51 protein-coding genes and 3 pseudogenes (2 of these 54 cut by a window edge) are annotated in these 57,055 nt (G+C 64.8%); 30 read left to right on the top strand and 24 right to left on the bottom strand.

From position 1 onward, the window contains the following. From ACM43_RS32425 to ACM43_RS32415, 3 genes and pseudogenes are all read left to right on the top strand, one after another. Positions 1-424, top strand: a pseudogene (locus ACM43_RS32425) (hypothetical protein) (it extends 518 nt beyond the left edge of the window). Positions 425-750: 326 nt separating this feature from the next. Then, positions 751-1,449, top strand: coding sequence for a cysteine hydrolase family protein (locus tag ACM43_RS32420; RefSeq protein WP_225139651.1), 699 nt, complete (start codon positions 751-753; stop codon positions 1,447-1,449). A gap of 11 nt (positions 1,450-1,460) precedes the next feature. Then, positions 1,461-3,128 (top strand): regulator, encoded by a 1,668-nt coding sequence (locus ACM43_RS32415; RefSeq protein WP_271545617.1) that lies wholly within the window; start codon positions 1,461-1,463, stop codon positions 3,126-3,128. Positions 3,129-3,181: 53 nt separating this feature from the next. Here the strand turns inward: ACM43_RS32415 and soxA are convergent, their stop codons facing one another. The 7 genes from soxA to ACM43_RS32380 all read right to left on the bottom strand — a co-directional run bounded on the left by soxA (position 3,182) and on the right by ACM43_RS32380 (position 9,408). Then, entirely contained in the window at positions 3,182-3,961 is a 780-nt protein-coding gene (gene soxA, locus ACM43_RS32410; RefSeq protein WP_271545615.1) for a sulfur oxidation c-type cytochrome SoxA, read from the bottom strand. Next, positions 3,958-4,275 (bottom strand): thiosulfate oxidation carrier complex protein SoxZ, encoded by a 318-nt coding sequence (soxZ, locus tag ACM43_RS32405; protein ID WP_271545613.1) that lies wholly within the window; start codon positions 4,273-4,275, stop codon positions 3,958-3,960. The genes soxA and soxZ overlap by 4 nt, the downstream gene beginning before the upstream one ends. Beyond that, positions 4,275-4,742, bottom strand: coding sequence for a SoxY-related AACIE arm protein (locus ACM43_RS32400; RefSeq protein WP_271545612.1), 468 nt, complete (start codon positions 4,740-4,742; stop codon positions 4,275-4,277). The genes soxZ and ACM43_RS32400 overlap by 1 nt, the downstream gene beginning before the upstream one ends. A 4-nt stretch (positions 4,743-4,746) precedes the next feature. Beyond that, positions 4,747-5,190 (bottom strand): sulfur oxidation c-type cytochrome SoxX, encoded by a 444-nt coding sequence (gene soxX, locus ACM43_RS32395; RefSeq protein WP_271545676.1) that lies wholly within the window; start codon positions 5,188-5,190, stop codon positions 4,747-4,749. Between the two features lie 193 nt (positions 5,191-5,383). Continuing rightward, complete coding sequence (locus ACM43_RS32390; protein ID WP_271545610.1) at positions 5,384-6,655, bottom strand: NAD(P)/FAD-dependent oxidoreductase; 1,272 nt, start codon at positions 6,653-6,655, stop codon at positions 5,384-5,386. A gap of 104 nt (positions 6,656-6,759) precedes the next feature. Next, positions 6,760-8,946: a xanthine dehydrogenase family protein molybdopterin-binding subunit gene (locus tag ACM43_RS32385; RefSeq protein WP_271545608.1), complete on the bottom strand. Its 2,187-nt coding sequence runs from the start codon at positions 8,944-8,946 to the stop codon at positions 6,760-6,762. A gap of 12 nt (positions 8,947-8,958) precedes the next feature. Next, complete coding sequence (locus ACM43_RS32380) at positions 8,959-9,408, bottom strand: (2Fe-2S)-binding protein (protein WP_271545607.1); 450 nt, start codon at positions 9,406-9,408, stop codon at positions 8,959-8,961. 357 nt (positions 9,409-9,765) lie between these two features. Between ACM43_RS32380 and ACM43_RS32375 the strand changes: the two genes are divergently transcribed. Further along, positions 9,766-11,370 carry a B12-binding domain-containing radical SAM protein gene (locus ACM43_RS32375; RefSeq protein ID WP_271545606.1) on the top strand — a complete coding sequence of 535 codons (1,605 nt, stop codon included), beginning with the start codon at positions 9,766-9,768 and terminating at the stop codon, positions 11,368-11,370. A 4-nt stretch (positions 11,371-11,374) separates the two neighbouring features. Here the strand turns inward: ACM43_RS32375 and ACM43_RS32370 are convergent. Next, a pseudogene (locus ACM43_RS32370) lies at positions 11,375-12,777 on the bottom strand (MFS transporter). A gap of 410 nt (positions 12,778-13,187) precedes the next feature. Between ACM43_RS32370 and cax the strand changes: the two are divergent. Continuing rightward, a complete protein-coding gene (gene cax, locus ACM43_RS32365) occupies positions 13,188-14,291 on the top strand; it encodes a calcium/proton exchanger (protein ID WP_271545604.1) in 1,104 nt (367 codons plus the stop codon). 49 nt (positions 14,292-14,340) lie between these two features. Here the strand turns inward: cax and ACM43_RS32360 are convergent, their stop codons facing one another. From ACM43_RS32360 to ACM43_RS32340, 5 genes are all read right to left on the bottom strand, one after another. Further along, the gene (locus ACM43_RS32360) at positions 14,341-15,207 is read right to left on the bottom strand and encodes an SDR family NAD(P)-dependent oxidoreductase (protein ID WP_271545601.1); all 867 of its coding nucleotides are present in this window, start codon (positions 15,205-15,207) and stop codon (positions 14,341-14,343) included. 38 nt (positions 15,208-15,245) lie between these two features. Next, positions 15,246-16,157, bottom strand: a complete 912-nt coding sequence (locus tag ACM43_RS32355) for an MBL fold metallo-hydrolase (RefSeq protein WP_271545599.1) — start codon at positions 16,155-16,157, stop codon at positions 15,246-15,248. 32 nt (positions 16,158-16,189) lie between these two features. After that, complete coding sequence (locus ACM43_RS32350) at positions 16,190-17,395, bottom strand: NAD(P)/FAD-dependent oxidoreductase (protein ID WP_271545597.1); 1,206 nt, start codon at positions 17,393-17,395, stop codon at positions 16,190-16,192. Between the two features lie 42 nt (positions 17,396-17,437). Next, on the bottom strand, positions 17,438-18,427 hold the full coding sequence (locus ACM43_RS32345; RefSeq protein ID WP_271545595.1) for an alpha/beta fold hydrolase: 990 nt from the start codon (positions 18,425-18,427) through the stop codon (positions 17,438-17,440). A 98-nt stretch (positions 18,428-18,525) separates the two neighbouring features. Beyond that, positions 18,526-19,476, bottom strand: coding sequence for a helix-turn-helix domain-containing protein (locus tag ACM43_RS32340; RefSeq protein WP_157280942.1), 951 nt, complete (start codon positions 19,474-19,476; stop codon positions 18,526-18,528). Positions 19,477-19,948: 472 nt separating this feature from the next. On the opposite strand from ACM43_RS32340, the gene ACM43_RS32335 reads away from it, so the two are divergent. Then, entirely contained in the window at positions 19,949-20,878 is a 930-nt protein-coding gene (locus ACM43_RS32335) for a helix-turn-helix domain-containing protein (protein WP_271545592.1), read from the top strand. 18 nt (positions 20,879-20,896) lie between these two features. Here ACM43_RS32335 and ACM43_RS32330 read toward each other — a convergent pair whose 3' ends face one another. Together ACM43_RS32330 and ACM43_RS32325 are read right to left on the bottom strand one after the other, a co-directional pair. Next, complete coding sequence (locus ACM43_RS32330) at positions 20,897-21,172, bottom strand: hypothetical protein (RefSeq protein ID WP_271545591.1); 276 nt, start codon at positions 21,170-21,172, stop codon at positions 20,897-20,899. Positions 21,173-21,186: 14 nt separating this feature from the next. Continuing rightward, positions 21,187-21,618, bottom strand: coding sequence for a pyridoxamine 5'-phosphate oxidase family protein (locus tag ACM43_RS32325; RefSeq protein ID WP_157280943.1), 432 nt, complete (start codon positions 21,616-21,618; stop codon positions 21,187-21,189). Positions 21,619-22,879: 1,261 nt separating this feature from the next. Between ACM43_RS32325 and ACM43_RS32320 the strand changes: the two genes are divergently transcribed. The 4 genes from ACM43_RS32320 (at position 22,880) to ACM43_RS32305 (ending at position 26,869) form a co-directional block, all read left to right on the top strand. Continuing rightward, the gene (locus ACM43_RS32320) at positions 22,880-24,505 is read left to right on the top strand and encodes a hypothetical protein (protein WP_271545588.1); all 1,626 of its coding nucleotides are present in this window, start codon (positions 22,880-22,882) and stop codon (positions 24,503-24,505) included. A gap of 61 nt (positions 24,506-24,566) precedes the next feature. Next, positions 24,567-25,610, top strand: a complete 1,044-nt coding sequence (locus ACM43_RS32315) for a TAXI family TRAP transporter solute-binding subunit (protein ID WP_271545586.1) — start codon at positions 24,567-24,569, stop codon at positions 25,608-25,610. Beyond that, complete coding sequence (locus ACM43_RS32310) at positions 25,607-26,236, top strand: hypothetical protein (RefSeq protein ID WP_271545584.1); 630 nt, start codon at positions 25,607-25,609, stop codon at positions 26,234-26,236. The genes ACM43_RS32315 and ACM43_RS32310 overlap by 4 nt, the downstream gene beginning before the upstream one ends. A gap of 24 nt (positions 26,237-26,260) precedes the next feature. Continuing rightward, positions 26,261-26,869: a DsrE family protein gene (locus tag ACM43_RS32305; protein WP_271545582.1), complete on the top strand. Its 609-nt coding sequence runs from the start codon at positions 26,261-26,263 to the stop codon at positions 26,867-26,869. Between the two features lie 188 nt (positions 26,870-27,057). Here the strand turns inward: ACM43_RS32305 and ACM43_RS32300 are convergent, their stop codons facing one another. After that, positions 27,058-27,372, bottom strand: coding sequence for an SDR family oxidoreductase (locus ACM43_RS32300; protein ID WP_271545580.1), 315 nt, complete (start codon positions 27,370-27,372; stop codon positions 27,058-27,060). Positions 27,373-27,513: 141 nt separating this feature from the next. Between ACM43_RS32300 and ACM43_RS32295 the strand changes: the two genes are divergently transcribed. The 3 genes and pseudogenes from ACM43_RS32295 to ACM43_RS38675 all read left to right on the top strand — a co-directional run bounded on the left by ACM43_RS32295 (position 27,514) and on the right by ACM43_RS38675 (position 30,523). Then, positions 27,514-28,284, top strand: a complete 771-nt coding sequence (locus tag ACM43_RS32295) for a methyltransferase domain-containing protein (protein ID WP_271545578.1) — start codon at positions 27,514-27,516, stop codon at positions 28,282-28,284. Then, a pseudogene (locus tag ACM43_RS38680) lies at positions 28,220-29,023 on the top strand (TRAP transporter small permease); the annotation flags it as partial. The gene ACM43_RS32295 and the pseudogene ACM43_RS38680, both read left to right, overlap by 65 nt. A gap of 219 nt (positions 29,024-29,242) precedes the next feature. Then, positions 29,243-30,523, top strand: a complete 1,281-nt coding sequence (locus ACM43_RS38675) for a TRAP transporter large permease (protein ID WP_246732131.1) — start codon at positions 29,243-29,245, stop codon at positions 30,521-30,523. A gap of 376 nt (positions 30,524-30,899) precedes the next feature. Here the strand turns inward: ACM43_RS38675 and ACM43_RS32285 are convergent, their stop codons facing one another. Further along, entirely contained in the window at positions 30,900-31,970 is a 1,071-nt protein-coding gene (locus ACM43_RS32285; RefSeq protein WP_271545576.1) for a glycosyltransferase family 4 protein, read from the bottom strand. Positions 31,971-32,245: 275 nt separating this feature from the next. Between ACM43_RS32285 and ACM43_RS32280 the strand changes: the two genes are divergently transcribed. The 4 genes from ACM43_RS32280 to ACM43_RS32265 are packed head-to-tail and all read left to right on the top strand — an operon-like array spanning position 32,246 to position 38,149. Beyond that, positions 32,246-34,009, top strand: coding sequence for an ABC transporter ATP-binding protein (locus ACM43_RS32280; protein ID WP_157280949.1), 1,764 nt, complete (start codon positions 32,246-32,248; stop codon positions 34,007-34,009). A gap of 58 nt (positions 34,010-34,067) precedes the next feature. Then, positions 34,068-36,272, top strand: coding sequence for an amylo-alpha-1,6-glucosidase (locus tag ACM43_RS32275; protein ID WP_271545574.1), 2,205 nt, complete (start codon positions 34,068-34,070; stop codon positions 36,270-36,272). A gap of 18 nt (positions 36,273-36,290) precedes the next feature. After that, positions 36,291-36,812 carry a PRC-barrel domain-containing protein gene (locus ACM43_RS32270; protein ID WP_271545572.1) on the top strand — a complete coding sequence of 174 codons (522 nt, stop codon included), beginning with the start codon at positions 36,291-36,293 and terminating at the stop codon, positions 36,810-36,812. 23 nt (positions 36,813-36,835) lie between these two features. Continuing rightward, positions 36,836-38,149 carry an MFS transporter gene (locus ACM43_RS32265; RefSeq protein ID WP_271545570.1) on the top strand — a complete coding sequence of 438 codons (1,314 nt, stop codon included), beginning with the start codon at positions 36,836-36,838 and terminating at the stop codon, positions 38,147-38,149. A gap of 43 nt (positions 38,150-38,192) precedes the next feature. On the opposite strand, the gene ACM43_RS32260 is transcribed toward ACM43_RS32265, so the two are convergent. The 4 genes from ACM43_RS32260 to fixL form a co-directional block, all read right to left on the bottom strand. Then, on the bottom strand, positions 38,193-38,891 hold the full coding sequence (locus tag ACM43_RS32260) for a helix-turn-helix domain-containing protein (protein WP_198399623.1): 699 nt from the start codon (positions 38,889-38,891) through the stop codon (positions 38,193-38,195). A 103-nt stretch (positions 38,892-38,994) separates the two neighbouring features. After that, entirely contained in the window at positions 38,995-39,411 is a 417-nt protein-coding gene (locus ACM43_RS32255) for a response regulator transcription factor (RefSeq protein WP_271545567.1), read from the bottom strand. A gap of 43 nt (positions 39,412-39,454) precedes the next feature. Further along, positions 39,455-40,072: a response regulator FixJ gene (fixJ, locus tag ACM43_RS32250; protein WP_157280953.1), complete on the bottom strand. Its 618-nt coding sequence runs from the start codon at positions 40,070-40,072 to the stop codon at positions 39,455-39,457. A 3-nt stretch (positions 40,073-40,075) separates the two neighbouring features. After that, a complete protein-coding gene (fixL, locus tag ACM43_RS32245) occupies positions 40,076-41,593 on the bottom strand; it encodes a sensor protein FixL (protein WP_271545564.1) in 1,518 nt (505 codons plus the stop codon). A 220-nt stretch (positions 41,594-41,813) separates the two neighbouring features. Here fixL and ACM43_RS32240 point away from each other — a divergent pair, with 220 nt between their 5' ends. From ACM43_RS32240 to ccoS, 10 genes are all read left to right on the top strand, one after another. Next, positions 41,814-42,647, top strand: a complete 834-nt coding sequence (locus ACM43_RS32240) for a universal stress protein (protein WP_271545562.1) — start codon at positions 41,814-41,816, stop codon at positions 42,645-42,647. Between the two features lie 41 nt (positions 42,648-42,688). Then, the gene (locus ACM43_RS32235) at positions 42,689-43,114 is read left to right on the top strand and encodes a CBS domain-containing protein (RefSeq protein WP_271545560.1); all 426 of its coding nucleotides are present in this window, start codon (positions 42,689-42,691) and stop codon (positions 43,112-43,114) included. A 197-nt stretch (positions 43,115-43,311) separates the two neighbouring features. Continuing rightward, a complete protein-coding gene (gene ccoN / locus ACM43_RS32230; RefSeq protein WP_271545558.1) occupies positions 43,312-44,961 on the top strand; it encodes a cytochrome-c oxidase, cbb3-type subunit I in 1,650 nt (549 codons plus the stop codon). 12 nt (positions 44,962-44,973) lie between these two features. Further along, positions 44,974-45,708 carry a cytochrome-c oxidase, cbb3-type subunit II gene (gene ccoO / locus ACM43_RS32225; protein ID WP_271545556.1) on the top strand — a complete coding sequence of 245 codons (735 nt, stop codon included), beginning with the start codon at positions 44,974-44,976 and terminating at the stop codon, positions 45,706-45,708. Positions 45,709-45,721: 13 nt separating this feature from the next. After that, positions 45,722-45,886, top strand: coding sequence for a cbb3-type cytochrome oxidase subunit 3 (locus ACM43_RS32220; RefSeq protein ID WP_025034779.1), 165 nt, complete (start codon positions 45,722-45,724; stop codon positions 45,884-45,886). A gap of 6 nt (positions 45,887-45,892) precedes the next feature. Further along, positions 45,893-46,768, top strand: coding sequence for a cytochrome-c oxidase, cbb3-type subunit III (gene ccoP / locus ACM43_RS32215; protein ID WP_271545553.1), 876 nt, complete (start codon positions 45,893-45,895; stop codon positions 46,766-46,768). Positions 46,769-46,878: 110 nt separating this feature from the next. Next, entirely contained in the window at positions 46,879-48,345 is a 1,467-nt protein-coding gene (gene ccoG, locus ACM43_RS32210) for a cytochrome c oxidase accessory protein CcoG (RefSeq protein WP_271545551.1), read from the top strand. A 15-nt stretch (positions 48,346-48,360) separates the two neighbouring features. Continuing rightward, complete coding sequence (locus ACM43_RS32205) at positions 48,361-48,846, top strand: FixH family protein (RefSeq protein ID WP_271545549.1); 486 nt, start codon at positions 48,361-48,363, stop codon at positions 48,844-48,846. 11 nt (positions 48,847-48,857) lie between these two features. Continuing rightward, positions 48,858-51,047 (top strand): cation-translocating P-type ATPase, encoded by a 2,190-nt coding sequence (locus ACM43_RS32200; protein WP_271545547.1) that lies wholly within the window; start codon positions 48,858-48,860, stop codon positions 51,045-51,047. Beyond that, positions 51,047-51,214 (top strand): cbb3-type cytochrome oxidase assembly protein CcoS, encoded by a 168-nt coding sequence (gene ccoS, locus ACM43_RS32195; protein ID WP_008550618.1) that lies wholly within the window; start codon positions 51,047-51,049, stop codon positions 51,212-51,214. Before ACM43_RS32200 ends, ccoS begins: the two co-directional genes overlap by 1 nt. Here the strand turns inward: ccoS and ACM43_RS32190 are convergent. Further along, the gene (locus tag ACM43_RS32190) at positions 51,211-52,413 is read right to left on the bottom strand and encodes an MFS transporter (protein ID WP_271545545.1); all 1,203 of its coding nucleotides are present in this window, start codon (positions 52,411-52,413) and stop codon (positions 51,211-51,213) included. The genes ccoS and ACM43_RS32190 overlap by 4 nt on opposite strands. 107 nt (positions 52,414-52,520) lie before the next feature. Continuing rightward, complete coding sequence (locus ACM43_RS32185; RefSeq protein WP_271545543.1) at positions 52,521-53,000, bottom strand: cupin domain-containing protein; 480 nt, start codon at positions 52,998-53,000, stop codon at positions 52,521-52,523. A gap of 273 nt (positions 53,001-53,273) precedes the next feature. Between ACM43_RS32185 and ACM43_RS32180 the strand changes: the two genes are divergently transcribed. Then, positions 53,274-53,990, top strand: coding sequence for a peroxiredoxin-like family protein (locus ACM43_RS32180; protein WP_271545542.1), 717 nt, complete (start codon positions 53,274-53,276; stop codon positions 53,988-53,990). Positions 53,991-53,999: 9 nt separating this feature from the next. On the opposite strand, the gene ACM43_RS32175 is transcribed toward ACM43_RS32180, so the two are convergent. Then, positions 54,000-54,887, bottom strand: a complete 888-nt coding sequence (locus ACM43_RS32175) for a LysR family transcriptional regulator (protein WP_271545540.1) — start codon at positions 54,885-54,887, stop codon at positions 54,000-54,002. A gap of 180 nt (positions 54,888-55,067) precedes the next feature. Here ACM43_RS32175 and ACM43_RS32170 point away from each other — a divergent pair, with 180 nt between their 5' ends. Continuing rightward, the gene (locus tag ACM43_RS32170; protein ID WP_271545538.1) at positions 55,068-55,892 is read left to right on the top strand and encodes a 3-hydroxybutyrate dehydrogenase; all 825 of its coding nucleotides are present in this window, start codon (positions 55,068-55,070) and stop codon (positions 55,890-55,892) included. 58 nt (positions 55,893-55,950) lie between these two features. Further along, positions 55,951-57,055: the 5' portion of a patatin-like phospholipase family protein gene (locus tag ACM43_RS32165; protein WP_271545536.1), read on the top strand. Its footprint extends 41 nt past the window's final position; 1,105 of the gene's 1,146 nt are visible here — the first part of the coding sequence; its start codon is at positions 55,951-55,953; the stop codon falls past the right edge of the window.

Here is a 57,055-nt window from a genome sequence, read left to right as displayed (position 1 = left end):
CGATCTCTATCCGTTCTCGCTGAGGCAGAAGCTCGCCGTCATCACCGAAAGCTCGCCGTACTATTCGGGCGCGGATAACCCGTGGGGCAAGCCCATCATCCCGATGGAGATGCTGAGCGTGCTGTTCCAGTACCGCTCCAAGGACGATCCGCTGCCGGCCAAGGGCCCGGCAGTCGGCCTGTTCGCCGACCAGGAGATCCGCCTGCTGAAGGGGCCGCTCTTCGAGGGCGAGGAATACGAGGTCGAGCGCGAAGTCGTCGCGCTCTCGGGCAGCCGCCGCACCGAAAGCGCCTGGGTCAAGACGCGCGTGTTCGACAAGGCGGGCACGATGGTCGCAACCATGTTGCTCAACGCGGCAACGCTGAAGGAGTCTTACGCCCCGTATGAGGAAGAGCATCGGCGGTTGTATGGGGCGGGGCGGTAGCCTCTGCTCGTCATTCCGGGGCGCGCGTAGCGCGAACTATGATGCGCAATTGCGCATCAGAGAATCCATCTCACCTCGCGCACTGCCGCCCGATGGATTCCGGGCTCGACGCTTCGCGTCGCCCCGGAATGACGAGCGGAGGCCGCTCATCCTTTAAGCAGATGCACGGTGCGAAGCCGTCGCACAGGGAATAAGCAGGCGCCGATCGCCGGCGTAACCTTCTGACTGCGCAACTAATTCCCTCGCGGCTCTCGTCCCATCGCAATTGTACACAATGGCACGGCGCTTGCAGAACTCCCGCTCAGGAGAGTTCTCGCGGGGCCGTCATGTTGAACTCAGCCAAGCCGACAAGGGGCGTCGTCAGCGCCGAGCCCGAGCCGATCACGCTCGACTGGCCCGCCACCGCGCTCCTCATCATCGACATGCAGCGCGACTTCATGGAGCCCGGCGGTTTCGGCGAAACGCTAGGCAACGACGTCAGCCAGCTCGCGCGCGCGGTGAAGCCGATCGGCGCGGTGCTGACGGCGGCGCGCGACACCGGCATGCTGGTCATTCACACGCGCGAGGGGCATCTGCCCGATCTCTCCGACGCGCCGCCGGCCAAGGTCGAGCGCGGCGCGCCGAGCCTTCGCATCGGCGATCCCGGTCCGATGGGGCGCATCCTCATTCGCGGCGAGGCCGGCCACGACATCATTCCCGAGCTCTATCCGCTCGACAGCGAAATCGTGATCGACAAGCCCGGCAAGGGGGCGTTCTACGCGACCGAGCTCGGCGAGGTCCTGGAGAAATACGGCATCGAGAATTTGCTGGTGTGCGGCGTCACCACCGAAGTGTGCGTCAACACCACCGTGCGCGAGGCCAACGACCGCGGCTATCGCTGCGTCGTCATCGCCGACGGCTGCGCGTCCTACTTCCCCGAGTTTCACGAGATGGGCCTGAAGATGATCAAGGCCCAGGGCGGGATCTTCGGCTGGGTCGCGGATTCAGCCGCAGTTCTGGAGGCAATGAAGGTTTCGACCACATAGGGGGTATTGTCATGAGCACATTGACGGGGGCGGCCGGCAGTTCTGATCTGAACAACTCCGACTTCAAGCCGGCGCTCTGGACGTCGGGCGACTGGAACGCGTTGTTCGGCTTCGGCACCAACATCCTCGTCAACATGTTGGTGCTCACGGGCCTGTTGCGCTTCGTGCTGAAGATGCCCGACAGCCTCGTGTTCGGCCGCATCCTGCCCGCGCTGGGGCTGATGATGTGTCTCTCCACTTTCTACTACGCCTATCTCGCCTACCGCCTCGCCCAGAAGACCGGCCGCAACGATGTCTGCGCGCTGCCGTCGGGCGTCAGCGTGCCGCACATGTTCATCGTGACCTTCGTGATCATGCTGCCGATCACGCTCAAGACCGGCGATCCGCTCAAGGGCTGGTCGGCGGGTCTCGTCTGGGTATTCTTCCAGAGTTTTATTTTAATGATCGGCGGCTTCATCGCGCCGTTCATCCGCAAGATCACGCCGCGCGCGGCGCTGCTCGGCACGCTCGCGGGCGTCTCCGTCACCTTCATCTCGATGCGGCCGGCGCTCGAGATGTACATGACGCCGCAGATCGGTCTCGTCTGCTTCGCCATCATCCTGGTGAGCTGGTTCGGCGGCGTGAAATATTGGCGCGGCATTCCCGCGGGCCTCGTCGCGATCGCGGCCGGCATGATCATCGCCTGGGGCTCGAACCTGTTCGGGCTCGGCCTCGGCGGCCTGAGCATCGCGGGTGTTGGCGCGGCCTTTGCCAATTTCGGGTTCTCGGTGCCGATCCCGGCGCTGGGCTATGTCTTCTCCGGCTTCGAATTCCTCGGCATCATCCTGGTCACGGCCATTCCGTTCGGCATCTACGACCTCGTCGAGGCCATGGACAATGTCGAGAGCGCGGAAGCGGCCGGAGACGACTATCCGACCACGCGCGTGCTCACCGCCGACGGCGTCGTCAGCCTGATCGGCTGCCTGATGGGCAATCCCTTCATCAACGCCGTCTATATCGGTCATCCCGGCTGGAAGGCGATGGGCGGCCGGATCGGCTATTCGGCTGCGACTGGCGTCATGGTGGTGGTGCTGTCCTGGTTCGGCATCATCTCGGTGCTGCTGGCGCTGGTGCCCGTCGTCGCAATCTCGCCGATCCTGCTCTACATCGGCATGCTGATCGGCGCGCAGGCGTTCCAGACCACGCCGGTCAAGCACGCGCCTGCGATCGTGCTGGCACTGACCCCGCACCTTGCGGCGTGGGCCAAGCTCCAGATCGATACGATGCTGGCCTCGACCATGACTGCGGCAGCAACCGTCGGCGGGATGGCGGCGGACAAGGCCGACGCAGTCAAAACGGCTGCGATTGCCGCGCTGCCGCAGCAAGGCGTGTTCTATCACGGCCTCGAGGTGATGGGCGGCGGCTCCATCCTCGGCGGCCTCATCCTCGGCGCCATTGGTGTCTTCATCATTGAGCGCGATTTCGAGAAGGCCTCCGCCTTTGCGCTGGTCGGGGCAACCCTGACCTATTTCGGCTTCATGCATGGCGAGGCCGTCGGCATCGGCGGCGGCTTTGGCGTGACCCCCGCGGTCGCGCTGGCCTACGCCGTGATGGCCGCCGGCCTGTTCGCCGCCAGCAAGCTCGGCGCTAGCGAGCACTATGCCGCGCATCCGGAGATGTCGGCCGCGCCGGCGGAATAGGCCCGGCTTCATTGTTGCGGAACGGCCGGGTGGATGGTCCGGCCGTTGCTGTTTCATGGCCGCACCGCCGGCGTCTCCATCGGCAGGCCACGCGCGCGCGACATCAGATAGAGCTCGAGTGCGACCAGCTCGGGTGAGCCGTAATCATAGGCCTGGGCGCGGACACCGGTCATGCAGCTGCGCAGACGCCGCTCTAGCGAGCCAAGCGTCTGCCATTCCAGTCGATACAGCGGATAGCCGGTCGGCTGTCCTTGCGTGATCGGGGCGCCGGCGAGGCGCTTGTCGAAATTGTCGTCATGGCAGTTGGTGCAGGCAAGGTTGAGCTGGCCTTCGCGTTGCATGAAGAGGTCGCGGCCCTGGTCGACAAACGGCTTGAGCTGCGGATCGTCGCCGGCGGTGATCGAGGTGCCACGCGACTGGTGGCCGATGAAGGCGGACAATGCCAGCAGGTCGCGGGTCTCGTAAGGTAGCGGCGTCGCCTGCTGATGATTGGCCCGGCAGAGATTGATGCGCTGGTCGAGCGTGACGGGGCGCGCAAGTGCCTTGTCGAAGGCGGGATAACGCGCCGCGACGCCCTTCATGCTGGTGCGCGCATCGCCATGACAATCGGCGCATGCCCGCTCGGCGCTGCCGGTCTTCTTCTTCCACAGCTGCTCGCCGTCGAGCACGAACAGCATGCCGGGATTTGCGGTGTCCTCGTCCTGCATCGCCCGGGTGTCCGGACCCATGAAGGCATAGCCGGAGCGGCGCGCATCGGGCGGGACTTCTCCGGCAAGCAGGCCAGGGGCCGCGGCGAACATTGTTGCCGCCGCTATCGCGCGCCAAGAGATCATCCGACCGTGATCGATGCCGATGCGGTGGACGAATAGCCGTTGTCGCCAATCCACTCGAACTCGAACTTGCCGCTCTCCTTGGCCACCGTGAAGAACGACAAATATGGGTTCGCCGCGATCGCTGGAAACAGGTCGGCACGAAAGATCTCGGCGCCGTTGTAGCGGCAGACGAAGCTCGTGATGATGTCGCGCGGCACGAGCTTGCCGTCCGCGGTGTGGCGGAATCCCGTTTCCATGATGTGCGAGGTCAGCGTGCGGATCTCGATGATCTCGCCGCGTTTGGCTTTCGAGGGAACGTTGATGAGGGCGGCCATCAGTTCATCTCCTCGGTGCAGGCCGCCAGCGTCACGACGACATCGGCGGCAACCTGCCAGAACGTGTCGTCGGACAGGCGCGCGATCGCGACCACCTTCTGGGTGTCGGCGAGCCGGATCCGGGTCGAGACCTGGGCTCGGCCGGCGGAAGGACCAAGATAGAAATTGCCGATGTTCGGCTGCGGGTTCTTCTCGTTGAAGACGTGGATGCTCTTGATGTGGTCATCCGCCGTCATCGGGCTTGCAACGCTGACCGTCATCGGCACCGTGTTGCCGTTCTCGACCAGCGGCGGAATGTCGAGCCTGATCCTGCCGCTGCGAAGCTGGGCTTCGCCGACGAGGTTACGGATCGCAGCGTTGAGCATCGCCGGCGTCGCTTGAAGCGGCCGCAGCGTCACGATCGGAACCGTGCCGGCGACTGTCACGCCTCCGGCAAGGTTCAAGAATTGTCGTCGCGTCGTTGGCATGAACCTAGTCCCGAAGCGTTGCAAGAAAGGCCACGATGTCCTCGATCTCCGCAGCCGACAGGATCGGCTTGCCGGCGAAGTTGCGTCCGACGCGGACGAGGCCATCGTTGCGATAATAGAACGGCATGATGGTGTCCGGATTGAAGCGCGAGGCATCGACCAGTCGAAGCCGCAACTGGCTCGCGGACCACCGGTTCCCGGCACCGGCAAGATCAGGCGCGAGGTCGCCCTGGAACCGCGTTTCCGGAAATGGGCCCGAATGGCAGAGGATGCACGTCGTCGTGCGAGTGAGCACCAGCGCGCGCCCGCGCGCGGCATCGCCGGGTGAGCCGGTGAGCGAGGCGGGAATGCCGTCGCCGACGATCTTGTAGGGTACGAGCTCTTCGGCTCTCGCCCCAGCGGCAAGTGCAAGGCTTAGCGTAATCACCGCAGCGACGACCGATGGAATGTGAGACGAGAGATCCAGCCGCAAGCTCCTCTTACCTCTCCCGCTTGCGGGAGAGGTCGGCGCGCAGCGCCGGGTGAGGGCTCTTTCCTCTTGGGGGGTCTCGCGAGCGGAGACACCCTCTCCCCAACCCTCCCCCGCAGACGGGGGAGGGGGCGCACTGTGGTCGTGGCGGCAGGCTCGTTCCATCATTGCTCTAGCCAAAGGTGTCCGCCGTGATGGCTTCAAACCAGCGCTCCGCCTCTGCCGCTTCGCGCGCCCGCAATTCGGGCGGCGCGTCGACCGGGCTGGTGGCGCCGCCCTCGACCTCGGCGAAGATGTCGCCCCTGGGCTCGTAATTGCCGGCCAGCGAGAAGCCGTAACCGGGCGCGACGACGTTGTAGCAGACGCCTGTCAGGCGCGGCGTCTCCGGCCCGCGGCCTGCAAAGAGATTCACGATCGCGCCAGCACACGCCTTGCCCTGCGCGCTCGCAGCGGCTGCCGATTTGGGAATGCCGCCGCCGAGGCAGGCATCGCCAATGACGTGGACGTTCGGAACGAGTTTCGACTCGAACGTGACGGGATCGATCGGGCACCAGCCCGTCGCGTCCGCAGCGCCCGCGATGGCGGCGATGCGGCCCGCGCGCTGCGGCGGGATGACATTGGCGACATCAGGGGTGTAGTTGCCGAACTCCGTGACGATGGTTCGCGTCGTCGGATCGACCGAGGTGACGCGGCCGCCTTGCGACAGGGCGACGCGCTCGATCATGTCGTCATAGAGCTCCTTCCACGCCTTCTCGAACAGCCGCTGCTGCGAGAACGCGTCCTTGGCATCGAGGATCAGAACTTTCGAGCGCGGCTTTCTCGACTTCAGATAATGCGCGATCAGGCTCGCGCGCTCGTAGGGCGCCGGCGGGCACCTGGAAGGATTGGCCGGGATTGCAATGGCGACCGTGCCGCCGTCCGCCATCGCCTCCAATTGCCGGCGCAGCAAAAGCGCTTGCGCGCCAGCCTTCCAGCCATGCGGCATCGTCTCCGACGCGGCACCGTCGTAGCCGGGCAGGGCCTCGAGATGGAAGTCGATGCCGGGCGAAAGCACGAGGCGGTCATAGCCAAACGTGGTGCCATCGCCCGTCGTCACACGACGCGTCTGCGTGTCGATGCCCGTCGCAGCTTGTGTGACGATGCCGATGCCCCCGGCGGCAAGCTTGTCATAGCCGAACTGCTGCGCCTCGATCTCGCGCAGGCCCGCGATCACCTCGTTGCTGAAGGGACAGGAGATGTAGGTCTGGTTCGGCTCGATCAGGGTGACCTGTAATTTAGCATCGGCGCGCTTGAGCGCGAGGGCGCAAGCCGCGCCGCCAAAGCCGCCGCCGACCACGACGACGCGGCCCGCCGATTGCGCGCGCAGGATCGAAGGTGCGGCGAGCGATGTAGCCGCGACGGCGATGCCGAGGACGGCATTCCGCCGCGTCACCGGCGCATTCATGAGACTTGTCCGGAAAATGCTGCGGCGGCCGATACGGCCGCCGCGATTTGACGTTTGAGCATGATCTTTTCGGACAACCGCTCCACACTTCTCCGGATCATGCTTTACGCGAAGGTGATGTTCTGGTCGCGCAGCGGCACATGGCGGATGCGCTTGCCGGTCGCGGCGAAATACGCGTTCAGCACCGCCGGCGCCGCGATGCCGATGGTCGGCTCGCCGACGCCGCCCCAGAACCCGCCGCTCGGCACCATCACCGTCTCCACCTTCGGCATCTCGTTGATGCGCATCGAATTGTAGGTGTCGAAGTTGGTCTGCTCGATCTTGCCGCCCTTCACCGTGCAGCCGCCGTAGAACAGCGCGGAGAGGCCATAGACGAAGGAGCCGGCGACCTGCCGTTCCACCTGCGCCGGATTGACGACGTAGCCGGGGTCGGTGGAAGCGACGATGCGATGCACCTTGATCTTGCTGCCCTCTGTCACCGAGATCTCGGCGGCGCCGGCGACATAGCTGCCATAGCCCATCACCTGCGCGATGCCGCGATAGACGCCTTGCGGCGCCGGCGTGGTCCAGCCGATCTTCTCGGCCACCGCATTGAGTACCGCGAGGTGCTTGGGGTGGTTGCCCATCAGCTTGCGACGGAATTCGAGCGGGTCCTGGCCTGCGGCATGGGCGAGCTCGTCCATGAAGCATTCCATGTAGATCGCGTTGTGATTGACGTTGACGCCGCGCCAGAAGCCCGGTGGGACGTGCGGGTTGCGCATCGCATGCTCGACCAGAAGGTTCGGCACCGAATAGCCGAATGCGGCTTCGCCGGATTGGGCGACGCCCTGGAATGCCGCGGGATCCATGCCGTTCTGCAACGCTTCGGGGCGGAGCGAGAACAGGATCGATTGCCCGGACAGGCGGTAGTGCAGCGCGATCAGGTTGTTGTTGGCATCGAACGCGCCGGTCATCTTGCACTGGGTGATCGGGTGATACCTGCCGTGCGCCATGTCCTCTTCGCGCGACCACAGCAGCTTGACCGGCGTGCCCGGCATCTGCTTGGCGATCATGACGGCCTGGCGGACATAGTCGGTCTGGCCGCGCCGGCCGAAGCCGCCGCCTAACATCACCTTGTGCACGTCGCACTTCTCGGCCGGCAGGCCGGACGCTTCCAGCACCGCTGCAAACGCCGCCTCGCCGTTCTGCGTGCCGCACCAGACCTCGCATCGGTCCGCCGTGTAGAGCGCGGTGGCATTCATCGGCTCCATCGTGGCGTGGTTCTGGTAGGGATAGGAGTAGACGGCCTCGACCTTCTTGGCGGCGCCGGCAATCGCGGCCTTCGCGTCGCCGTTCTTGTTGCCGACATAGGCCGGCTGCGCATTGTCGAGGCCCTCGGCCAGCCATTTCGCAATCGACTCGCTGGAGACTTTTGCGTTGTCGCCTTCGTCCCAGACGATCGGCAGCGCCTCCAGCGCGGTCTTGGCGTGCCACCAGGTGTCGGCGACGACGGCGACGGCGGTGTCGCCGACCTTGACCACCTTCTTGACACCTTTCATGTTGGCGATCTTGGCTTCGTCAAAGCTCTTCAGCTTGCCGCCGAACACCGGGCAGTCCTTGATCGCGGCGTTCAGCATGCCCGGCAGCCTGACGTCGGCGCCGTAGATCATGGCGCCGGTGGTCTTGTCGACCGTGTCGAGCCGATTGACGCCCTTGCCGATCAGCTTCCAGTCCTTCGGATCCTTCAGCTTGACGTCAGCCGGCGGCGTCAGTTTCGCCGCGGCCTCGGCGACCTTGCCGTAGGTCGTGGTCTGGCCCGAGGGCGTATGGGTGATGACGCTGTTCGCGGCCCTGCATTCGGACGCCGGCACTTTCCATGCGTCGGCTGCGGCCTGGATCAGCATCACGCGCGCGGTGGCGCCGCCCTTGCGGACATAGTCCTGCGAGGAGCGGATGCCGCGGCTGCCGCCGGTCGAGAAATCACCCCAGACGCGCTTGCGGGCGACGCTCTGGCCGGGGGTCGGATATTCGGTCGTGACCTTGGTCCAGTCGCATTCGAGCTCTTCGGCAACGAGCTGGGCGAGGCCGGTCAGCGAGCCCTGGCCCATCTCCGAGCGGGCGATGCGGATCACCACGGTGTCGTCGGGCCTGACCACGACCCAGGCGCCGATCTCCGGCGAGCCGTCGGCGGCGCGGACCACGGCGGGGCCGCCGAAGGGCAGGTCGAGGCCGATGGCAAGGCCGGCACCGACCGCAGCGGTGCCGATGACGAAGGCGCGGCGGTTGAGCCGCGGCGATATATGCTTGTTCATGTGGGGATTTCCTTACGCGCTCGCGATCGTGTGGATCGCCTCGCGCACCTGCTGGAAGGTGCCGCAGCGGCAGATATTGGTGATGGCCTCGTCGATGTCGGCGTCGGTCGGCTTCGGCTTCTCGTTCAAGAGCGCGGCCACCGCCATGATCATGCCGCTCTGGCAATAGCCGCATTGCGGCACGTCCTGGGCGATCCAGGCCTCCTGCACCTTGTGCAGCGTATTGCCCGAGGCGAGCCCCTCGATGGTGGTGATCTGCTTGCCCTCGGCCTCGCTGACCGAGATGCCGCAGGAGCGCATCGCAACGCCGTCGAGGTGAACCGTGCAGGCACCGCATTGTGCAATGCCGCAACCGTATTTGGTGCCGGTCAGGCCGGCATTCTCGCGGATCGCCCAGAGCAGCGGCGTATCCGGCTCGACGTCGAGCGTGAAGGTTTTTCCGTTGATTGTTAGGTTTGCCATCGCAAGTCCCCTGATTGGCCCAATCCACCGATTGAACTCAGGGGCGCAATGTGTGCGGCAAACTGGAACGGTTCAAATCAACAGTCCGAGGTTCAAATCAACAAACCGAGCGCGGCCAGGGCGCATGGGCCCCGCTCTGGGGTATGGACCGGGAGGCCGTTTTGGCTCATCCCTTCGCAATCGATTCGGGTTGAGGCCTTGTTCCGAGGGCGCCAATCCCCGGCTTGAGGCGACGTCCGGCTGTGAATGCCGGTTCCAGGTCCCCGCGCCGCTTGCCCAGCGGCGACAGTTTGTCCCTATTGCCGGGGTGCAAGTCGCGGGCGCTTTGGTACACTGCGCCGACGCAAAAGGAGTTCCATGAACGTGCCGAGTCCCTGCAACGTACTGATGCTCTACCCGCTGTTCTCGGCAGAGTCCTTCTGGACCTTCGGCGAATCCTGCAAAGTGATGGGCGTCAAGCGCCCGGCCGCCCCCCTGGGCCTGATCACCGTCGCTGCGATGCTGCCCGAGAGCTGGACCGTCCGGCTGATCGATTGCAACACGGCACCCTTCGGCGAGGAGGATCTCGCCTGGGCCGACGTCGTCTTCACCGGCGGAATGTTGCCCCAGCAGGCCGACACTTTGCGTCTGATCGAGCTCTGCCGCGCCGCGGGCAAGCCGGTCGTGGTCGGCGGTCCCGACCCCACCTCGAGCCCCCACATCTACGAGCGGGCCGACTTCCGGGTGCTCGGCGAGGCCGAGAGCGTCATGAACGAATTCATCGCGGCCTGGGAGAGCGGCGCGCGATCCGGCCTCTTCACCGCGCCGAAGTTCCAGGCCGACGTCACCAAGACGCCGGTGCCGCGTTTCGACCTGCTCAAGTTCGAGGACTATCTCTATCTCGGTGTGCAATATTCGCGCGGCTGTCCGTTCACCTGCGAGTTCTGCGACATTATCGAGCTCTACGGGCGCGTGCCGCGGACCAAGACGATCGAGCAGATGTTCGTCGAGCTCGAGACGCTCTACAAGATGGGCTATCGCGGCCATCTCGACTTCGTCGACGACAATTTCATCGGCAACAAGAAGTCGCTGCGGCAGTTCCTGCCGAAGCTCGCCGAATGGCAGCGCACGCACGGCTATCCCTTCGAATTCTCCACGGAAGCCTCGGTCAATCTCGCCGACGACCCGGAGCTGTTGGAGCTGATGGGTGCGGCCAATTTCTTCGGCATCTTCGTCGGCATCGAAAGTCCGGACCCGGCGACGCTGGTCGCGATGCGCAAGAAGCAGAATACGCGGCGCAACATCGCCGAGAGCATCCACAAGATCTACGCCGCCGGCATGCTCGTCACCGCGGGCTTCATCGTTGGCTTCGACAACGAAAAGGTCTCGATGGCGGAGGCGATGATCGACTTCATCGAGGAGGCGGCAATCCCCGTCGCCATGGTCGGCCTGCTCTATGCCTTGCCCAACACGCAGCTCACGCGCCGGCTGGAGCGCGAAGGCCGGCTGCATTCCGGGCACGACGTGGCGCCGACGATTGGCGCCGATCAGTGCACGGCGGGCATCAATTTCGATCCCGTCCGCCCGTTGCGTGACATCCTGACGGACTACAAGCGGGTGCTGGAACACATCTACAGCCCGGCGGCCTATGCAGCACGTGTCGACCGCCTGATGACGCTGCTCGACCGCTCCCGGCAGCGCTCCGAACTTGCCGAAGGTGACATCCGCTCCAAGCTCGGGGCCATGGAGACCGTGCACAAGGTGGTGTCCGCGCTTCCCGAGGCGCGGGGGCCGCTCTGGCAAACCTTCATGAACTGCGCCAAGCGCGACACGTCGTCCGCACGCATCGCCGTGCAGATGATCGCGGCCTATGCGCATCTCGGACCGTACTCGCGCAAGGTCATCGCGGCGATCGACCAGCGCCTGGCCGCGCTGGACAGCGAGGCCGTCGCTCCTGTGGCTGTCGGCGTGACGGCGGCCTGAGGCCTTACTTCACCGCGAGCCGCAGGAAGCTCATCACGCTGCCGAGCGCGGCAAAGCCCGCGCCGAGCGCCAGCGCCAGCGCCAGCGTCGCGCCCTCGTGGCCAGCGAGTGCGAAGCAGGCGGCGGCGAGCGCCGCGCCGGTGGTCTGCCCGGTCAGGCGCGCGGTGGCGACGATGCCGGAGGCGCTGCCGCTGCGGTGCGGCGGCGCGGCGGCGCGCTTGCCATCACCGCCTTCATGTTCGGCGCCTGGAAGAAGCCGAACCCCATGCCGCAGATCACCATCCGCCAGATGATGTCGGCAATGGCGGGATTGGCCGGCAGCGTCGCCAGCAGCGCCATGCCGAGACCGAGCAGCACGAGCCCGATGCCGCCGAGCAGGCCGACGGCATGGCGGTCGGAGAGGCGGCCTGCGATCGGCGCCATGATGCCGACCACCAGCGGCCAGGGCGTCATGAAGAAGCCGGTCTCGACCTGCGAGCGGCCGAGCACATCCTCGAAATAGAACGGCAGCGAGACGAAGGCGAGGCCCTGGACGGCGAAGGAGCACACCGCCGTTGCCGCCGACAGCGCGAACATCGGCCTGGCGAACAGGTCGATCGGCAGCATTGGCGCGGGATGATCGGCGTGGCGGCGGGTCAGGATCACGCCAAGCACGAGGGCGGTGACCAGCTCGATGCCGACCACGAATGGCGACAGATTGTGCGCGGCGCTGCCGATGCCGGTGATGAACAGGCCGAGGCAGGCGGTGGCCAGGATCGCGCCGAGCAAGTCGAAGCCGTGATCGGCGCGCGGAGTCTTCGGCAGCATGGCAAAGCCAATGCCGATCGCGATGAGGCCGAACGGGATGTTGACGGCGAACAGCCACGGCCACGGTCCGAGCGCGAGGATGGCAGAGGCGATCGAGGGCCCGATGGTGAAGGCGGTCGCGACCACCAGCGCGTTGTGGCCGAAACCGCGGCCGAGCATGCGGCCGGGATAGACGAAGCGCACCAGCGCGGTGTTGACGCTCATGATGCCGCTCGCTCCCAACCCTTGGAGGGACCGCGCCAGCAACAGGCTGTCGAGCGACCAGGCCACCGCGCAGAACAGCGAGGCAATGGTGAACAGGATCAGGCCGCCGAGATAGATGCGCTGGTGCCCGACGATTTCGCCGAGCGCCCCGAGCGGCAAGAGCGTCGCCACCAGCGCGATCTGGTAGACGTTGACGACCCAGACCGATTGCTCCGGCGTGACGTGCAGGTCGGCTGCGATGGCGGGCAGGGCTATGTTGGCGATCGCCGTGTCGAGCGAGGCCATCGCGAGCGCAGTGAAGATCGCCGCGACCGCCCAGCGCCGCTGCGCGGCCGGCAGGCCGTCGGCGGTGGGAGGAGCGGGCTCGCGCGCGGCGGCAGGTAGCGTGATTGTCATTTTCCTTGGCGCGCTGCTCCGGCGGCGGGACGTTCGGCATGTACTACGGAGGCGCCGGCTTCCACAGGCGCAAGCTTGCATGCTGTGTATGCGCGAAGGTCAGGCAATGCGGCTGCGCTGCGAGCGCAGGGCCAAAACAAAAGTCGAAAAACAACCCCATGCACAGTAGGAGGCCCTTTGATTGAAAAGGCATTTTCTCGCCGTGTCGAAAACGGCGGTCGCAGCCGCCATCAAGTTGACCCGTCGGGCAAAACACTGGCAGGATGCCAGCGTGCCAGCGATCAGGCCGGGAGCAGGCCGCATGCGCGTCCTGCGCGCCGTCTCCGCCACGCCGACGTTGAGGCAGATCAACACTCCGCCCGCGCGGCCGCTCGACCTTTCCATCAGCGCATCGATGGAAGGGCGGCCACATGCAGACTCTGCTCAGGGAAATCCGGAATACCCCTTTGCTCTGGATGCTGGCCTTCGTGCCCATCGTGCTGGTGGCAGAGGCGGTGGCGCCGCATTCCCATACGCTGCTGTTCGTGCTCGCGGTGCTGGCCATCGTTCCGCTGGCGGCGCTGCTCAGCCACGCCACCGAGGCGGTTGCCGCGAAGACCGGCGATGCCGTGGGCGGATTGCTCAATGCAACGCTCGGTAATCTGACCGAGTTGATCATCGCCATCACGGCACTGCGGGCCGGCCAGTACATGCTGGTGAAGGCCTCGATCGCGGGCGCGATCGTCACCAACGCGGTGTTCATGCTGGGCGCCTGCCTGCTGCTCGGCGGCCTGCGCTATCACGTGCAGGAATACAACCGCGCCGGTGCGCGGCTTTCGTCCGGCCTGCTGCTGATGGCGACCGTCGCCCTGCTTGCGCCTTCGGCGGTCGCCGATCTCGACCACCTGCCGCAGGGCGGGGGCATCCTCAACAAGCTCAGCCTCGGCATTTCGGTCCTGCTCATCATCGCTTACGGGCTCGGCCTGTTGTTCTCGCTTCGAACGCACAAGGAATTGTTCGCAAGCGCCGGTCACGGCCACGACGACAAGGAGGCGCACTGGCCGATCGGAACGGCCGTCGGCACGCTGCTGGTCGTCACCGTGCTGGTCGCGTTGGTCAGCGAGATCTTCGTCGAATCGGTGCAGAAGGCGGCGGAAACCTTCGGAATGAGCCCGGCCTTCGTCGGCTTCATCGTCGTCTCGCTGGTCGGCGCCGCCGCGGAATTCGCGGTGGCCTTCGCCGCGGCGCGCAAGGACCGGCTCGACATGGCCGTCAGCATCGCGCTCGGCAGCGCCTCGCAGATTGCGCTGTTCGTCGCACCCGCTTTGGTGCTGCTCAGCTATGTCGTGGGGCCGAAGCCGATGGACCTGCAGTTCTGGCCGGGCGCCGTCACCATGATGATGATCGCGACGGTGACGTCGGCCTTCATCACGTCCAGCGGGCGCTCGGCCTGGTTCGTCGGCGCCCTGCTGATCTTCATCTATGCGGTGTTCGCGCTGACGCTGTACGTGGTGCCGCCGGCGGGACAGGGGTGAGATTCGGTGCCCTTCGATCTCGCGCCGGCAGGCTATTGGTCGCGCGAGATCATGCCAGCCCCAGGCCGCCATCGACGGCGATGACCTGACCGGTTACCCACGCCGAGGCCGGACCGGTGAGTTGGACGACCCATTCAGCAACATCCTCGGGCACGCCGCGGCGGCCGAGCGGTATGCTGCCGCGCTCCTGTTCCTCGACCGCTGCGGCCTGCTCCGCCGACAATCCCATCATGCCCGTCAGCGCGCCCGTCTCCGTTGGGCCCGGTGCAACGGCGTTCACCCTGATCCCGAACGGGGCCAGTTCCAAGGCCCAGCATCGCGTCAAATGCTCCACGGCGGCTTTGCTGGCTGCGTAGTGAGATAGTCCCGGCGCCGCTTTGTGTCCGAAGGTGCTGGAGACGTTGACGATCGCGCCGCGCCTGGCCTTGAGATGGGGAAGCGCTGCCGACGCGAGCAGACTTGGGCCGAGCACGTTGACAGCGAAGATGTCTGTGATGCGATCGGCAGTGACATCGGCGAGCGACAGGATTGCGCCCGCGCCGGCATTGTTGACCAGCGCGTCGAGGCGGCCCCATTTGTCGAGCGCCTTCGCAATGGTTCGCTTGGCGTCCTCGGCGGACGCTGCATCCGCCGTCATTCCCGCGATGTTCTCGTGTTGCAGCGTGGTCTCCTGGATCAGGCTCGCCCGGCGGCCGGTGATCAGCACCTGATAACCTTGTTTCGCGAAGCGGAGCGCCGCTGCGCGGCCGATGCCTGACGTGCCGCCGGTGACGACAACGACCTTTTGATCTTGCATGTTCTCATCTCTCGTGCGGTCAGCCGCACCAATTGGTCGGAGTTTGCACGCCGCGGCGGCCGATTCCCGGTGTACCGGCCGCCGTGACGGGTGTGATCTGAAGAGCGCGCGCTCGATCATCCGTGGACGCGCGCTCCCGTTCAGCCGGTTCTTGCCGGTCAGTAGTCCCAGAACACCGGGACCCAGCGGAAGGCATCGCCGGCGGCCGCGACATGGCCGACCGATGGGAACGGCATGTGCGTGGCCACCAGCAGCTCGCCGCTCTGCGCAAGCTCCCGCAACAGCTGGATACGAACGCGCGCCGCCTCCTCAGGGTCGTGCTCGAAGCCGTTGTGCCATTCGGGTTGGTCGAACCCGACCGCAAACACGGCATCGCCGGCAAAGGTCAGCGCTTCGCCGCCGGACGCCACGCGGACCACGCTATGTCCGGGCGTGTGACCGCCGGTGCGGCGGACGACGACACCGGGTGCAACCTCGTGCTGCTCCTCGAACGGCCGGATCTGGCTGCCGTACATCTTCACGAACTGCTTGGCGGCGGCCCGAAGTGCATCGGGAAATCCCTGCGGCATGTTGGTATGCGTGAAATCGGGCGACTCCCAGAACTTGACCTCGGCGGCGGCCACGTGAATCCGCAGGTCCTTGCGCAGCCGCTCCTTCACGCCGTCGACCAGCAAGCCACCGACGTGATCCATGTGCATGTGGGTCAACACGAGATCGGTCACGGACGAGAGGTCGATTCCGGCGGCCTCCAGGCGCTTGATCAACTGTCCGGCGCGCGGCAGATGCAGATCGGGATCGGACCCAAGTCCGGCGTCGATGAGAATGGTCTTGTCGCCACTTCGCACCATCACCGCATTCAGTGCCCAGTCGAACGCATCCTGAGGCAGGAACATCTCGCTCAACCAGTTGGCCCGTACGGCGGGGTCTGCGTTGTGCGCCAGCATGGTGGTCGGGAGCGGCAGCACGCCGTCGCTGACCACCAGCACGTCAATGTCGCCAATGCGCACCGCGTAGCGCGACGGCACGAGCTCTTCGGGTTTCGCGGCGATGGAGGCGTTGTGCAGATTCATGTTGGTCTCCTTTTCAAGGTTGGGGGCAGTTGCTAGAGCGCCGTGACGCGCTCGGGATCGGCGGAGGCGAGCGCTGCGGCGCGTTCGGCTTTGGGCGGATAGATCCAGACCGTGTTGATCTCCTGCTTGGTCTTCTTGGCGACGTCGCCGACCATCTCGACCGTGCGCTCCCAGCCGCGGGTGAACAGCGCGCCGGCTTCGCCGAGGTCGAGGCAGGTGACGTAGGCTTTCTGGTGATAGGGTCTGGTCGGAACGCCCAGCAGCTCGGCGGCGGCGTTGTTGCCGGCGAACGCGCCCATCCGGGTCGCGTGTTGACATGACATCAACGCGTAATTGCCGACATCGTCACACGCCGCCCGTGCGGCATCGCCAGTGGCGAAGACGCCGCTGACCGATGGGACGCGTAATTCGCGGTCGACGAGCAGCCGGCCAAACTGGTCGCGTTCGGCCGGGATCTGCGCCGTCAACGGCGCTGCACGGATGCCGGCGGCCCAGATCACCGTCTCGCACTCGATCTGCTGGCCATTGGAAAGCGTGACGCCGGACTTGTCGAGCGAGGCCACGCCGACACCGAGCCTGGTTTCGATGCCGAGCTTCTGCAGCGCCTCCTCGATGATAGGGCGGGGGCCTGCGCCCATATCCGGGGCGATCGCCTCGTTGCGGTCGACTATGACCACGCGCAGCCGGGCGTCCTTGCCGAGAATCTTGCGCAGGCGCGACGGCACCTCGGTTGCCGCCTCGATGCCGGTGAATCCGCCGCCGGCGACGAGGACGGTATTGCGTGCCTTCGAGGCCGGGCGACTCGACAGCCCGTGCAGGTGACGATCGAGCGCAATGGCATCATCGAGCTGGTCGACGCTGAAACCGTATTCGGCAAGGCCAGGAACGTTCGGCCGGAACAGCCGGCTGCCGGTGGCGACCACCAGCCGGTCGTAGGACAGCTTTCTCCGCGTGCCTTGCGCAGCAGCGATCTCGACCACCTTGGACTTGGTATCGATTGCCTCGGCATGGCCACGGACATAAACGACGTCGATCGCCTTGAAGACGTCCTGCAGCGGTGCGGTAAGGGTCTCGGGCTTTGGTTCGTAGAGTCGCGGGCGAACCACGAGCGTCGGTTCGGGTGCGACGAGCGCGATCTCGAGCTTGTCGGGCGAAGCGCCCTGAATGTCGCGCAGGCGGGCGGCTGAAAGGGCGGCATACATGCCGGCGAAGCCGGCGCCGATGATGGCGATGCGCATGTTGATTTTTCCTCGAGTGATGTGATTGGGATGAAGGCCGGGCTATGCCGTCACGAACCTGAGCAAGTCGGCATTGACGATGTCCGGATGGGTCGTGCAGACGCCGTGTGGCAGCAGATCGTAGATTTTGAGGGTGCTGTGCTTCAAAAGCCGGGCGGACAGCGGCGCGGAGTCGGCGATGGGGACGATCTGGTCGTCGCTGCCGTGCAGGACGAGCGTCGGCACGGCGATGCTCTTCAGGTCTTCGCTGAAATCGGTCTCCGAGAAGGCCTTGATGCCGTCGTAATGGGCCTTGGCGCTGCCCATCATGCCTTGACGCCACCAGTTCCAGATCGCCGCCTGCGAGGGCTCGGCGCCCGGACGGTTGTAGCCGTAGAAGGGGCCGCTCGCGAATTCGAAATAGAACTGCGACCTGTTGGCCGCGAGCTGCCGGCGCAGGCCGTCGAAGACCTCCAGGCGCAATCCACCGGGATTCGACTCGGTCTTCAGCATCAGGGGTGGCACGGCACCGATGAGCACAAGCTTGGCCACGCGGTCACGGCCGTGACGGGCAACGTATCGCGTCGCCTCGCCGCCGCCGGTGGAGTGGCCGACGTGAATGGCATTGCGAAGATCGAGGTGCTGGGCGAGGGCGGCGACATCGGCGGCATAATGATCCATGTCGTGGCCGTCGCTGACCTGGCTGGAGCGGCCATGGCCGCGGCGGTCATGGGCGATCACGCGAAAACCCTTGCCGAGGAAGAACAGCATCTGGGCGTCCCAGTCGTCGGCGCTGAGCGGCCAGCCGTGATGGAAGACGATCGGCTGCGCGGACTTCGGTCCCCAGTCCTTGTAGAAGATTTGGACACCGTCGCTGGTGGTGACGAAGGCTGCACCGTCGTTCTTGCCGACCGAAAGCGCGGCGCTCTCGGCATCGCGGCCTACCGCCGAGGTGGAGCGGACGGTCAATGACGCCGCGTACAGAAGTGTGGTTGCCAGGATATTTCGCCGCGAGGTGCTCGCGAGCCGACTGACGGATGTGATCAAGGGCATTTGCTGCTTCCATTGCAGGTGGGGGGCACCATGAATGTCTAGCGAACCGGGCTTGCCCGTGCCCCAGCGCGATTGCCGCGATTGCATCGCGATTGCTGCTATCGACCGCGCCGCCGCCAATCGCTCGGCGATTCCCCCGTCAGCTTTCGAAACGCGGCGGCAAAGGCGGTCTGGGAGGAGTAGCCGAGCGCGACGGCGATCGAGACGACGGAGGCGTCGGTGTCGCGCAGCATGTTCATGGCTTGCTCGAGCCGGTGCTGGCGCAGCCAGGCATGGGGAGAAAGCCCGGTACTGTCCTTGAATGCGCGGCAGAAGTGAAAGCGCGATAAGCCGGCCTCGGCGGCAAGCGCTGCGAGCGAGACGTCGGCATCACTGTCGGATCGCAACCGCTCGATCGCCCGAAGCAACGTCTTCGGCGCCAAGCCGCCCCTGGCCGGAGCGATCGTGCCCGGCGAGCCGGTGTGCGCAGCCAGAAGACGCGTCGCAAGCAAATCCATGAGTTGCTGTCTGAACAGCGTGTCGAGGGCTTCGTTTCCATCGAGCACGTCCGCTGCGCTCAGGAGCAGGCGGGACGTGACGGGATCGGGATGTGCGGTTCGCTCCAGGAGTTCGGACGGTGCGCCGGCTTCGGCTTCGTCCGCAACGCGCTTCAGCGTTGTCTGCGGAAGGTAGAGCTGTACGACGTCGACCGGTTTTGGAATGTCCCACCGGGAGCTCGACCCCTCCGGAATGATGATGACGACGCCCGGGCGAAAGGTCCCGATTGCGACGGATTGCCCGGAGCGTCGCTCCATGCGCTGCACCGTGCCGTTGTAAGCCATGATGACGTGGTGGCTCATCGGCGCAACGACGTCGTGCAAGGGCTCGTGCTTCCAGTGAGCAATCCCGGCGCCGGAGGAGTCCAGCGCCATGCGGAAAGGCATCGTCCCGAGCACCCGCGCCATCTCCTCACCGGCAGCGGGCCGATCGCCTGACAGGACGACGTCGCGCCGCATTTGAGACGCGGCGGGGATGTCGTTCGGAGATTCGTGCAATACGACTTTGCTCATGGCTTTGCCCGGGTGGCGGCGCGTCGCTGGGGCGCGACAAATCGACCATCGTTTCAGCCGCGCAGAGCGGGGCCGAACAGCCGGTCTTGGCGATCTGCTCAAAGGATGGATCAGGTCCGAAGGCGATCCATCGAGATTCCGATGCCGTTGATTTACAGGTTCTAGGCAGCGCGAAGATCTGTGTCTTTCCTGATACTGCCGCGCATTGCCTGATCCTGCTGCGCGCGTCGGGCGCCCGCTAGTCGCGCGCGTTTGTGAAAAGTCGTGATGTCGACGCTGCGGTTCGGCGGCCCCTCACGTCGCCAAAAGCAAGCACCGAACAATTTGAAATGTTTGACAAATTTGGATGGGATTAGATCGGGGAGGGGTGCGACTTCGTCAATCGTGGACAGCGGTGGGGGATACCGATAAAGGTTCCTGCAAATGGCAGGTTGCTGTGGCCTGCTCTACGACGGCACAGACGAGACACAGGATGATCAGGACAGGCGCGTACGGTGAGCGGATCGGAGCATTCCTCCGCCTCGATGATGTGCCGCCCACGCTGATGACGCGGTCGCTGCGCAACGCCGAGATCGCAGTCACGGAAACGCGAAACGACAATCCGGTGCCGGGTCTGTCCGGTTCGTTTGCTGCGGAAGACGCCTATCTCGTCAGCCTGAAATTGCGCGACTATCCGGAGTGCGAGCTCTGGGAGCAGGGTCGTCACCTCACAAAGGCAGACGTCCATGCCGGGACGACTTATCTATACGATCTCAAGGCCGACCCCCGCTACGTGATCGACAAGCCGTTTCACTCTCTGCATTTCTACGTGCCGCGCTCGGCGCTCGATGGTCTCGCCGATCAGTCGGGGGCGCGGCGCATCGATGCGCTCGACTGCGGCCCCGTCGGGCACGATGATGCCATCATCCGTCATATCGGCGCTTCCTTGCGCGACGGACTGCGCCGGCCGGGCGAGGCCAACCAACTCTTCGTCGACCACATGATGCTGGCGCTCACGGCTCATGTCGCCGAGACCTATGGAGGCTTTCGGCACAAGGCCGAGACCACCCGCGGAGCGCTTGCGCCATGGCAGCTCGCGCGCGCATGCGACAAACTTGAAGCGGATCTCGGCGGCAAGCTGCCGTTGCAGGCGATCGCTGCGGAGCTCGACCTCTCTGTCAGCCACTTCTCTCGTGCGTTTCGCACTGCGACCGGCCTGCCTCCTCATCGCTGGCTTCTGCATCATCGCGTGAGAACCGCCAAGCGCCTGATGCGTGAGCACGGTCTCTCACTGTCCGAGGTTGCTATTTCGGCCGGTTTTGCCAACCAGAGCCACTTCACGAGGGTGTTCTCCGCGATCGTCGGCGTCAGCCCGGGTGCATGGCGGCGCGATGCGCAGGGAGCAGCAAACCGCGAAGGCTAGGCGTGCTTCGTCGCCCCCTTACGGCACAAGCGTGGTGAGCGCGTAGACGACGACCGCAGCGCCGAGACAGCGCCGCCAGGGGTTCACGCCGCGGACGATCTCGTCGGCGCCCCAAATCATCAGTCCGCCTTTGAAGACGATTGTCAGGACGACGCTGGCTCTTCCCGCGGAAGGCCAGATCCAAAGCAGAAGGCCGGCGACGATCACGATCCATAGGATGAGGTTGGGCCATTGCGCGATGGTGATGGCGCCGATTTCGCGGCTCCTGAAGAACCAATCGAGGAATCGGCGCACGATCACCGCGTCGGTCAGATCACGACCTCGCCCTCTTCGCGGCCCTTCCAATACGTGATGCGGTTGGCTTTGACCTTGATCAGGACAATTCCCGGCGTATCGATGCCGTTGTCGAACCACTTGTCGAGGTCGCTGGTCCAATGCTGCTGGAAGGCGGCCTTGTCGCGGATCAGCTCGGCAGTCCCTTCGACCGCGACGTAGATTCCCTTCGAGAATAGGCCCGCCTCCGATGAGAATCCGAGCGCTACCTTGGGATTTCGTTGGATGTCCGACACCGTCCGCGCCTGTTCGTAGGTGAAGTAGTACGAGGTGCCGTCGTAGGCGACGTCGCCATTGTTGCTCATCGGACGGTTGGCAATTTCGCCGTTCTCGGTGTGCGTCGAGAGAATGGCGATGTCGATGCCGGCCATTTGCTTTGAGATTTCGGCGAGCGACTTCTTGGGCATGAACTTTCCTCCAGTGGAGCGGAGGCAACGACTGGATTGGGCCCATGTTCCCTGAAGCCGGGGACGAAGTGCGCGCCCGCGGTTGAGCAATGACTCGCTTATTACCGGCGGCGGTCTGACGGTTGGGCGGTCATGCTCGAAGAGCGTGAGTGTTGCGATCGGCCTCTTGATGCTCCTCGCCGCAGTTCTAGAACTGATCCCGCCGCAGTCCCCATCCACGGGGATCACCGTGCCCATGATTGTACTGCGCCCGCGAGGCGAAAAACACCACGAGCGCACGCACCCATGCGGTCAAACCAGGCCGTTTTCGGCGATTTCGAGCCAGCTGTGGTGGCACGAGAAGAACCGAAGGACACGCCTGAGTGTGTATCGGGCATGGGCCCGATGAGGCAAGTGAAGGACCCGCATCTTGGAGTTACGATCCCAAAATTTGAGGCGCTCCCGACGCGGGCTTGGGCTGTCGACTCGCCTACTGCCAAGATCGGCGCCGCATCGCCAAGGTACCAGTGACTTTTGAACGCTTGCGCATTCGTCGTTCCTCAGCCTTTTCCAGGCGGGTACGAAGGTTCTGAAGCTCCGTCAGTTGAGAGCTGAGCGACAAAACACGTTGACGCAGAATCGCAATACGGTCGCACTGACCACGAGTACTCATGACGCGCCCTAAACTATGACTGTCAGGAAATGAACAGCTGGGCCAAGAAACAGAATGGACTTAAACCTATGAGTGTTGATGACCATAGCAAAGGTTCATGAAATTTGGTTGACACGCGCGGCAGGGACGCCGCCGACCGCGATCGGGACACGCCAAGGGTCAAAGCGCCGTTGGTTCGGTGATTTTGCGCGACCGCCCCAGGTCGATTCCGAGTTCCTTTACGGAAAACCGCTGCTAGAGCACAAGCCCGAGCACCAACCAGCTGGCAACAGACAAACAGACGCCAATTCCCAAATACGGCAATGCAATGCGCATGGTCATTCCTCCATGCCTAGACGCGACGAGAACATGGTCAGATACGCAGATTCGGGGTGCCAGCCCTATATTCCATGCGATGTATGAGCTGTTTAACGGCATCCGACGAGTATATTTAATTTGACTTTTGAATATGGTCAAAATTATATGTATTTGAGTTAATTGTTATATTTAATTTGGGCGTGTCGCCGCGCCGCAACACATTATCTACGCGTGTTCTGATCGGGTGCCGAAACCATGCGAACAGGCTGGGCGATCGCTCCATTGGAGTTGCTCTTGAGAGAGGCGTGATGCATGCGCCAATCAATCGATACTGCACCCAAGGGTCGAGACAACACCCGGATAGATGATGCGGCGGGGGCCGTTGAGCTCGGTCACGGGTTGCCCGAGACGGGCAGATGGGGCGCAAAGGACGGCTCAGCGCTCTGCTCTTCACGGACCCATTGGTTCGGTGAGACCGAGGATATCGATCCCGAGGAGACGGGTAGTTCGCTCATTGCAGCTGTCGTTCTGGTCCCCCTTATCTTCGCTGGGGTAGCCCTGCTCGGTGCTTTCGACCCGTTCAAGGCACAACCGACTGCCGAAATGACTCGAATCGACAGCGGGAGCGCCGCCGGCCTAGACCAGCGGCCTGACTTCGCGACCGGATCGCCAGCACTCCTTCAGAGCGAAACGTCCGAGGCCCCGATTCAGGCAGTCTCTGCAAGCGCGGCGGGCCCGCCACAACGGCTCGACGCCGACGGGCGCAGTGACTCGCTCTCCGGTGAACTGGCCGGCGCGCGCAGGGAGCTCGAAGAGGCGGTCCAGCGCACGCATGCAGCGGAAACTGCTGCGGAGGAGCTGCGGCAGTCTCTTCAAAACGAGCGAGCCCGCAGCGCCGCGTTCGCGGACGAACTTGCCGGAACCCGCCGCGAAGTAGAGGCTCGTATCGCGCAGGCGCGCGAGGCGGACGAGGTGGCCGCACAGCAGAGGGATGCGGCGGCGTGGGAGATCGCTGAACTGCGGCAGTCCCTGCAGCAGGAGCGGGAAAAGAGCGCCGTCCTGGCGACGCGAGTGAGCGCCGCGCAGGCGATAGCGGCAAGCGCTGAGCAAGAACGCTACGAGGCGCAGTCACGCGCCGCCGCCCTCGCGAGCGAGCTTGCCGGCATGACTCGCGGATCGGCTACGGCCGACGGTGCGACGGCGGAGCAAAGCGAGGCGGCGGGCGGGGAGATCGCGGAATTGCGGCAGTCCTTGCAGCAGGAGCGCGAAAGGAACGCAGCCCTCGCGCAACAGGAGGACGCCGCGCGGTCGGCAACGGCGAACGCCGAGCAACAACGCCGTGCCCTCGAAGAGGCACAGGCTCATGCTGCCGCGCTGGAGAGCAAGCTTGCGCAAACGCGCGGCGTCATCGAATCGCTGAACGGGCATCTGCGCGAGGCGAACGATGCAGCCTCGCAGCAGAGACAGGCAGCGAACCGGGAAATCGCCGAACTGCGACAGTCGCTGGAGCGGGAGCGGAGCAGGACTGAAGCCAGGGAGAGAGAGATCGCCTCGGTATCGCGCCTTACCGATCAGCATGCCCCGGCGGCGCAAAGAAGCGACGGCCCGATCTTGTCGACGGCGCAGAACGTGACCGCAACGGAGCCGCCGACGAATCCAGGCCAGGACGAGGTGGAGGCCCGATTGATCCCGCGTGCCAGAGCGTTGCTCGATCAGGGCAATATCGGTGCAGCGCGGATCGTGCTCGAGCTCGCAGCCGAGAAGAACATTGCGCAGGCGACCTTCATGCTCGCGGAGACATATGATCCAGCGGTTCTGGCCGCTTGGGGCGCCTATGGAACGCGCGGCGAGGCGGCCAAGGCGCGCGAGCTCTACGCGAAGGCGCAGAGGAGCGGCATTCGCGGAGCCAAGGAACGACTGGATGCATTGCATCACTGAGAGTGGGCTTTGCATTCATGCTGGGACGAGTGGTTGCAGTGGGCATCCGGAAAGGAACGACATGAACAAGCTGCCAAGGTCGCTCTCGTCGCTCCTGCTCGCCGCGCTGGTGCCGATGGCCGTGCTGCTTCAACCGACTTGCCTGGAAGCACAAACCGCAAGATCCGCCAAGGCGGATGCACAAATCGTCCAACGGCCGCTTCCTCAGGAGAGAGAAAAGGACCGGATGAACGCCTGGACCGTCGGGCTCGCCGGCGGCCTGCTCGAGGGCGCGCCGATCCGCCTCGCGGCCGAAATGGCCCGTGTCGTCGACGACGGAGCACAGCTGCATCTTTTGCCGATCGTCACCCGGGGCGCCACCGACAATCTGAATGCGCTACTCTATCTGCGTGGTGTCGACACCGCGATCATCAATTCCGACGCCCTCGACGAGTACAAGCTTCAGGTTCCGCAGATCCAAAGCCGCATCACCTACCTGCTCAATCTGTTCCCGTCCGAATTGCACATCTTCGTGCGGCCGGAGATCACGAGCCTGCAGGACCTTGCCGGCAAGAAAGTGAACTTCAATACCCAGGGCACCGCAGCCGCCTATTCCGGACCGCTGATCTTCAGCCGCCTCGGCATCGACGTCGACAAGACGTTCATTCCGCATCAGCTTGCCCTGGAACAGATGCGCAAGGGTGAGATGTCGGCCGTGGTGTTCATCACATCGAAGCCCGTCGACGCCTTCGTACGCGGTCGTTGGGAAGCGGGATTCAAGTTTCTCCCGGTCCACTACGACAGGAGATTCGAGGACTATTATCTGCCCGCGACGTTGGACGCGATCGAGTATCCCAATCTGATCAAGCAGGGCGATCGGGTCTCGACCATCGCGGTGCCGACAGCGCTCGTTGCGTTCAACTGGCGGCCAGGCTCGAATCGCTATCAACGCGTGGCGCGCCTCGTCGATTACCTGTTCTCGCGGATCGACCGCCTGCAGGCACCAGGCTTTGATCCGAAATGGCGGTCGATCAATCTCGCCGCAACCATCCCGGGACTCACCCGCTTCCAGGCAGCGCAGGAATGGCTGGATCGCCAGGCACGCAGCGCCCAGGCGAAGCCATGAACGCTGCCGTTGCTCCGCTCGCCGTCGCCTTCAACGTTGCCTGCGGAATCGCTTACGCGCAAAGCACCGGCGATTCCACGGAAGCACTTCGGGCTTGTTCGGGCATGGACGGATCGGCCCGGCAGGAATGTCTTCAAGATTCATCACGTAAGTTGTCACGGCCTGCCCGGCGGGTGTCGGACGATAATTGGCTAGTCAGCGAGACCACCTCGCCGGTCGACTATTCGCCGATCGTCACCGCCACCACATACTCTGTCAGCGGCTCCGATGGAGCCGCGATGCAGCTCGCAATCCACTGCCGCAAAGGCCGCACCGAAGTCACGGTCGCCGGATCGGCGCTGTCACGGAGCGCCAACGAATACGTCATCTCCTTTCGGCTGAATGCGGACACGCCGATGCAACTCGCGGCAGCATCGCCGTCATTCGGCTCCGGCGTCGCTTTCGGGGGCGACGTCGTAAAGTTGCTGAACGCGCTACCCGACGAGGGTCACATCGTCGTGCGCCTTTTCGCCCGCACGGGTCAGGTGCAAGACGGACAATTCCTGCTCAGCGGATTCGAGAAGGTGCGTAGGAGAATGGCGGCTGCATGCAAATGGCCACATAGCGTCGCCAGACCAGGAAGGTGATGGTCAGGGAACGGGAGACACGAGATGATCAATCTGAAGTTGGCGATGGCAGCGATGGCGATGCTGCTCCTGGTCGGATCAGACGCGCAGGCGGAGCTGGACAACCAGTTCAACCCGCACTCGAGCGCGACGAATCAAGTAAGCAATCCGAAGCAACCGGGTAGACAGGCGCAGGCGAGCAAGCCGGGACAGACTCGCACGAGCAAGCAATCCCCTGCGACCAGGGCGGCGATGGCCCAGGCGACAAAGCCCGAGATCGCCAGAAAGCCGCATCAGCTGATATTGCAGGTCAATTCCAATGACACCGCGATGATGAACCTCACGCTCAACAATGCGAGCAATGTCGCGCAATATTACCGCGATCTCGGTGAACCAGTGTCAATCGAGATCGTCACCTTCGGTCCGGGTCTTCATATGCTGCGCGATGATACCTCGCCGGTAAAGCCACGCATCGAGGTGCTCGCGATGAGCAATCCCGAAATCTCCTTCAAAGCCTGCGGCAACACCCAGGAAAATATGCGGAAGGCGGAGAGCAAGGACGTCAATCTGATTCCGCAGGCGACGGTGGTCAAATCGGGTGTCGTCCGCGTCATGGAGTTGCAGGAACAAGGCTGGAGCTACGTCAAACCGTGAGGTCCGGCGACAATGAGGCCGTCGGATGCGCAGTTGGAGCGGAATGGCTTTAGGTTGAATCGATTGCCATGGGCTCGGTGCAACCTCTCCCGCTCTTGTCCGCCGAAGCCTTGGCGAAGGCGGATGCGGGAGAGGTCACGCCACCTGGCCGCGCCGACGGCGCGCCCGACGACAGGCTCCGGCGCGGGTCAGGGCTTTCTCCTGTCGGGGCTATCCCATTGCGGAAACATTCCCCAGCCCTCTCCCGCAAGCGGGAGAGGGAGTGCACTTACCTTGTAGCAATCAAACTGTCGGCGGCGTGCCAGAAGGCCGCTACGAAGTCCCGCCTTAGAACTGATACCGCCGCAGTCCTCCACCGGGATCACAGTGCCCGTGATGTACCGGGCCACGGGTGAGGCCAGGAACACCGCGAGTGCAGCGAGATCTTCCGGTTCACCCCAATAGCCGACCCGGATCTCCTCCTCGGCAAAACGCTCGCGATAGTCCGGCGGGTATGGTCGCACGCTCCCTTGGTCTTCTGCTTTTGTTGTTCGTTTTCTGCCCTATCCCGTGGGCTTTGCGAATTGCCCGACCGAGACGAGCAGTGGTAACCAAGAGCCTTGCCGAAGGAGCAAGAGCCTTGGCGAAGGAAAAGGCGTCGAAGGATGGTCTGGGATCCGCAGCAATATCTGAAGTTCTCCGGCCATCGGCTCCGGCCGGCCGTCGACCTGTTGATGCGGATTCCGGATTTTGCCCCGCGCGCGATCGCCGATCTCGGCGCCGGCGCCGGCAACGTCACCAAATTGATCAGGGAGCGCTGGCCGGAGGCGCGCGTGACCGGTGTCGAGGGCTCGGCGGAGATGGTCGCGGCAGGACGCAAGGCCGCCCCTGACGTGGAATGGTCACATGAGGATCTCGGCCATTGGAGTCCCGTCGGGCAGTACGACCTGATCTATTCCAATGCCGCACTGCATTGGCTACCCAATCATGCGGCGCTGTTTCCGTCGCTGATGGAGAAGGTGACGCCTGGGGGCATGTTCGCGGTGCAGATGCCGCGCAATTTCCTCGCGCCGTCGCATGTGCTGATCGGCGAGACTGCGCTCGATGGCCCATGGCGGTCCAAGGTGGAGCATCTCGTCACCCCGCCGCCGGTGGAAGGGCCGGCCTTCTATCACGATCTGCTCGCGCCGATGTCGGCCAACATCGACATCTGGGAGACCGAATATCTGCAGGTGCTCGAAGGCGACAATCCCGTGAAGGAATGGACCAAGGGCACCTGGCTGACGCGCTATCTCGACGTTCTCCAAGGCGAAGAGAAGGCCGCGTTCGAAGCCGCCTACGGGATGCGCGTCGCAAGGGCCTATCCGAAGAATGCGGCGGGGCAGACGCTGTTCCCATTCCGGCGCCTCTTCATGGTCGCGCAACGCAAAGGCTGATGACGCTGCCGCAATGCGGCATAGCATGCGTTGCCTTGGACTCGCGCGGATGCCGGCTTGCGCATTCGGCGGTCATCACGTTAGCTTGGCAGCGCTTAGCTCTCGTTGTTACCGACGGCTGCGGCCCAATAGCAACAATACCAACGGTCGGGGGCAATTGCGCTCCCGACCGTTGCGCTTGAACGATCCAATGGGGGGACACAAGTTGCTGCGTGTGCTGAATCGTTTTCTCGATCATCTCGAGGAATGGCTGATCGCGACGATGATCGCGGCTGCGACGTCGCTCATCTTCGTCGCGGTGCTGCACCGTTACGGCGCCGGGCTGTCGATCGACATCGCCAAGTGGGCGGAAGCCCGCAACCTCGCCTTCCTCGCCGTGCCCGCGCGCGCGACGTTCGCCTGGCTCGCTGCGCTCGATTTGTCGTGGGCGCAGGAGCTCTGCATCTACATGTTCATCTGGATGGCGAAGTTCGGCGCCGCCTATGGCGTGCGGACCGGCATCCATGTCGGCGTCGACGTGCTGGTCAACATCCTGCCCGGCGGCTCGCGCCGCCGCATCATCACCTTCGGCCTCCTGTGCGGCGCGCTGTTCACCGCCATCGTCGGCTATTTCGGAGCCGCCTTCGTCACCCACATGTGGCACAGCGGCCAACAGTCCAACGACCTCGAAGCGCCGATGTGGTTCGTGTATCTCACCATCCCGCTCGGCTCCGCCCTGATGTGCTTCCGCTTCCTGCAGGTCGCCTGGTCGTTCTACCGCACCGGCGAGCTGCCGCATCACGATATGGCGGGCGTCGAGGGTGTCGAGGCGGATCCGGTGCATCCGGCGCCGGTCACGCCGACCCAGGTGGTCCGGGACGAGCGCAGCCCGCTCGGCTGGATCCTGATGCTGCTGCCGGTCCTGATCGTCGCGCTGTGCTTCGCGCATGCCGGCCACGTCATCACGCTGCCGCAGGGCCTGCGCGTCTTCATCGTGTTCGCGCTGCTGATCTCGCTGATGCTGACGGGCATGCCGATCTCGATCGCGCTGGGTCTGACCGTGCTCAGCTTCATGTTCACGCTGACTGACGTGCGAACCGAATCGGTGGCGCTGAAGCTGTTCACCGGCATCGAGAATTTCGAGATCATGGCGATCCCGTTCTTCATCTTGGCCGGCAACTTCCTGACCCATGGCGGCGTGGCGCGGCGGATGATCACCTTCGCGACCTCGCTGGTCGGCCATTGGTACGGCGGCCTTGCGCTGTCGGGCGTGGTCGCCTGCGCGCTGTTCGCCGCGATCTCAGGCTCCTCGCCGGCGACCGTGGTGGCGATCGGCTCGGTGATCCTGCCCGCGATGGTCGCGCAAGGCTTTCCCAAGCGGTTCGGCGCCGGCGTGATCACGACGTCGGGCTCGCTCGGCATTTTGATTCCGCCATCGATCCCGATGGTGCTCTACGCCGTCTCCACCAACAGCTCGGTGGGCAAGCTCTTCATCGCCGGCATCGTGCCGGGGCTTGCGCTCGCCACGCTGCTCGGCATGACGACGTTCTATCGCGCCTGGCGCAACGACTATCCGCGGATGCCGAAGGCGACCTTCATGGAGCGTCTCGATGCGTTCCGCAAGTCGATCTGGGGCATCCTCCTGATCGTGATCGTGATCGGCGGCATCTACAGCGGCCTGTTCACGCCGACTGAAGCTGCCGCCGTCAGCGCGGTCTACGCCTTCATCGTCGCGGTGTTCATCTACAAGGACCTGAAGCTGCGCGACGTGCCGCGCGTGCTGCTGTCGTCGGCCAACCTTTCGGCGATGCTGCTCTACATCATCACCAATGCCGTGCTGTTCTCGTTCCTGATGACCTACGAGAACGTGCCGCAGGCGCTGGCGCAATGGATGATCGACCAGGGCCTGGGCTGGATCGGCTTCCTGCTGCTTGTCAATCTGCTGCTGCTGCTAGCGGGCAACGTGATGGAGCCGTCATCGATCATCCTGATCATGGCGCCGATCCTGTTTCCGGTCGCGGTCAAGCTCGGCATCGACCCGATTCATTTCGGCATCCTGATGACGGTCAACATGGAGGTCGGCCTGTGCCATCCGCCCGTCGGTCTCAATCTCTACGTCGCCTCGGGCATCGCCAAGATGGGGATCACCGAGCTCACGGTCGCGGTGTGGCCGTGGCTGCTGACGATGCTGGGCTTCCTCGTGGTGGTGACCTATTGGCCCGGCCTGTCGCTGTGGCTGCCGCGGCTATTGGGGATGTAGCGGTGCGAGCGGCACGAGCGGTGGGCGCAACTCTTTCCCCTGGAGGGGGAGGGTCGATCGCGCGGAGCGCGAGCGGGGTGGGGTGATCTCTCCACTCGGGCACTGTTGGATGTGGAGAGACCGTCACCCCACCCCGTCTCACATATCGCTGCGCTCCATGTGAGCCGACCCTCCCCCTCCAGGGGAGGGTAAGAGCCGCCGCATCGTCTCGTACTTTCTGTCATCGCTCTCCGCACGCTCGCTGTCATCGCCCGGCTTGACCGGGCGATCCTCTATTCCAGAGGCCGCCGTGCTTGAGCCGAGACGCCGCGGCGTACTGGATGCCCCGGTCGAGCCGGGGCATGACAGTGTGCCTTGAGGTGAGAGAGTTGCCTTCCTACTCCGCGCTGCTCACCAGCTTGATCCGCGGTGCCTGCGCCTCGGTCAGGCTGCGATAGGCGGCGAGGTAGTCCAGGGCCATGCGCCGCGCGGTGAAGCGCGTCTCGAACTGCTTGCGGATCGCGGTGCGGTCGAGTTGCGGAAGCCGGTTCACCACGCCCGCGGCGCTGATGACGTCCTCGACGATGAAGCCGGTGAGGCCCTCGTCGATGATCTCCGGCACCGAGCCGCGGTTGAAGGCGACGACCGGCGTTCCGCACGCCATGGCCTCGATCATGACGAGGCCGAACGGCTCCGGCCAGTCGATCGGCAGCAAGAGGCCGAGCGCGCTGCTGAGGAAATCCGATTTCTCGTGATCGCTGATCTCGCCGATGAAATCGACCAACGGATTGTTCTCGATCATCGGCCGGATCAGCTCGTCGTAATAATCCTGGTCGGCACGGTCGACCTTGGCCGCGATCTTGAGCGGAATGCCGCAATGGGTCGCGATCTTGATGGCGCGATCGACGCCCTTCTCGGGCGCGATGCGGCCGAGCACGGCGAGGTATTCCTGTTTCGCCGGCTTCGGCGTCAGCAGATTCTCCGGCAGGCCGTGGTGGATCGTCGTCACCCAGTTCGCCTGCGGCACCGGCCGCCGCTGTGCATTGGAGATCGAGATGACCGGCATCTTGGTGAAGGTATTGAAGACCGGCTGATGCTCGGGAAGATCGAGCCGGCCGTGCAAGGTCGTCACGAACGGGGTCGGCTGGCGGTGGAACAACGACCAGGGATAATAGTCGAGATGGAAGTGGAGGAAATCGAACTCCTCGTCGTCACATTTTTGCCGCACCCGCTCCAGCAGCACCATGTGCAGCGCGTTGGGATCGCGCACGGAACCGTCGAGCCGAAGCGCCCGCGGCCATAATGCATCGAGCTTGGCCGATGTCCGCGAGTCGCCGCTGGCGAAAAGCGTCACGTCATGGCCCAGGGCCACCAGCTCTTCCGTCAACCAATGCACCACCCGCTCGGTGCCGCCATACAGCTTGGGTGGAACAGCCTCCGTCAACGGAGCTACCTGCGCGATGCGCATCTCACCATCTCCTCTGCGATCATGAATGTTGAAACCCCCGCCTTTACGGCACCGGCAATGCCAGACGAGGGAACGTTCCCGCACCTGCGAAGTTCCTTCCCGCGAACGTTACATATTCGACACGTCGGGGAAGCGTCGCGATGCTGCCACTACATCTTCGCAGATCGTCCGCATCCGCATGTCGTGATGGGATTGCCCGGGAACCGAGGCGAAGCGGTCGATGTTCACTCGACCAGTAACGAAACGAAAAACCAGCATAACGGGGCGACAGCCATATGGATCAGCTTTCTGGGTACGCGCGTAGGCCATTTGCCTTTGTCCTGCGCTATCTCCGGCGTCGTCTCGCGTCGCATTTGGTGATCCTGGCCGCGGTCGTGGGGGCCGTTGCCTGCTCCGTAGGCACCCAGTATGGCGTGAAAGCCCTGGTCGACGCCTTATCCGCCGGTCCCTCGTATGGCGGTGGCGTATGGCTGGCATTCATTCTGCTCATGTCACTGATTGCCGCGGACAACTTCCTGTGGCGGATCGCGAGCTGGACAGCGAGCTTCACCTTCGTCCGGGTCACGGGCGATTTACGGCGTGACATATTTCGTCATCTGACCGGTCACGCGCCGAGCTACTTCTCGGACCGGATGCCCGGCATGCTGACGAGCCGCATCACCGCGACCTCGAACGCGGTGTTCACCGTCGAGAACATGTTCGTCTGGAATGTGTTGCCGCCGTGCATTGCCACAATTGCGGCAATCATCCTGATTGGAACCGTCAGTCCCTATATGGCGCTCGGCCTGATCGCGATCGCGGGCGGCATGGTGGTTGCGATGTTTCGTCTCGCCGCGGCAGGCAAGCCGCTGCATGACGATTTCGCCGACAAGGCCGCGCTGGTCGACGGCGAGATGATCGACGTCATCAGCAACATGCCGCTGGTGCGCGCCTTTTGCGGCATCACCCACGAGCATGAGCGGTTCGACGCGACGGTGAACCAGGAGCTGACCGCGCGCAGCCGCAGCCTGCGTTATCTGGAGAAGCTGCGGCTGTTGCATGCCGTGATCACCGTGCTTCTGACCATTGCGCTGATGGCCTGGGCGATCTCGCTCTGGCAAAAGGGCCAGGCGACGACCGGCGACGTCGTGCTGGTCTGTACGCTCGGCATCTCGATCCTGAGCGCGACGCGCGATCTCGCGGTGGCGCTGGTCGACGTCACCCAGCACGTCGCGCGTCTGACCGAGGCGATCGCCACGCTACTGGTGCCGCACGAGCTCCGCGATCACCCCGAGGCCGAGCCCCTGGTGAAGAGCGGCGCGGCCATCGCGTACAACAACGTCACCTTCGGCTATCCCGGCAGCGACAAGATCTTCGAGCGCTTCAGCCTGCGCCTCCAGCCCGGACAGCGCGTCGGACTGGTCGGCCAGTCCGGCGGCGGCAAGTCGACGCTGTTCACGTTGCTGCAGCGCTTCTACGACGTCGACGAGGGCAACATCACCATCGACGGCCAGGACATCTCGAAGGTGACGCAGCTGAGCCTGCGCGAGGCGATTTCCGTCGTGCCGCAGGACATTTCCTTGTTCCATCGCTCCATTCGCGAGAACATCCGCTACGGCCGGCCGAACGCGACCGACGACGAGGTGCTGCGCGCGGCGATCGCGGCGCGCTGCGACTTCGTCGAGAGCCTGCCCGAGGGCCTCGACACCATGGTCGGCGACCGCGGCGTCAAGATGTCGGGCGGCCAGCGCCAGCGCATCGCCATCGCGCGCGCCTTTCTGAAGGACGCGCCGATCCTGCTGCTGGACGAGGCGACCGCCGCGCTCGACAGCGAATCCGAGGAGGCGATCCGCGAGGCGCTGTCGCGCCTGATGCGCGGCCGCACCGTGATCGCGATCGCCCATCGCCTCGCGACGCTGCGCAATTTCGATCGCGTCGTGGTGTTGAGGAATGGTAAGATCATCGAGGACGGCTCGCCCGAGCGCCTGATGCAGGGCCACGGGCCGTATCGTGAGCTGGTCACGCAGGAAATGAGCCGGCTCGCGCAAGCCGCCGCGTAGACCAACAGTCGCGTTCTCGAGTCGGTCGCGTTTCGAATCAAGCGCAGGGGAGCAGCTCATGTCGGCAGAAGCCGTAACCCAGTTCGTCTCCGTGACGCGGACCTCGGAACAGGTCGCGGAACAGCCTTTCTACATTCCGATGACCGGGCCCTCGGCCCGGCCGCGGCGCTCGCTCAAGCACGACGACACCTTCATCGTGCTCGACAGCCATGGCGACATCGGCGCGTCCGCCGGTGGGCCGGACGGGCTGTTCCATCATGACACGCGCTATCTTGCGCGGCTGGAGCTCGTGCTCGACGATCTCCAGCCGCTGCTGCTCGGCTCGAATCTGCGCGACGACAATTCGGCGTTGACCGTCGACCTCACCAATCCGGACATCTACCGGCAGGGCAGCCTCGTTCTGCAAAAGGACCTGCTGCACATCGTGCGCACGATCTTCCTGTGGCGCGGCACCGCCTATCAGCGCATCGGCGTGCAGAACCATGGCGAAGGGCGCACCAGCTTCAACTTGACGCTGCTGTTCGGCAACGACTTCGCCGATCTGTTCGAGGTCCGCGGCGAGCGGCGACCGCGCCGCGGCATCGGAACGAGCCGGCTGCTCGGACCGACCGACGTCCTGTTCGAATATCGCGGTCTGGACGACACCGAGCGGACCACCGGGCTGCATTTCGATCCGCGCCCGACGCGGCTCTCGGTCGATGCCGCGACCTGGGAGCTCGACCTGGAGCCGCACCAGGCCAAATCGCTGTTCGTCGCCGTGTCCTGCAACCGGCCGCTCGCGGAAAAGCCGGTGCGGTTCTTCCCGGGCCTGCTGGCGCACCGCCGCGAGATGCGGCACCAGACGGCTGGCGCGGCCAGCATCGAGACCTCCAACAACATCTTCAACGAGGTGCTGTGCCAGGCCATGGCCGACCTCAACATGTTGATGACCGAGACGCCACAGGGACGTTATCCCTATGCCGGCATTCCCTGGTACTCGACGACGTTTGGGCGCGACGGCCTCATCACCGCGCTGCAGATGCTCTGGGTCGATCCGCGCATTGCCAAGGGCGTCCTGCGCCGGCTCGCGCATTTCCAGGCCGCGGCGGTCGATCCGCTCGCGGACGCCGCGCCCGGCAAGATCCTGCACGAGATGCGCGGCGGCGAGATGGCCGCGCTCGGGGAAGTGCCGTTCGCGCATTATTACGGCAGCGTCGATTCGACCGCGCTGTTCGTGCTGCTCGCAGGCAGCTATTTCGAGCGCACCGGCGACAAGGCCACGTTGATCGAGCTGTGGCCCGCGATCGAGGCGGGGCTCGCCTGGATCGACGGTCCGGGCGATCCCGATCAGGACGGCTTCGTCGAATACCAGCGTGCCACCGAGAAGGGGCTGGCGAACCAGGGCTGGAAGGATTCCTATGACGCGATCTTCCATGCCGACGGCCGGCTTGCCGAGGGCAACATCGCGCTCGCGGAAGTCCAGGGCTACGTCTTTGCCGCCAAGCAGCTCGCCGCGCGTTGCGCGCTGCGGCTCGGCAAGCCGGACCGCGTTCGCAAGCTCGAGGCCGAAGCCAAGGCGCTCGCCGAGCGCTTCGAGCAGGCGTTCTGGTGCGAGGAGCTCGGCACCTATGCGCTTGCGCTGGACGGCAAGAAGCGGCCCTGCAAGGTCAGGACCTCGAATGCCGGGCAGGTCCTGTTCAGCGGTATGGTCCGCGAGGACCGCGCGCGTCTCGTCGCCGCCGATCTGATGCGGCCGCATTTCTTCTCGGGCTGGGGCATCCGCACCGTCGCGCAAGGCGAGGTGCGCTACAACCCGATGTCCTATCATGACGGATCGATCTGGCCGCACGACAACGCGCTGATCGCGCTGGGCCTGGCGCGCTACGGCCTCAAGCATTCGGTGGCGCATGTCTTCAAGGGTCTGTTCGATGCCGCGACCTACATGGACCTGCGCCGGTTGCCCGAATTGTTCTGCGGCTTCCGGCGCGAGAAGCGGCGCGGGCCGACGCTCTACCCGGTCGCCTGCGCACCGCAGGCCTGGGCCAGCGCCACGCCGTTCACGCTCCTGGAAGCGGCGCTCGGCCTCGAGTTCGACGTGGCGCGGGGCGAAATTCGCCTGCGCAACCCGCATCTGCCGGCGTTCCTCAACGAGGTGATCCTGCACGATCTGCGCCTCGGCGAATCCAGCGTCGATCTTCGCGTCAGCCGTCACGGCGACGACGTGGCGCTGGAAGTGTTGCGCACGCGCGGTCAGATCCAGGTCTCGATCGTGCTGGCGCGCTAGAGGCGCGAGGAGGAGTTCATGCGTGCGACCGGATGGTTGATCCTGAGCGTGGCGATCGTCGCGGGCTTGACGGTCGCCGGATCGCGCGCGGCCGAGGAGCCGCCCGCATCCCCGAGCGAAGCAAAGGCACCGGCAACGGTGCAACCGCCGGCTTCCACGGTGCCCGTCACGCCCAAGGACGCCGCGCCACCGCCATCGGTGACCATCATCGGCGCGAGCGAGGCCCACGGTGTTCTCGGCCGCGACGTTCGCAGCGCCGCCGGCGAGGACATGGGTCGCATCGTCGACGTCATCGTCGATCGCACCGGTCATGTCCGCGCTGCGGCGATCGATTTCGGCGGCTTCCTCGGAGTCGGCAGCCGCAAGATTGTCGTGGACTGGAACGCGCTGCGCTTCGGCAAGATCGCCAACAAGAAGGACAGCATCACGCTGGAATTGACCAAGGCGCAGGTCGCGGCCGCACCGGAATACAAGGAGGACACGCCGATCGTCGTGCTCGGCGCGTCCGGCAGCCTTCAGCCGCTGCAAGCGATCCAGTGAGGTGCAGGGAGGGCTGACCGCCCGTGTTGTTATCGAGGAAGCCGAACCATGCAGATCGCGGCGGCGTCGTCGAGCAGGACAACGTCGTGGAGCCGGCGGCTGCGGGCATTCCGGCCCCGTCGCGGCAGAGCCTCCGCGGCCTCGACTGGTTCATCTTCTTCCTCGCCGACGTGCAGACCGGATTCGGTCCCTTCATCGCGGTCTATCTGACGACGCAGAAATGGACCCAGGTCGAGATCGGGTTCGTGCTGTCGATCGGCGGCATCGTCGCCCTGATTGGCCAGATGCCGGGCGGCGCGATCATCGATGCCGCGAAATCGGAGCGCCTCGTCGCCGCCCTCGCGATCGCGACCATCGGCGCCTGCGCGCTGGCCTATGCGGCGATGCCGATCTTCGCCGTCGTGGTGACCGCCGCCACGCTGCATGCGATGGCGAGCTGCGTGCTCGGGCCGGCGATCGCCGCGATCAGCCTCGGCCTCGTCGGCCCGCTCGCGATCGGCGAGCGGCTCGGGCGCAACGCGCGCTTCGCCTCGCTCGGGAACGGCGTCGCGGCGGCGGTGATGGGCACCGCGGGCTACCTGTTATCGAGCCGCTCGGTCTTCCTGGTCACCTTCCTGCTCGTGATTCCAACCCTGATCTCTCTGTCGCGCATCCGCGAGAACGAGGTCGACATCAGGCGCTGTCACGGCGAGCTGCCGCCTGAAGCCGCCGAGCGCGGCGACCCCAATATCTGGCACCTGATCCGGCAGCGCCCTCTCATCGTGTTCGCGCTCAGCGTGCTGCTGCTGCAGCTGGCGAATGCCGCGATGATGCCGCTGATGGCGAGCGCGGTGACGGCGCGATCGAGCCAATGGGCGACCGTGCTCGTCGCCTTTTGCATCGTCGTTCCGCAAGCGATCGTGGCGCTGCTGTCGCCGACGGTCGGGCGCAAGGCGCAAGCGTGGGGCCGGCGGCCCTTGCTGCTGATCGGATTCGGTGCTCTGGCGATTCGCGGCCTGTTGTTTGCGACCGTTCGCGATCCGTATCTGTTGGTGCTGGTGCAGGTGTTCGACGGCATCACCGCGGCGGTCTTCGCGGTGATGATCCCGCTGATCGTCGCCGACGTCGCCTTCGGCAGCGGGCATTTCAATCTGGCGCAGGGGATCGTCGGCACCGCGACGGGCATCGGCGCGTCGCTGAGCACGGTGCTTGGCGGCTATGTCAGCGACAAGTTCGGCAATGCCACCGCATTCATCGGGCTGTCCGGCGTTGCGGCAGCGGGACTCCTGCTGATCCTGTTTGTGATGCCGGAGACGCGGCGCACGGGTCTGACCGCCACCAAAGAAATGGCCGGCTGAACGAATTCAGCCGGCCAAAGTGGGTGGGGAGGAAGATTGAGGATCAGGCGTCGAGATTGTGCAGGCGCTGGCGGTTGCGCAGCACGATCTGGCGGGCACCGGAGAAACCGAGGATGCCCTGAGCGTGAAGCTGCGACAGCGCGCGCGACACGGTCTCCAAGGTGAGGCCGAGATAGTCGCCGATGTCGCGGCGGCACATCGGCAGCGCCATCATGCCGGCGACGGCGAGGCGGCGGTCCATTTCGAGCAGGAAGGTCGCGACGCGCTCCATCGCAGTCTTGCGGCCCAGCAGCAGCATGTGGTCCTCGGCATGGCGCAGCTCGCCGGCGGTCATGGCCCAGAGCTTGCGGGCGACCTGCACGTCGGTGCCGGCGGCCTTTTCCAGGCTTGCGCGCTTCACGAGGCGAACGGTGGTGTCGATGATGGCTTCAGCGGCGAGGCGGTGAGTGGGACCGGATTCGAGGCCGAACACGTCGCCGGGAAGATGGAAGGCGCCGATCTGGCGGCGGCCGTCGGAGAGAAGCTTGTAGCTGCGCACCGCGCCGGTGACGACCTGATAGACATATTCGGCCGCCTCGTCCTCGCCATAGATCTCCTCGTCCTTGCTGTAGGAGAACTCGGTGGCGACCAGGCCGACATGGCCCGCGATGGCGCCGAACTGGTCGGTAACGGGGTGGGCAGGAGCAATCTTGCCACCGACTTGGGTGTTGATCGCCTGGGTGTTGAGCGTCTGGGTCAGCATCTGCGCCATCTCCGTTGTGATGGAGCACTGCTACGATGAAACACGCAATCCGGAAATTTCGCGCGTTATCTTAGGGATGTTTACTTACGTAGAGTCCCGTAGGTCACGCCCCGGGGCGGTCCTGGATGGCGTGGCGGATGCATTTGACCAGGTTTTCGTCGAGAAGCGGCTTCAAAACCACGTCCTTGATGCCCGCTGTCGCGGCCCTGGCCGAGATGTTCTCGTCGGGGTAGCCGGTGATCAGGATCACCGGCGCGTCGCGGTGCGATTTGCGCAGCCGGCCGGTCAGGTCGATGCCGTTGATGTCGGGCATCTTGTAGTCGATGACGTAGCAGTCCGGCCCGGGCGCGGCGCCGAGATTGAGCAGCGCCGTGCCGCTCCTGAAGGTCCGCACGGAAAAGCCGTCGGTCTCCAGCAGGAACCGCAGGGATCCGAGGACTGCGGCATCATCGTCGACCACAAAGATGGTGGGTTGTGGGGAGGACGACGGCCGCGCAAGATGTGGGCTGACATCAACCATGCTGTCTGGTTAGCACGGCGCCGTGAAGCCACCTTGACCTGCCTCAATCCTCGAGCATGCCTGCGCGCATCGCCAAGCGAACCAGTTCCGAAAGGCTGCTCGCCTGCATCTTGGTCATGACGTTGGCCCGGTAGACCTCGATGGTCCGCGGGCTGATGTCGTATTCGCGGGCGATCAGCTTGTTGGAGAGGCCCGCGACCAGCCCCTCCATGACCTGGCGCTCCCGCGGGCTCAAGGATGCGACGCGGGCGGCGATGTCTTGTGCGAGCGCCTCGTTCCTGGCGGCGGGCTCGGCCTGGCGGAGCGCCGACTCGATCATGGCGGTGAGCCGGTCATCGTCGAACGGCTTCTCCAGGAAGTCGACGGCCCCGAGCTTCATCGCCTCGACTGCCAGCGGCACGTCGCCATGACCGGTCATGATCAGGATCGGGAACGGGCTTTGCTGCGCCTTCATCCGCTTCAAGAGCTCGATGCCGTCAAGGCCGGGCATGCGCACGTCGGAGATGACGCAGCCGAAACCGAGGCCGGGCAGGGCTTCGAGAAAGGCGAGCGCGTCGTCGAACAAAGTGACGGCGAAGCCGGCGGAATCCAGCAGGAAGTTCAGCGAGTCCCGCATCGCCGCGTCGTCGTCGATGACGTAAACATGTCCCTTGGTCGTCATGGATCAGCTCTCGTCGGTTGCCGGCAGGGTGAAGCGGAACGTCGCTCCGCCCGCTGCGTTGCTCTCGGCCCACATGCGGCCGCCATGGGCCTCGATGATCGAGCGGCTGATGGAGAGTCCCACGCCCATGCCGGTGTCCTTGGTGGTGAAGAAGGTCTGGAACAGGTTTGGAATGATGTCTTCCCGGAAGCCGATGCCGGTGTCGGAGACCTCCACCTCGATCATGCCGTCGGTGACACGGATGTTGGCGACAACGAGCTCGCGCCGCTGCGACTGCGCCATCGCTTCGAGCGCGTTGCGGAACAGGTTGACCAGCACCTGCTGAATCTGCACCCGGTCGGCGAGAACGAGGTCGGCGTCCGGATCGAGGCTGAAGCGGAGCTGCACGTTCTGCTCGCGCGCGCCGGCGAGCCCGAGCGCGCCGGCTTCCTCGATCAGCTTGGACAGGCTCTCGACCCGCTTCTCGGACTCGCCGCGGGAGACGAAGTCGCGCAGGCGGCGGATGATCTGGCCGGCGCGCTGTGCCTGCTCCGCCGCCCGGTCCAGCGCGCTTTCGACCTTCGGCATGTTGGGATCGGTGCTGCCGGCGAGGAGGCGCCGCGATCCCTTCATGTAATTGCTGATCGCCGCCAGCGGCTGGTTGAGCTCGTGGGCGAGCGCGGAAGCCATCTCGCCCATCGCGGTCAGCCGCGACACGTGCACGAGCTCGGATTGCAGCTCCTGGAGCCGCGCCTGGGTCTGCTGGTGCTCGGTGAGGTCGCGCACGAAGCCGGTGAAATAGGGCTCGCCCGCGCGTTGCGTCTTCCCGACGGACAGGTGCATCGGGAAAGTCGTGCCGTCGCGGCGTTTGCCTGTCACGATGCGGCCGATGCCGATGATGTGCGCATCATTGGTCCTGAGATAGCGCGCGAGATAGCTGTCGTGACGCGACTGATCGGGTTCCGGCATGAGAATGCTCACGTTTCGGCCGATCGCTTCCTGCCTGCTGTAGCCGAACAGCCGCTCCGCGGCGCTGCTGAAGAGCTGCATGATGCCGCGTGAATCGATGACGATCATGGCATCGGGCACGGTTTCGAGAATCGAGCGAAGATGATTCTCTTGGGATCGCAGAGCTTCCTCGAGCTGTTTCTCCTCGTTGATGTCGAGGAATATCCCGCTGAGGTGACGCGGCGTGCCCGTATCGTCGCGGATCACGCCGGCCCTGGCCCGGATCCATTGACCCTTCCCGGATGCGCCCCCGATCTTGAAGGACAGGTCGAGACCCCCGCCGCCTTCCGACGTGCGCTCGATCGCCTTCAGGAGGTGGTCCCGATCGCCCGGCTGCAAGAGCGACAGAAAGAGATCGTAGCTCACCTCCTGGTCCGGCTGCAGGCCAAACAGCCGCCTGGCCATGTCCGACCATTCGAGTTCGCGGGTCTGCAGGTCGAGGTCCCAGGTGCCGACGCCGAATCCCTCGATGCGGACTCGGAAATGCTCGCCCCGACCATCGTCTGCCTGATGGGTTACGCGGGTCGGCGCCAAGCTCTGCTCCTCTTCTCGGCGGGTCGGCAGGACGCCTTTACCGCTCCGGGAATGTCGCCCAAGGCCTGCCCGGAGGCAAGCGCGGACGTTGAATCCGCTGGCGAATTCCCCATTGCCGGGAGAGCGGGCCACCAGAGGCGTCGGATTTGATCTATCTCAGCCTGTTGCGTGGCAACAGGTCTAGGATTCGAAAGAAATTCTGTAATGCTGGAGATCCCCGATGACATACGCGACCGTCATGGTCAGCCTGGCGCTCGATCAGCCCAACGAAGCACGTCTCCAGGTCGCAGGCGAACTCGCCGAACGATTCGAAGCGGCCATCGTCGGGGTGGCTGCGGCGCAGTTCACCCCGCCGCTCTATTTCACCGACGGCGCAGAAGCGCAAGCGCTGATCGACGAGGGCGAAGCTTCGATCAAACGGCGGCTCGCCGGCCTCGAAGCGCAATTCCGCGCGGCCATGAAAAATCGCGGTGGGCATGCGGAGTGGCGCAGCGCGATGGATTATCCGGCCCGCTTCGTCACGGCGCAGGCGCGTTGCGCCGACATCGTCGTTAGTGGTGGGCAGAGCCCGGCCTTCTCCAATGCTTTCTCGCTGGCGAGCCCCAAGGACCTGGTGATGCAGGCCGGCCGCCCGCTGCTCGTCGTTCCCCACCGGGCCAACTGGCTCGACCTGCGCAGCGTGCTGGTGGCGTGGAAGGACACGCCAGAAGCGCGGCGGGCGGTGGCGGGCGCGCTGCCGATGCTGCACAAGGCGAAGGACGTCACCATCGTGGAAATCCCGGAGCGGGGCGACGACCGTTCGGCCGTGATGGCGGGTGTCAGCGACGTTGCCGCCTGGCTCGGCCGCCACGGCATCACCGCGACTGCGCGGGTCCTCGAGGCCGCAGGAAACGAAACCGCTGCCGCGCGGTTGGAGAAAGTCGCCGGCGACACCGGCGCGGGCCTGATCGTCGCGGGCGCCTATGGTCATTCGAGATTTCGCGAACTGATCCTCGGAGGCGTCACCCAATATCTGGTGACGCAAACCGTCCGCAGCGTGCTGCTGTCGCACTGACCATCGGCCGGCCAGTTTGAGGAAATCGAGGAGGACGCGCCGTGTACCAATTTCTTGAACAGACCGTCGACGGCTACATGACGCGCAACGTCAAGACGGTGCAGCGCGGCCTCGACTTGTTCCAGCTCAGCGAGATGTTCGAGACCGACGATTTCAATTCCTATCCGGTCGAAGACGACGGGCAGGTGGTCGGCATCGTCACCAAGTTCGACATCCTGAAGTGCTTCGCCTTCACGCCGAGCCAGATGTTGCCGCGCTACGACGACCTGATGAGCCGCAAGATCGGCGACGTGATGACGCCCGAGTTCATCTACGTCAGCCCCGACACGCGGCTGACACGCGTGCTCCAGATCATGGTGGAGCATCGCATCAGGAGCATCATCGTGCTCGACGGCACACAGAAGCTGGTCGGCATCATCGCGCGCGAGGACGTCATCGCGGCGCTCAAGGCGACGGCGCGGGAGTGAGGACTGGATCCTTTGGTTCCAATCCGTGATTTCACGGAGGTGTCTGCGTGCGACGGCCCTGCGCGCGGGGAAGGAAGGCACCTCAGCTGGCGGCACATCGGCTCACATTAACAGAAATCCATCCAGCTTGATTTCAATCAATTCGCCGCGAGGGTGGATGTGGTTTCTGGCAGCGTGTTCTTTCAGAGAGAATCCGCATGAGCCAGCCCTCCATCTCAAAATCCATGACCATCGGTGAAAGCGGCTTGGCTGTCGTATTCGCAGTCACCGCTTTCCTCTGCGTGATCGCCTCGGCCAAGGCGCTCGATGCGCCCTTCGCGTTCCACGCTGCGCTCAGCGCGGCGGCCAGCCTCGCTGCGGTGTTCTTCATCGTCAACCGCTACTTCGAGCGGCCGGCGGCGCTGCCGGCCCAGGAGATCAACGGCCGCCCGAACTACAGCATGGGGCCGATCAAGTTATCGGCCTTCATGGCGATGTTCTGGGGCATTGCCGGATTCCTCGTCGGCCTCATCATCGCCTCGCAGCTGGCCTGGCCCGCGCTGAACTTCGATCTGCCCTGGATCAGCTTCGGCCGCCTGCGTCCGCTGCACACCTCCGCCGTGATCTTCGCCTTCGGCGGCAACGTGTTGATCGCGACCTCGTTCTACGTGGTGCAGAAGTCCTGCCGCGCGCGCCTTGCCGGCGACCTCGCGCCGTGGTTCGTCGTGCTCGGCTACAACATCTTCATCCTGATCGCCGGCACCGGCTATCTGCTCGGCGTCACCCAGTCAAAGGAATATGCCGAGCCGGAATGGTACGCCGATCTGTGGCTGACCATCGTCTGGGTCGTCTATCTGCTTGTCTTCCTTGCCACCATCTTCAAGCGCAAGGAGCCGCACATCTTCGTTGCGAACTGGTTCTATCTCGCCTTCATCGTGACGATCGCGGTGCTGCATCTCGGCAACAATCCGGCGCTGCCCGTTTCGGTGTTCGGCTCGAAGTCCTACGTCGTCTGGGGCGGCATCCAGGACGCCATGTTCCAGTGGTGGTACGGCCACAACGCGGTCGGCTTCTTCCTGACCGCCGGCTTCCTCGCCATCATGTACTACTTCATCCCGAAGCGCGCCGAGCGGCCGATCTATTCCTACCGGTTGTCGATCATCCACTTCTGGGCGCTGATCTTCCTCTACATCTGGGCCGGTCCCCACCATCTGCACTACACGGCGCTGCCGGACTGGACGCAGACGCTCGGCATGACCTTCTCGATCATGCTGTGGATGCCCTCCTGGGGCGGCATGATCAACGGCCTAATGACGCTGTCGGGGGCCTGGGACAAGCTGCGTACCGATCCCGTGCTGCGCATGCTCGTCGTCTCCGTCGCCTTCTACGGCATGTCGACCTTCGAAGGCCCGATGATGTCGATCAAGGTGGTCAACTCGCTCAGCCACTACACCGACTGGACCATCGGCCACGTGCATTCCGGCGCGCTCGGCTGGGTCGGCTTCGTCTCCTTCGGCGCGCTGTACTGTCTGGTGCCGTGGGCCTGGAATCGCAAGGGCCTCTACAGCCTCAAGCTCGTCAACTGGCACTTCTGGGTCGCCACCCTCGGCATCGTCCTCTACATCTCGGCGATGTGGGTTTCCGGCATCCTGCAGGGCCTGATGTGGCGCGGCTACACGTCGCTCGGCTTCCTCGAATATTCCTTCATCGAGACCGTCGAGGCCATGCATCCCTTCTACATCATCCGCGCCGCAGGCGGCGGCCTGTTCCTGATCGGCTCGCTGATCATGGCCTACAATCTCTGGATGACGGTTCGCGTCGGCGAACAGGAAGTCCAGATGCCCGTCGCCCTTCAGCCGGCGGAGTGAGGAGCTCAAGCAATGTCGTTCTGGACACGTCACCAAATCTTCGAAAAGAACTCGATCATCCTGATTGTCGGCATCCTGCTGGTGGTCGCGGTCGGTGGTCTCGTCGAGATCACCCCGCTGTTCTACCTCAAGAGTACGATCGAGAAGGTCGATGGGGTCAGGCCCTACACGCCGCTCGAGCTGGCGGGGCGCAACGTCTATGTCCGCGAGGGCTGCTATCTCTGCCACTCGCAGATGGTTCGCCCCCTGCGCGACGAGGTCGAGCGCTACGGCCACTTCTCGCTCGCGGCCGAGAGCATGTACGATCACCCGTTCCAGTGGGGCTCCAAGCGCACCGGCCCGGACCTCGCCCGCGTCGGCGCCAAATATTCCGACGAATGGCACGTCACCCATCTGGCCAACCCGCGCGCGATCGTGCCGCAGTCCGTGATGCCCGGCTATCCGTTCCTCGGCAAGGCCGAGATCGACCCGGATGCGATCGCCGGCGACATGCGCGCGCTCAGGACCGTAGGGGTGCCCTATAGCGACGAGCAACTCGCCAATGCCGCCGCCGACCTGAAGGCCCAGGCCGATCCGGACAATGCCGGCACCGACGCATTCACCAAGCGCTACGCCAAGGCCGTCGTGCGCAATTTCGACGGCAAGACCGGCACGCCGACCGAGATGGACGCGCTGGTTGCGTACCTGCAGATGCTGGGCACGCTGGTCGACTTCAAGATCTACAACGAGAAAGCCAATCTTCGCTGAGAAGGCATGAACGATGAAAGCCATCCTGACCGTCCATAATCTTGCGTCCGACCTCGTGACCACGATCTGGACACCGGTGTTCGTCGCGATCTTTCTCGCGATCATCGCCTACGCATTTTGGCCCCGTAACAAGGCTGCGTTCGACAAGGCAGCGCACCTGCCCTTGCGGGAGGAGTGAGAAACCATGACCGATCATTCTAGCGACATCGATTCCGTCTCCGGCAAGTCCACGACCGGACACGAGTGGGACGGCATCAAGGAGCTCAACACGCCGCTGCCGCGGTGGTGGGTGATCAGCTTTTATCTCACCATCCTCTGGTCGATCGGCTACTGGATCGTCTATCCGGCCTGGCCGCTGATCCAAAGCAACACCACCGGCCTGTTCGGCTATTCCTCGCGCGCCGACGTCGCGGTCGAGCTCGCCAACCTCGAGAAGATCCGGGGTGACAAGATGGCGGCGCTGGGCACGGCCTCGCTCACCGACATCCAGAAGGATCCGGCTCTGCTCGCGCTTGCGCGCGCCAAGGGCAAGACGGTGTTCGGCGACAATTGCGCGCCGTGCCACGGCACGGGTGCGACGGGGTCCAAGGGCTATCCCAACCTGAACGACGACGAATGGCTGTGGGGCGGCTCGCTCGACCAGATCATGCAGACTATCCAGTTCGGCGTGCGGTCGGGCCATGCCAAGACCCATGAGGGGCAGATGCTCGCCTTCGGCAAGGATGGCGTGTTGAAGTCGGACGAGATCGTCACCGCCGCCAATTACGTGCGGTCGCTGTCGGGCCTTTCGACCCGCAACGGCTATGACGCCGCCAAGGGCCAGAAGATCTTCGCGGAGAATTGCGCCGCCTGCCATGGCGACGCCGGCAAGGGCAACCAGGAGATGGGCGCACCTGATCTGACCGACAAGATCTGGCTCTACGGTTCCGAGGAGGCGAGCTTGGTCGAGACCATCGCCCAAGGCCGCGCCGGCGTGATGCCGGCCTGGGAAGGCCGGCTCGATCCCGCCACCATCAAGGCGATGGCGGTCTACGTCCACTCGCTGGGCGGCGGAAAATAGCAGAATAGGCACCAAACGGGGGGCAACAAAAGTGCCCCCGTTTGCGCTGGATCAACTGACGCGGCGATGTCGGGTCTAGGTTTAATCGCACCTCTTGAAAAGATTTGGCGATGAACAAGACCGTGAACCCGAAAGACCTCACATCGGACGATGATTACGGGCCACTCTACGCGGCCCGCAAGAAGGTCTATCCCCAGAGCGTCTCCGGTACTTTCCGCCGCATCAAATGGGGCCTGATGGCATTCTGCCTCGGCGTCTATTATCTCCTGCCCTTCGTACGTTGGAATCGCGGTCTCGGCGCGCCGAGCCAGGCGGTGCTGATCGATCTTCCCAACAGCCGCTTCTATTTCTTCTTCATCGAGCTGTGGCCGCAGGAGGTCTATTACTTCACCGGTCTGTTGATCGTCGCCGCGGTGGCGCTGTTCCTGATGAACTCCATCGGCGGCCGGATCTGGTGCGGCTATCTGTGTCCGCAGACGGTGTGGACCGACCTGTTCTACGCCGTCGAGCGTCTGATCGAGGGCGACCGGCGCGAACGGATGAAGAAGGACAAATCGTCCGATCCGATGAAGCTGGAGCGCATCTCCGAGATCGTGCTCAAGCACTCGATCTGGCTCATGATCGCCTGGTGGACCGGCGGCGCCTGGGTGCTCTACTTCAACGACGCGCCGACCCTGGTGAAGGAACTCGTCACCTTCCAGGCGCCGATGCTCGCCTATATCTGGATCGGCATCCTCACCGCGACGACCTATCTGCTCGCCGGCTTCATGCGCGAGCAGGTCTGCACCTATATGTGCCCGTGGCCGCGCATTCAGGCCGCACTCACCGACGAATGGGCGCTCAACGTCACCTATCGCTATGACCGCGGCGAGAAGCGCACCTCGGTGAAGAAGGCCGCCGAGCTGCGCGCGCTCGGCCAGCAGGTCGGCGATTGCGTCGACTGCTACCAGTGCGTCGCGGTCTGCCCGACCGGCATCGACATCCGCAACGGACCGCAGATGGAATGCATCCAGTGCGGGCTCTGCATCGACGCGTGCGACAACGTGATGACGAAGATCGGTCGGCCGAAGCGGCTGATCGGCTACGACAACGACATCAACATCCACCGCCGCCAGGAAGGCAAGGCGCCGATCTATCGGATCGTGCGGCCTCGCACCGTCGTCTATAGTGCGATCATCGCGGCCATCGGCGGCTTCATGGTCTACACGCTGGCGACCCGCAGCCTGCTCGACGTCAACGTGCTGCACGACCGCAATCCGGTCGCGGTCAAGCTCAGCGACGGCTCGATCCGCAACGCCTATACGGTCCGGCTCCTGAACAAGAGCGGCTACGACCGCGCCATCGCCATCGACGTCGAGGGGCCCGTGAACCCGACGATGCACGTCGTCGGCGTCGATTCGGTCACGCCGGACCGTCCGATCATTGTGATCCCGCGCGATGCGACCAGCGAGCTGCGGCTGCTGGTCACCGCGCCGGCCGAAAACAATCCGGAGAAGTCGATTCCGGTCCGCTTCCACGTCATGGACATCGGGCTCGGCGTCGCCGCGAGCGCCACCGACAATTTCGTCGCGCCGTAAATCCAGGAGACCGTCATGTCATCCAAGCCGCTGACCGGAACCAAAGTCTTCCTGATGCTGGTCGCCTTTTTCGGTCTCGTGATCGGCGTCAACGCGACCATGATGAAGCTCGCGATCGCGACGCTGCCCGGCACCGACGTCGACAGCCCCTATGCCGCGGGCCTCGTCTACGATCGCGAGATCTCGGCGGCGCAGGACCAGGCGGCGCGGAAGTGGAAGGTCAACGCCCATGTCGAGCGCCGCAACGACGGCGGCGCTTCGGTCCAGGTCGAAGCCCGCGATGCTGGCGGCCAGCCGATCTCCGGGCTGAAGTTCGGTGGCCGGCTGGAGCGGCCGACCGACAAGCGCTCCGACCTCGCCGTCGAGCTCAGCGAATCCGGCATCGGCCTCTATCGCGGCAATGCGGCGTCCGTCGCGCCGGGCCAATGGGATCTGGTGATCGAGGGCGAGGCGCGGGGGACGCGCGTGTTCATGTCGCGCAACCGCGTGATCCTGAACTGAAGGATTCCGTCATGCAGGTCACGCGCGATTTCTCTCACTATGTCCGCGATGCGGGCGAGGGCCTCCGGCACATCGATCTCGCCGTCGAGGGCGTCCACTGCGCCGGCTGCATGGCCAAGATCGAGCGCGGGCTCTCGGCCATCCCCGACGTCACGCTGGCCCGCGTCAACCTCACCGACCGCCGCGTTGCGCTGGAATGGAAGGCGGGCACGCTCGACCCCGGCCGCTTCATCGACCGCCTCGAGGAACTCGGCTACAAGGCCTATCCGTTCGAGACCGAGAGCGCGGAGGTGGCCGAGGTCGCCGAATCCCGCTTCCTGCTGCGCTGCCTCGGCGTTGCGGCCTTCGCCACCATGAACGTGATGATGCTGTCGATCCCGGTATGGTCGGGCAACGCCTCGGACATGCTGCCGGAGCAGCGCGATTTCTTCCACTGGCTGTCGGCGCTGATCGCGCTGCCGGCGGCAGCCTATGCCGGCCAGCCGTTCTTCCACTCGGCCTGGCGCGCGCTGTCGGCCAAGACCACCAACATGGACGTGCCGATCTCGATCGGCGTGATCCTGGCGCTCGGCATGTCCGTGGTCGAGACCATCCACCACGCCGAGCATGCCTATTTCGACGCGGCGATCATGCTGCTGACCTTCCTCCTGGTTGGCCGCTTCCTCGATCAGAACATGCGGCGGCGGACCCGCGCGGTCGCCGGCAATCTCGCCGCGCTGAAGGCTGAGACGGCGGCGAAGTTCATCGGCCCCGACGAGATTTCGCAGGTGCCGGTTGCGGCGATCCATCCCGGCGACATCGTGCTGCTCCGGCCGGGCGAGCGCTGCGCGGTCGACGGCACCGTGATCGAAGGGCGTTCCGAGATCGACCAGAGCCTGATCACCGGCGAGACGCTCTATGTCACGGCCGAGCAGGGCACGCCGGTCTATGCGGGATCGATGAACATCTCCGGCAGCTTGCGGGTGCGAGTCTCGGCCGCCTCCGAGGCGACGCTGCTCGCCGAGATCACGCGGCTGCTCGACAACGCGCTCCAGGCGCGCTCGCGCTACATGCGCCTTGCCGACCGGGCCTCGCGGCTCTATGCGCCGGTGGTGCATGCGACCGCGCTCCTGACAATTCTCGGCTGGGTCGTCGCCGGTGCGAGCTGGCATGATGCGATCGTGACCGGCGTCGCCGTGCTGATCATCACCTGTCCCTGCGCGCTCGGGCTCGCAATCCCGACGGTGCAGACGGTGGCTTCGGGTGCGATGTTTAGGGCGGGTGTGCTGCTCAATGCGGGCGATGCGATCGAGCGGCTGGCCGAAGCCGATCATGTCATCTTCGACAAGACCGGCACGCTGACGCTGCCCGAGCTCGAAGTCATGAATGCCGCCGACATCCCCGCCGAAATCTTCGAACTCGCCGGCCGGCTCGCACTCTCGAGCCATCATCCGGTCGCGGCTGCGGTTGCGCAGGCAGCCGGTGCGAAATCTCCGATCCTGAGTGCGGTGGAGGAGGCCGGGCAGGGCGTCCGTGCCACCGTCGACGGCGTTGAGATTCGCCTTGGTCGCCCCTCTTTCTGCGACGCAGAGGCGCTGATCGGCGGCCTCATGGTCGATCCCGAAGCCTCCATCGTCGCGTTCAGCAAGGGGAGCGAAAGGTTCGTCCTCACGGTTCGCCAGGGTCTGCGCCCCGATGCGCAGGTTGTTATCGCAGCGCTGAAGGAGCGCAACATCGGCATCGAAATCTTGTCCGGCGATCGAGAGCCTGCAGTGACGGCGGCGGCACATGCGCTCGGCATTCCCGAATGGCGCGCCGGCGTCACCCCAGCCGACAAGATTGAGCGGATTGAAGAATTGAAACGGAGCGGCGCGAAAGTGCTGATGGTCGGCGACGGCGTGAACGATGCGCCCTCGCTCGCGGCAGCCCATGTCTCGATGTCGCCGATCTCGGCCGCGCATCTCAGCCAGGCCACCGCCGATCTCGTCTTCCTCGGCCGGCCGCTGGCGCCGGTGGTTGCCGCCATCGACGCTTCGCGCAAGGCGCTGCATTTGATGCGGCAGAACCTCTGGCTTGCGGTCGGCTACAATGTGCTCGCGGTGCCGGTTGCGATCAGCGGCGTCGTGACGCCCCTGATCGCCGCTGCCGCCATGAGCGGATCGTCGATCCTGGTGATGCTGAACTCGCTGCGCGCCCGCAGCGCCTCGCGGGAGATCGTGTAATGGAGATCCTGGTCATCCTGGTCCCGCTGGCCTTGATGCTCGGAGGTGCCGGGCTCGTGGCTTTCCTGTGGTCGCTCAGAAGCGGCCAGTACGACGATCTCGACGGCGCCGCCTGGCGCGCCATCGCCGATGACGAGCCGCCGCAGGAAGCGCCGGCCAAGCGCTAGCGTTTCAGGGCGGATGTAAGCAGGGCTGCGGCCGCGAGCGCCGCGCCCACGCCGAATATGCACGCCTGCCATCCGAAAGCGTCGAACAGGCGCCCGAGCACGGCGGTGCCGACCAGTCCGCCGCAGAAGTAACACGCAAGATAGCTCCCGCTGGCGATGCCGCGATTGTCGGCTGCGGCCTGTCCGACGAAACTCGTCGCGGCGGCCTGTGCGAAGAATGTGCCGACCCCGACCAGGACCATGCCGGCGAGCACTTCGCCCAGACGCGGCGACAGCATCAAGGGCAGGCCGAGTCCGGCGACAGCGAGCGCGCTCCAGATCGTGGGCCTTGTTCCCAGCCGTACAGTCACCTTGCCGGCGAGAAGCGTCGTGACGATAGAGGGCAGGAACACGAAATAGACGAGGCCGAGATCCATCATGCCGAGCGACAGCGGCGGCCGCACCAGCACGAAATTGACGTAGGTGAAGGTGCCGATGAAGGCGAACAGGATGCAGAAGCCGATGCCGAACGCGGCGCGCAGCTGCGGATTGCGCCAGTGCGCGATGGTGGCGGCAAGCGGCGACGCCGCCGGCATCGTCGCATGCATCGGCCGCACGCGTCGAATCGTGAAATAGACCAGCGCCGCGCCGGCCAGATTGAGCGCTGCGAACAGATAGAAATTCCAGGCGAGGCCGAACCCGTCGGCAATTGCGGCCGAGATCAGCCGGCCGACGAGGTTGCTCGCGACATTGCCGGTGATATAGGCGGCAAACGCGCCGCCGGCGTCCATGGCGCTGCATTGCTCGCCGAGATAGGCGAGGGTGAGCGCGAAGGCGGACGCCATGCACAGGCCCTGCGCGACCCGTAGGGCGGTAAAGACGGCAAGATTGGGCGCGACGGCAAGCAGGCTGGTGGGGACCGCAAGCAGGACGAGGCTCAGCAGGATGCCGGTTCGCCGTTCGATACGCGGACTCAAGAAACCGACCACGAGGCTGGCTGCGGCCATGCCGAAGGTGCTGGCATTGACGGCAAAACCCATTGCCGCGGGTGTGACGCCGTAGTGCCGTGTCAGCGAGGGCAGGATCGCCTGCGTGGCGAACAGATCGACGACGGTCAGGAAGGCGGTGAGGCCGATCACGAGCGAGCGAAGCGCGAGGCCAGGGGATTGCGCATCCATCGTGATCGCGGTCGGTTTGATCGACGCGGAAAGATCGGTCATGGCGTGCATTCCCTTCTGTCATTCCGGGCTGGTGCGCGATCACCAGACCCGGACTCTCGAGATTCCGGGTTCGCTTCGCGCCCCGGAATGACGGACATCAAAGGCCGTCACATATGATTATCGTTAGGATCCCTACGGACGTCGCCGACATAGAGAATGACGGTCTCCTTGCCGAGGTTCTTCCACCAGTGCGAGGTGCCGTGGACTTCGGGGCGGATGTCGCCGGCCTTGTGCACGATCGGGTCGACGCAGTTGGAGGCGTATTCGACGATCTCGCCCTGCTGCACGAAGATCAGGGCGGGGCGGTCGTCGTGGGTATGCCAAGGCACGATGCCGCCGGGCGCGATGGTCAGCTTGCGAAAGCGCAGCTCGCGGCCCTCGATACGGGCGGGCTGCTTGCCGAGATCGATCGTGCCGAGCGTCACGTCGGTGACGCCGACGGCCTTGTGGTCGACCATCGGCTGCGCGTTCGGCTTGGTCTTGCCGGCCGGACATTCGCCGGCGAAAACCGGTGTCGCGAATGTCAGCGCGCCGAGAACGGCAACGCCTGTCCAAACCACGCGCGACATTGTGAGATGGCTAGACATGGGAAGTCTCCTCTGTTGGCCGCGAGCCCTGATGGCCGCGGGCTATGGCAGGAGCTTCGTTGAGACTTTCTCCATCTTGAAATGCCGGCTTGCTTTCGATGCGATAGCCCCGCGCTATGCCGATAGGCGGCAGCTATCGAACCGATTGGGCATCGGCATTTCCGCTTTCGCGGTATCCGGCGTCCGATGCCAGCGCGCCCGATTGCGGTCGCCCCTTGCGGGCGGGCGAACCGGGAAACTAATATTCGCCCGCAAGGAAGCCGGAGCAGGAAGATGACGTCTCTCTCGCCAGCCGACGCCGAACAGCTCAGGCTTGCGTTCCAGCGCTGCCGCGACATGGACAGCACGCTGAACGAACAGCTCCGCGCCTATGCCGATGCCAGCCGCGAGGTCTTTCCGGCCTATGGCGAGGCGGTCGATCGCCTGGTCGCGCGATTGAGCGACAACGGCGGCGGCGAGACCGCGCCGCGGCCGGGCGATCCGATGCCGCCGTTCATGCTGCCCGACGAGGGTGGGCGTCTCGTCTCGCTGCCCTCGCTGCTGGAGGACGGCCCCGTCGCGGTGATGTTCTTCCGCGGCCATTGGTGTCCCTATTGCCGGCTCAATGTCCGCGCCGTGGTCCAGGCGCTGGACCGCATCAAGGCGATGGGGGCGCAGGTCGTCGCGATCGTGCCGGAGACGCAGGAATATACCGGACATCTCAAGGCTGAATCCGGTGCGCCGTTTCCGATCCTGACGGATCTCGACAACGGCTATGCGCTGTCGCTCAACCTCGCGATCTGGCTCGGCGCCGAGATTCAGCAATTGCTGTCCTATCAGGACATGGCGAAATTCCACGGCAATGACGGCTGGATGCTGCCGATCCCGGCGTTGTTCGTGGTCGGACGCGACGGCATTGTGAAAGCCCGCTTCGTCGATCCGGATTTCCGCAAGCGCATGGAGATCGACGATTTGATCGAAGCGCTGGAGCGCGCGAGCCGGGAGAATTGATCGGCGGCGCTACCCCGCGATCTCGCGCCAGTCGGCGCCGCGCAGCATGCGCATCACGGCGTTGCCCGCCGCGGTGCGTTGCCGGCCGGCGACCCCATAGAGATTGACGGTGCGGCGGGCGTCCAGCCCCGTGACCGCGGCGCGGGTCAACCGCTCCGGCACTGGCGAGGTGTGCGGCACCATGGCGATGCCCATCTCGGCCTCGATCAGCTCGATCAAGTCGCGCTCGTTCGAGACCTCATGACCCTGTTCGATGTCGATGCCGTGCTCGCGCAGGCTCGCGGAGATGCGACGCGCGTGCTCGCAGAAGGTTCGGCTCAGCAGCAGCTCCGATCGCAGATCGTCCATCTCGACCGAGCTGCGTCCGGCCAGCCGGTGCCCGTCGCCGACGACGAGCTCGAAGCTCTCGGTGAACAGCGGCCAGACATCCAGCCGGTCCCAAGCCTCGTCGATCTCGGCTGCGATGCCGAGCTCGGCTTCGCCCTTCTTCAGGAAGTCCCCGACCTCCCGGCTCGAGCCGCGCAGGAAGCGGAATTCGAGCCGGTTGAACTGCCGCTTGATCTCGTTGAGATGCGGAATCAGCAAAGCGAGGTCGATCGAATGCGTCAGCGCGATGCGGAGCGCACCGATCTCTCCGCTCCGAAACGAGGAGGCCAGCGAGCGCGCGCCAACGGCCGCGTCATAGCACTGCTTCAGGAGCGGATGCATGCGCTGGCCGAGCTCGGTCAATTGCGCGGCGGGCCGCTCGCGGCGGAACAAATCGCCGCCAAGCTCGGCCTCGAGCTGCTTGATTGCGCGCGTCAGCGACGGCTGCGTGACGTTGCACTCCTCGGCCGCGCGCGTGAAGTTCAAGAGCTGCGCCACCGCGAGGAAATAGCGGACTTGGTGCATTTCCATGGATCGGCCCCCAGCGAAAATCGACCGGAAATCTAGCCGATCAGGGCGGGAAATGACATCCCGCCTGCGATAGCGCGGATGTATGGACTCGGAAGCCAACCGGCATTTCCCCAAGTCCAGGAGATCCCGCAGATTTCGCTCCAGCCTGGCGCGGTGTTGCGCCGAGAAGAGGTCTGGACCATGAATATCCCCATCAAGACGCAGACGTCCGCTTCGTCACGCGTGCTGGCCGGCAAGGTGGCGCTCGTCACCGGGTCGACCAGCGGCATCGGTCTCGGCATCGCACGGGCACTCGCTGCCTCTGGCGCCGACATCGCGCTCAACGGCCTTGGCGTCGCCAGCGAGATCGGCCGGACGCGCGAACAGATGGCCGCCGAGTTCGGCGTCAAGGCCAGCTATTCGCCGGCGGACATGACGAGGCCGAAATCGATCGCCGAGATGATCGCGGCGACGGTGGCCCAATCCGGCCGGCTGGACATCCTGGTCAACAACGCTGGCATCCAGCATGTCGCGCCGCTCGACCAGTTTCCGGTCGAGAAGTGGGACCAGATCCTCGCGATCAACCTGTCCTCGGCCTTCCACACCACGCGGCTCGCGTTGCCCGCAATGCGGCAGAACGGTTTCGGCCGGATCATCAACATTGCCTCCACGCACGGCCTGGTCGGTTCGCCGTTCAAGGCAGCCTATGTCACCGCCAAGCATGGCATCGTCGGCCTCACCAAGGTGACGGCGCTGGAGACGGCGGAGCAGGGCATCACCTGCAACGCGATCTGCCCTGGTTATGTCCATACGCCGCTGGTCGAGGCGCAGATCGACGGCCAGGCCAAGGCCCATGGCATCTCCCGCGATCAGGTGATCCGCGACGTGCTGCTGGCGCAACAGCCGAACAAGCGCTTTGTTACGGTCGAGGAGCTCGGCGCACTCGCGGTGTTCCTGTCGACGGATGTGGCGGCCTCGATCACCGGCGTTGCGCTGCCGGTCGACGGCGGTTGGACCGCGCATTGACATGGGCCGGCGCAGCAAGTCGAATGTTCCAACGGTGCAAGCTCACCAGGAGCGAGACATGGGCACGCAGGACAATTCTCAGCATAAGCAGCACGACCTGCCGGGTCAGGTCGTGCTCGTGCTTCAGGGCGGCGGCGCGCTCGGCTCGTACCAGGCCGGGGTCTACCAGGCCTTGCACGAAGCCGGCATCGAGCCGGACTGGATCATCGGCACGTCGATCGGCGCCATCAATGCGAGCCTCATCGCCGGCAACGCGCCCGAGCACCGCCTCGCGCGCTTGCGTGAGTTCTGGAAGCGGATGGAGCAGCAGCCGGTCTGGAACTGGCGCACCGCGTTTCCCGGCTTCAACGAGAAGCTGGCCTATTGGTCGACCGTGACCCACGGCATTGCCGGTTTCTTCCGGCCCAATCCGCTGGCCCATGCCGGCGATTCCTATCCGCTGGGCGCCGATCACGCCGGCTATTATTCGACCGCGCCGCTGGAGAAGACGCTGAGCGAGCTCGTCGATTTTGATCTCGCCAACCGCTGCGCGCCGCGTCTGACGGTCGGTGCGGCTCATGTCGGCACCAGCGAAATGCGCTATTTCGACAGCCGCGACGGCGAGCTGACGGTGAAGCATGTGATGGCCTCGGGCGCGCTGCCGCCGGCATTCCCCGCCGTGCGCATCGACGGCGAGCTCTATTGGGACGGCGGCATTCTGTCGAACACGCCGACCGAAGCCGTGTTCGATGACAATCCACGCAGGAACTCGCTGATCTTCTCCGTGCATCTGTGGAATCCGGTCGGGCCGGAGCCGACCACGATGGCGGAGGTGCTGAACCGGCACAAGGACGTGCAATATTCCAGCCGCATCGCCAGCCAGATCGTGCGCCAAGAGCAGGCCCATCGGCTGCGCCATGTCATCAATCAGCTCGCGGCGCGGCTGCCCGAGAGCGAGCGCAACGATCCCGCGGTGAGGGAACTGACGAGCTACGGCTGTCCAACCCGCATGCATGTGGTGCGGCTGCTGGCGCCGCAGCTCGAGCACGAGACCCATACCAAGGACATCGACTTCAGTCCGTCCGGGATCACGCGGCGCTGGCACGCCGGCTATGCGCACACGAAATCGGTGCTGGCGCGCAAGCCCTGGATCGGCGAATTTGATCCGCTCGCCGGCGTCGTGC

The organism is Bradyrhizobium sp. CCBAU 45321, from assembly GCF_028128975.1.
In the GTDB taxonomy this organism is placed as follows: Bacteria; Pseudomonadota; Alphaproteobacteria; order Rhizobiales; family Xanthobacteraceae; genus Bradyrhizobium; species Bradyrhizobium yuanmingense.
Note: the sequence above shows the minus strand (reverse complement) of the source record. Positions and strands in the feature narration are given on the sequence as shown.

Bases quoted from the DNA above. Each gene is read 5' to 3' on its own strand.
- ACM43_RS32315 (WP_271545586.1), top strand. From the start codon at position 24,567: ATGAACAAGCTGCCAAGGTCGCTCTCGTCGCTCCTGCTCGCCGCGCTG.
- ACM43_RS32345 (WP_271545595.1), bottom strand. From the start codon at position 18,427: ATGCCCTTGATCACATCCGTCAGTCGGCTCGCGAGCACCTCGCGGCGA.
- soxZ (WP_271545613.1), bottom strand. From the start codon at position 4,275: ATGGCCGCCCTCATCAACGTTCCCTCGAAAGCCAAACGCGGCGAGATC.
- ACM43_RS32260 (WP_198399623.1), bottom strand. From the start codon at position 38,891: ATGCTGACCCAGACGCTCAACACCCAGGCGATCAACACCCAAGTCGGT.
- ACM43_RS32295 (WP_271545578.1), top strand. From the start codon at position 27,514: ATGGTCTGGGATCCGCAGCAATATCTGAAGTTCTCCGGCCATCGGCTC.
- ACM43_RS32285 (WP_271545576.1), bottom strand. From the start codon at position 31,970: ATGCGCATCGCGCAGGTAGCTCCGTTGACGGAGGCTGTTCCACCCAAG.
- ACM43_RS32360 (WP_271545601.1), bottom strand. From the start codon at position 15,207: ATGATCGAGCGCGCGCTCTTCAGATCACACCCGTCACGGCGGCCGGTA.
- ccoN (WP_271545558.1), top strand. From the start codon at position 43,312: ATGAGCCAGCCCTCCATCTCAAAATCCATGACCATCGGTGAAAGCGGC.
- ACM43_RS32400 (WP_271545612.1), bottom strand. From the start codon at position 4,742: ATGCCAACGACGCGACGACAATTCTTGAACCTTGCCGGAGGCGTGACA.
- ACM43_RS32380 (WP_271545607.1), bottom strand. From the start codon at position 9,408: ATGGCAAACCTAACAATCAACGGAAAAACCTTCACGCTCGACGTCGAG.
- fixJ (WP_157280953.1), bottom strand. From the start codon at position 40,072: ATGACGACCAAGGGACATGTTTACGTCATCGACGACGACGCGGCGATG.
- ccoG (WP_271545551.1), top strand. From the start codon at position 46,879: ATGAACAAGACCGTGAACCCGAAAGACCTCACATCGGACGATGATTAC.
- ACM43_RS32350 (WP_271545597.1), bottom strand. From the start codon at position 17,395: ATGCGCATCGCCATCATCGGCGCCGGCTTCGCCGGCATGTATGCCGCC.
- ACM43_RS32240 (WP_271545562.1), top strand. From the start codon at position 41,814: ATGACATACGCGACCGTCATGGTCAGCCTGGCGCTCGATCAGCCCAAC.
- ccoS (WP_008550618.1), top strand. From the start codon at position 51,047: ATGGAGATCCTGGTCATCCTGGTCCCGCTGGCCTTGATGCTCGGAGGT.
- ACM43_RS32255 (WP_271545567.1), bottom strand. From the start codon at position 39,411: ATGGTTGATGTCAGCCCACATCTTGCGCGGCCGTCGTCCTCCCCACAA.
- ACM43_RS32190 (WP_271545545.1), bottom strand. From the start codon at position 52,413: ATGACCGATCTTTCCGCGTCGATCAAACCGACCGCGATCACGATGGAT.
- ACM43_RS32180 (WP_271545542.1), top strand. From the start codon at position 53,274: ATGACGTCTCTCTCGCCAGCCGACGCCGAACAGCTCAGGCTTGCGTTC.
- ACM43_RS32340 (WP_157280942.1), bottom strand. From the start codon at position 19,476: ATGAGCAAAGTCGTATTGCACGAATCTCCGAACGACATCCCCGCCGCG.
- soxA (WP_271545615.1), bottom strand. From the start codon at position 3,961: ATGATCTCTTGGCGCGCGATAGCGGCGGCAACAATGTTCGCCGCGGCC.
- ACM43_RS32415 (WP_271545617.1), top strand. From the start codon at position 1,461: ATGAGCACATTGACGGGGGCGGCCGGCAGTTCTGATCTGAACAACTCC.
- ACM43_RS32275 (WP_271545574.1), top strand. From the start codon at position 34,068: ATGTCGGCAGAAGCCGTAACCCAGTTCGTCTCCGTGACGCGGACCTCG.
- ACM43_RS32310 (WP_271545584.1), top strand. From the start codon at position 25,607: ATGAACGCTGCCGTTGCTCCGCTCGCCGTCGCCTTCAACGTTGCCTGC.
- ACM43_RS32320 (WP_271545588.1), top strand. From the start codon at position 22,880: ATGCGCCAATCAATCGATACTGCACCCAAGGGTCGAGACAACACCCGG.
- ACM43_RS32420 (WP_225139651.1), top strand. From the start codon at position 751: ATGTTGAACTCAGCCAAGCCGACAAGGGGCGTCGTCAGCGCCGAGCCC.
- ccoO (WP_271545556.1), top strand. From the start codon at position 44,974: ATGTCGTTCTGGACACGTCACCAAATCTTCGAAAAGAACTCGATCATC.
- ACM43_RS32390 (WP_271545610.1), bottom strand. From the start codon at position 6,655: ATGAATGCGCCGGTGACGCGGCGGAATGCCGTCCTCGGCATCGCCGTC.
- ACM43_RS32385 (WP_271545608.1), bottom strand. From the start codon at position 8,946: ATGAACAAGCATATATCGCCGCGGCTCAACCGCCGCGCCTTCGTCATC.
- ACM43_RS32375 (WP_271545606.1), top strand. From the start codon at position 9,766: ATGAACGTGCCGAGTCCCTGCAACGTACTGATGCTCTACCCGCTGTTC.
- ACM43_RS32270 (WP_271545572.1), top strand. From the start codon at position 36,291: ATGCGTGCGACCGGATGGTTGATCCTGAGCGTGGCGATCGTCGCGGGC.
- ACM43_RS32325 (WP_157280943.1), bottom strand. From the start codon at position 21,618: ATGCCCAAGAAGTCGCTCGCCGAAATCTCAAAGCAAATGGCCGGCATC.
- ACM43_RS32170 (WP_271545538.1), top strand. From the start codon at position 55,068: ATGAATATCCCCATCAAGACGCAGACGTCCGCTTCGTCACGCGTGCTG.
- ACM43_RS32200 (WP_271545547.1), top strand. From the start codon at position 48,858: ATGCAGGTCACGCGCGATTTCTCTCACTATGTCCGCGATGCGGGCGAG.
- ACM43_RS32185 (WP_271545543.1), bottom strand. From the start codon at position 53,000: ATGTCTAGCCATCTCACAATGTCGCGCGTGGTTTGGACAGGCGTTGCC.
- ACM43_RS32305 (WP_271545582.1), top strand. From the start codon at position 26,261: ATGATCAATCTGAAGTTGGCGATGGCAGCGATGGCGATGCTGCTCCTG.
- ccoP (WP_271545553.1), top strand. From the start codon at position 45,893: ATGACCGATCATTCTAGCGACATCGATTCCGTCTCCGGCAAGTCCACG.
- ACM43_RS32335 (WP_271545592.1), top strand. From the start codon at position 19,949: ATGATCAGGACAGGCGCGTACGGTGAGCGGATCGGAGCATTCCTCCGC.
- cax (WP_271545604.1), top strand. From the start codon at position 13,188: ATGCAGACTCTGCTCAGGGAAATCCGGAATACCCCTTTGCTCTGGATG.
- ACM43_RS32175 (WP_271545540.1), bottom strand. From the start codon at position 54,887: ATGGAAATGCACCAAGTCCGCTATTTCCTCGCGGTGGCGCAGCTCTTG.
- ACM43_RS32220 (WP_025034779.1), top strand. From the start codon at position 45,722: ATGAAAGCCATCCTGACCGTCCATAATCTTGCGTCCGACCTCGTGACC.
- ACM43_RS32355 (WP_271545599.1), bottom strand. From the start codon at position 16,157: ATGAATCTGCACAACGCCTCCATCGCCGCGAAACCCGAAGAGCTCGTG.
- ACM43_RS32280 (WP_157280949.1), top strand. From the start codon at position 32,246: ATGGATCAGCTTTCTGGGTACGCGCGTAGGCCATTTGCCTTTGTCCTG.
- ACM43_RS32205 (WP_271545549.1), top strand. From the start codon at position 48,361: ATGTCATCCAAGCCGCTGACCGGAACCAAAGTCTTCCTGATGCTGGTC.